Consider the following 54,630-nt stretch of genomic DNA (forward strand, 5'->3'; position numbering starts at 1 on the left):
CAAACGAGCCGAGCATCGCAACGGGACACCACCCGCACCTGACACCGTCACCATCACTCGGCAGGACAGAACTTAAGTCACCAACATTGGGGCTAATCCCCGTACCCCGGCCCACTCCGGGGGCGGCGGGCAAACACCGGTCGGGCGGAACGCTGGGGCAGGGGGCGAGACCCCGGCCCGGGGCTGATCCCGTACCCCCGGACCACCCCGGGGGCGGCGGGCAAACACCGGTCGGGCGGAACGCTGGGGCGGGGGGCGAGACCCCGGCCTGGCGCTGATCCCGTACCCCCGACCCCGCCTCGGGGGTGGTGGGCAAACACCGGGCAGGTGGAACACCGGGGCGGGGGTGGAGACCCCGGCCCACAGCAGACCCCCGAACCCCGGGCAGGACGTGCAGCGGTCAGGGCGCGGCAAGGGACTGGAGGGGGGCGCCCTCCAGGCGGTAGACGTCCCATTCGTCCTGGGGGACGGCGTTCAGGGATTCGTAGAAGCGGATGGTCGGTTCGTTCCACTTCAGGACGGACCACTGGAGGCGGCCGTAGCCGCGGCGCACGCACGTCCGTGCGAGTTCCGTGAGCAGGGCCTTGCCGTATCCGCCGCCGCGGAACTCCGGCCGTACGTAGAGGTCTTCGAGGTAGATGCCGTGGACGCCCAGCCATGTGGAGTAGTTGAGGAACCACAGGGCGAAGCCCGCGGTGTCGCCTTCGGCCGTCTCCGCGATGTAGGCGAAGACGGCCGGCTGCTCGCCGAACAGCGCTTCGCGCAGATGCTCTTCGGTGGCGTGGACTTCGTCCAGCGCCTTCTCGTACTCGGCCAGTTCGCGGATCATCGCGTGAAGGGCGCTGACGTCTGCGGGAGTTGCCTTGCGGATCATGCTCGAAGCCTAGAGGGAAGGGAGGAGGGGGAGGGGAGGAGGAGTTGTGCGATCTTGATCTCCACCTCGGGGAGTTCGAAGCCGTTGCTCTCGACCGGGCCGCCATCGCCGCCGTCGTCATCCTGGTCGTCGTCCGCGTCCTCGACCTCCCACAGGAGGTTCTGCAGCACCCGCCCCAGGGTCCAGGCCCGCGCCCGTTCGCGCTCCAGGCCCATGACCTCGGTCAGCAGGTCGAAGCGCCAGAGCACGCGGTCCGGGTCGAAGCGGTTGACGAGGGCCGGGAGGAGTTCGAAGGCGGGGTCTCCGGCGAGCGGTTTGGGGTCGATGGCGAGCCAGGGCTCGCGCTCGGCGCGCAGGACGTTGTCGTAGTGGAGGTCCCAGTGGAGGAGTGAGGCCCCGGGACCGGAACCCGCACCGGGACCGGAACCGGCACCAACATCCGCACCCACACCCCCACCCACCCCCTCGCCCAGGACCTCCCGGACCGCCCCCGCGCAGTGCAGCAGCAGCCGGCCGGCCTCGCTGCGGGGGCCGCCGACCGTCCGTACCGCCTCCGGGACCTGCGCCAGCATCGCCTCCGCCACCTCGTCCAGCCGCCGCAGCCCGGCGGGGGCGGGGACGGCGGTGAGCCGGGCGAGCAGTTCCGCCAGGACCTGTACGGCCTCCGGTTCGGGCGCCGCGGAGAGGGGGCGGTGGAAGTCGAGGCGTTCCAGGAGCATGGAGCCGGTGCCCTGGTCGTGTGCGAGGAGCCGTACGCAGCCGTCGCCCGCCCAGGCGCGCAGCGCGGCCGGTTCCCCCTCGGTCTCCTCGTCGACCAGCTGCAGTTTGAGTACGGCGGGCAGCCCGTCCGTACGCCGCTCCACGGGCAGGACCAGCGAGCACATGCCGTACAGGGAGGGACCCGCGGGCGCCAGCTCCCAGCGTTCCAGGAGCTCCGCGGCGCGCGCGGGGAGACCCTCGATGAAGAGGCGTCCGGCCTCGCCGTTGAATTCGAGCTGCGAGTCGACCAGTTCCTGCGGGATCTCGATCACGGAACCACCCTAGGCGGGGGAACCGCCCCACAGAATCCGCCCGGCTGCCCGGCCTACGGCCTAGAGGCCCGTAGCAGCAGCCGCGCCAGGTATGAGGAGCAGCTTGCCGGTGGTGCGCCGGGCCTCCAGGTCGCTGTGGGCCCGGGCGGCCTCGGACAGCGGGTAGCGGCCCGTCACGGTCACCTCGAGCGCCTTGGAGCGCACCCACTCGAACACCTCGGCGGCCCGCCGGAGCAGTTCGGACCGGTCGGCGATGTAGTCCCCGAGGCTGGGCCGGATCAGGGTCAGCGAACCGCCGTGGGCGAGCCGCATCGGATCGAACGGCGGCACGGCGCCGCTTGCCGCGCCGAAGAGCACGAGGTGACCGCGGGGTCGCAGGCTGGCAAGGCTCGCATCGAAGGTGTGCGCGCCGACGCCGTCGAAGACGGCCGGCAGTCCCTGACCGCCGCTCAGCCGCCTCACCTCGGCTGCGAGATCGTCGACCGCGGAGGAGAGGATCACCTCGGCGGCCCCGGCGCGCCGCGCCAGCTCGGCCTTCTCCGTGGTGGACGTCGTGCCGATCACCCTGCCGCCGAGGTGGGTGATGAGCTGGGTCAACAGCAGTCCCATGCCACCGGCAGCCGCGTGGACGAGCACCGTGTCGCCGCCCTGGACCGGGTAGGCGTCCTTGACGAGGTAGTGCGCGGTCATGCCCTGGAGGAGCACGGCGGCGGCCGTCTCGAATCCGATGTCGTCGGGCAGCGGCACCAGCCGGGAGGCATCCACGACGGCCCGCTCGGCATACGTGCCGGGGGTCTCCACCCAGCCGACCCGGTCCCCGACTGCGACATCAGCGACGCCGGGCCCCACTTCGACGACCGTGCCGGCGCCCTCGGCACCCGGGGTGAAGGGCAGCGGGAGGCTGTACCGGCCTTCGCGGTGGTAGACGTCGAGGAAGTTGACCCCGGATGCGGCGACCTCCACGACCGCCTCGCCCGGACCCGGCCGCGGCTGGTCCACCTCGGCCTCCCGCAGCACCTCGGGACCGCCCACTTCGTACACCTGTATCGCTCGCATGGCCCCTCCGGTATCGACTCATCCCCACCAACTCCGTTGGGGGCGATCCGATTCCCGGTCGGCAGACCAGCCCGCGGCCCCTACCGCGTCGTGCTGCCCGAGGGGGACACCCGGAGCACGCCCTACAGAACCCCCTCCAACACCCGTACTCGATCTTCACCCACCCCACCTCGGCCACATGGCCGACTCTGGACACACATGCGGATCGCGGTGTAGCACTCCCCCATGACGCGCAAGATCCCCAGCCCGCCCCCCGCCGCCAACGCCGCCGGCACCGTCCCCGTCAACGGCGGCATCTCCTTCTGGTACGCCCAGGACGGCACCCCGCCGCCCCGCGAGCCCCTTCCCGGCGACACCACCGCCGACGTCTGCATCGTCGGCGGCGGCTACACCGGCCTGTGGACGGCGTACTACCTCAAGCAGGCCGCCCCCTTCCTCCGCGTCACCGTCCTGGAGCAGAAGTTCTGCGGCTACGGGGCCTCCGGCCGCAACGGCGGCTGGCTCTACAACGGCATCGCCGGCCGCGACCGCTACGCCGCACTGCACGGCCGCGACGCCGCCGTCCGCCTCCAGCAGGCCATGAACGCCACCGTCACCGAGGTGGTCGACACCGCCGCCAAGGAGGGCATCGACGCCGACGTCCACCAGGGCGGCGTCCTCGAAGTCGCGTACACCCCCGCCCAACTCACCCGTCTCAAGGCCTTCCACCGGGCCGAGACCGAGTTCGGCGAGAGCGACCGCCTCCTGCTCGGCGCCCGCGAGGCGGCCCAGCGCATCCGCGTCTCCGGGGTCGTCGGCGCCGCCTGGACCCCGCACGGCGCCCGCATCCACCCCGTGAAACTCGCCAAGGGCCTCGCCACCACCTGCGAGCGGCTGGGCGTGGACATCTACGAGTCCACGCCGGTCACGGAGATCGCCAAGGGCCGCGCCGTCACCCCGTACGGCACGGTCCGCGCCCCGTACGTGCTGCGCTGCACGGAGGGGTTCACCGCGAACCTCAAGGGCCAGAAGCGCTCCTGGCTGCCCATGAACTCCTCCATGGTCGTCACCGACCCCGTCCCGGCGGCCGTCTGGGAGGAGCTCGGCTGGGAGGGCCGCGAAACCCTCGGCGACATGGCCCACGCGTACATGTACGCCCAGCGCACCGCCGACGACCGCATCGCGATCGGCGGCCGCGGGGTCCCGTACCGGTTCGGCTCGCGCACGGACAACGACGGGCGGACGCAGCCCGCCACCGTCGAGGCGCTGCGCGAGCTCCTGGTCCGCTTCTTCCCGCAGCTCGCGGGCACCGGCATCGCGCACGCCTGGTCCGGGGTGCTCGGCGTACCCCGCGACTGGTGCGCGACGGCCACCCTGGACCGGTCCACCGGGCTCGGCTGGGCGGGCGGGTACGTCGGCAGCGGCGTGGCCACCGCCAACCTCGCGGCCCGCACCCTGCGCGACCTGATCCAGCAGGACTCGGGCCAGGGCGGCGACACCGAACTGACCTCCCTGCCCTGGGTGAACCACAAGGTCCGCCGCTGGGAGCCGGAGCCCTTCCGCTGGCTCGGCGTCCACGCCCTGTACGCCGCCTACCGCGAGGCCGACCGCCGCGAGGCCGCCTCGCACACGGCGGAGACGACCCCGCTGGCGCGGATCGCGGACCGGATCTCGGGCAGGCACTGACGGACCGCCCGCGGCGGCCACAGCCCACGGGCTGCGGACGACGGCGGGCCCCGGCTCACACCCGGGGCCCGCCGCATCGTCCAACCACCCGGCAGCACCGTCACAGCACAACCGTCACGCAGACCCTCACAGCGGACCGCCACAGCAGACCGTCGCAGCAGACGCTCACAGCAGCACGTCGAACCCCGCCACCATCCCCTGGTCCCACCACCGGTCCACCGGCACGGCCTCCGCGAACGGCTCCGCCGCGTCCCCCGTCCCCGCGTGCAGCGACAGCACCCCCTGCCGGTCCTGGGAGACCAGGTCGGCCAGCCCGTCGTCGGTCAGGTCGCCGGGCACGGTGAAGGCGCGGAAGCCGCTGCCGTCGAGCCCGGTGCGCACCCGCGGCGCGAACGGCTTCGCCGCGTCGCCCGTACCCGCGTACAGCCACATCCCGCCCGAGGCGTCCCGCGCCAGCAGGTCCGGCTTCCGGTCACCCGTCAGGTCCCCGGCGCCCGCCAGCGCCCGGAAGGCCTCCCAGCCGGCCCCCACCCGCAGCCGCGGCGCGAACGGCTTCGCCACGTCGCCCGTACCCGCGTACAGCCACAGCACCCCGCCCCGGTCCCGGGCCAGGAGGTCGACCTTCCTGTCGCCGGTCAGGTCGCCCGCGCCCGCGAGCGCGTCGAAGACCTGCCAGCCCGCCCCGACCCGCACCGGCTTGCGCAGGACGCCCGCCGCGGCCGGGACGCCCGGCGCGACCTCCTGCACGGGGCGGTACCACCACAGCACCCCGCCCTTGTCCTGGGCCACCAGCCCGGCGCCCGAACCCCGCCCCGTGAGCGGGGCCAGCCTGGTCAGCCGGTCGTACGCCGCCCAGCCCTCGCCCGCGTGCCCGGCGAGCGGGCGGAACGGGTCGGCCGGATTCCCGGTGCCCTCCAGCACCCGCAGCCGGCCGTCCTTCCCGCGCGCGAGCAGCCGGTGCCGGTCGCGCACGGGGTACGGGCTGACGACGCGGAAGCCCGCCGAGGCCCGCGGATTGTCGGCATCGGCCGCCGACCCGCCGGCGGCACGCACGGCACCCGCGGTACCCACCGCACCCGCCACACGCCCCGCACCCACCGCACCCGACGGCAGATCCGCCGGAACCCCGTCCGTGTACACCTCGTACACCGCCCGGGCGTCCAGCTTCCACGCCTTCATCGAGGCCCCGGCCGCCAGCGTGTACGTCACCGTGACCTCACCCGGCCGCGCCACCGCGCACTCCAGCCCCGGCACCGGCGCCGGGGTCGGCGCGCACGCGGCCGACGGACCGGCCGACACCTCCGCCACCCGGACGTCCCGCTCCGCGTAGTCCCAGGCCCGCTGCCCGGCCGTCGGCGCGAACGTCAGCCGCAGCCGGGCCGCGTCCACCGCGCGCACGGTCACCGACTGGGTCACCGAACCCCCGGCCCGCACCTGCGGCACCGACAGCGCGATCCGGTTGCGGGCCACCAGCGCCGGGGTCTTCACGGTCACCGTGCCCGCCGCGCTCAGCCCCTCCGCTGCTCCCGCTCCGGTGCCGGCCGCCTGCGCCGCCGCCACCCCCTTGGCCAGGGAGCCGCCGACGGGCACGTACGCGACCCCGTAGTACGCGGTCGTCCCGTGCGCGGCCCGCGCGTCCGCGGAGACCACCGGGGACGGGAAGGCGGTACGCCCCTTCGCCGGGCACACGAACACCCCGGCGACCCCGGCCCGCGGGGTGCAGTCCCCCGCGGCCGCCGCCCTGACGGACATCCCGGCGGGGGCGCCGCCGGTCCAGGGGCCCCCGGTCAGCGGCTTGCGGCTGACCGCGTACACGAACGTGCCCTCGGCCCGTACGCTGCCGCCCGCCACGGGCCGCGGCGCCACGCCCGTACCGTCGCCCTGGCGCATCACCACGTCCACGGCCGACCCGATACGGAAGGTGTTGCGGGCGGCGGCGCCGGCGCCCCCCGCAGGGCCCGCAGCCGCGACCCCCGTCAGCGCGCCCGTACCGAGGAGCACCAGGGCCCCGCCGAGGGCCACCGGAACCCGTACGCGCACGGATCTGTACCTGTGCAGGTGCTCGTGCATGAGAAACCCCCGTCGAAGCAACCGGACGCGGAGCGGACCCCGGCGCGGCCACACCGCACCGGGGTCCGCCCCAGCAGATCTACCGACCGGTAGGTCTACAGCAGATCGGCGTACTTGTTCCAGCCGTTTCCGATCTTCACGCGCTCCGCGTACGGAGCCGCCTCCTTGCCCGTGCCCTTGTACAGCCACAGCGCACCGGACGCGTCCCGCGCCACCAGGTCGCCCCTGAAGTCGGAGTCCAGGTCACCCGGCGCCGAGAAGGCCGTATAGCCCTGCCAGCCCTTCGCCAGCTCGACCCGCGGGGCGAACGGCTTGGCCGCCGCACCCGTGCCCTTGTACAGCCACACCGTGCCCGCCGCATCCCGCGCCAGCAGGTCCGCCTTCTTGTCACCGGTCACATCGCCCGCACCCGTAAGGGAGTTGAAGATCTGCCAGCCCGCACCCAGCTTCACGCGCGGGGCCAGCGGCTTCGCCGCGACACCCGTGCCCGCGTACAGCCAGGCCGTACCCGAGGGCTCCCGGGCCAGCAGGTCCGCCTTGCCGTCACCGGTCACATCACCCACACCCGTAAGGGAGTTGTAGATGTTCCAGCCCGCGCCGACCTTCTTCGGCTCCCAGAAGCCGCCCGAGTCCGGGTCCACCGGGAAGTTCCACAGCACACCGGCCGCGTCCCGGGCGACCACCGGACCGCCCGTCATCTGCACCTTGACCGGCGAAAGCTTCGCGAGAGCCGTGTACTTGGCCCACTCCTCACCGAACACGTCACCCGGCCCGAAGACCTTCGGCGCCCTGCCCGTACCCGCGTGCACGTACAGCTTGCCCGTCTTGTCCCGCGCCAGCAGCAGGTTCCGCTCGGTCACCCGGACCTTGCTCCTGACCCCGAACCCGCCCTGCGCGGACGAGCCCTCACCCCAGCCCGAGGTGTACACCTGGTACGCGGCACTCGCATCGATGCGGAAGGCCGGCGAGGTCGGCGCCGCCTTCAGCTTGTACGCCACCGACACCTCGGTGCCACGGGCCGCCACATCGCAGGAGATGCCCTCGTAACCGAGCTCACCGCGCGGGAAGGTGCAGTTCGAGGCACCCGCACCGCCCTTGACCGAGACGATCTCGACCTTCAGTTCACCCGGCTCCCACGGACGCTCGCCGCGGCCCGGACCGAAGCCCAGCTGCAACGTGCCCGCATCCAGGGCCTTCACCTTCACCGTGTGCGCGACCTCACCGCCCGCCGGAACGTCCGGCTGGGCCAGCGTGATCTTGTTCTTCGCCACGTGCGCGGCGGTCAGCACCGTCACCGAGTGCGCCTCGACCCTTCCCTTCACCGGCGCACTGCCCGCCAGCTGGGCCTTCTTCACCGCAGCCTTCAGGTCCGAACCGCGGGGCGCGTACGCCACCCCGAAGTGCAGCCGGGTCAGGTTCTTCACCGACTCCCCGGCCGTCACGGCCGGACCCACGAACCCCGTGTCCTCACCCGTCCGGCAGAGGTACACACCCGCGACGGTGGGCGAAGCCGTACAGGCATCGTCCCCCAGCACGGCCTTCATCCCGGCCGGCAGCCCGCCCTTCGCCCAGGACGCATCGGTCAGCGGCGCCTTGGACATCGCGAACACCAGCGTGCCGTCGGGCCGCCCGTCGACCGTGTCCGGGCGCAGCAGCGCCATCGAACCCTCGCCGGGCGGCACCACGTGCTCCTTGAACGTGAAGGCGTAGTCGTCGTTCCCGGCGGCGATCGCGGGTACCGCACCGGCGGCAGCCAGCGCCGCCGCTCCCCCGAACACACCGAGACGCACTGCGCCCCGTCCCAACATTCCGCGCACTTCGCGCATGTAGCGCTCCACAACGTGAAGACGGCATGTGCTGCCGCTGCAACGCCATGTTCCCCTCATGGCGTGCGCGGACCGTATAACACAGGCTTTCGTTACAAAGTAACGCCCCCCGCCCACAAGGGACGGGGGGCGCTTTCCAGCCCGGAAACGGAAACAGGAACGGAAACGGAAACGGGAACCTGCCCGGGAGCTGAACGGCTCAGAACAGCAGGTTGTACCGCTGCCAGCCGCCCCCGACCTTCACCCGCGCCGCGTACGGGGCCGCAGCCGCCCCCGTGCCCTTGTAGAACCACAGCACCCCGGCCGCGTCCCGGGCCACGAAGTCGGCCCGGCCGTCGGAGTCCAGGTCACCGGGCACCACGACGGAGTTGTAGACGTGCCAGCCCGTCCCGACCTGCACCCGCGCACCGAACGGCCGCGACGCCACACCCGTGCCCGGGTACAGCCACAGCTTCCCGTTCGCCTCGCGCGCCAGCAGGTCCGGCTTCCTGTCACCGGTCAGATCGGCCCCGCCCGCAAGCGAGTTGAAGGCGTTCCAGCCCGCACCGACCTTGACCCGGCCGCCGAACGGCTTCGACGCCGTACCCGTACCCGGGTACACGTACAGCACCCCGCCGGTCTCCCGGGCCAGCAGATCGGCCTTCCCGTCGCCGGTCAGGTCACCGCCGCCCACCACGGAGTTGTACATGTTCCAGCCGGCCCCGACCTTCAGGCGGCCCTTGTAGATCCCGCCGTCCCCGCTCACCGGGTGGAACCACAGCACCCCCGCCTTGTCCCGCCCGACCGCACCCGGCCCCGTGCTCTGCACGGTCACCGGACCCAGACGGGTCAGCGCCGAGTAGGCGTTCCAGTTCTGCAGCCAGCCGACCGGGTTCACGTCCCGGAAGAGCGGCGATGCCTTGCCCGTACCCGTGTAGTCCCACAGCTCCCCGGAGGAGTCCCGGCCCACCAGCCGGTACCGCTGGACCACCGGCTTCGGGCTGCTGACCGCGAAGTCGGCCGTCTTTGCCGGGTTGTACGTGCCGAAGTTGTACACCTCGTACGCCATGTCGGCGCGCAGCTTCCACGCCGGGGTGTCCGCGGCGGCCTTCAGCGCGTACGTCACCGTGTAGTCCCCGGGCCTGCTCACGCGGCAGCGGACCTCGTGGCCCCAGCCGAGCTCGCCCGTGGCGTGGTCGCACTCCGCGCCCCCGGCCGGACCGGTGGCCGCGACCGAGGCGACCTGCGCCTTCAGCTCGCCCAGGTCCCAGTTCCGGTAGCCCGGCGCGGGCACGAAGCTGATCCCCAGGTAGCCCTTGTCCACCGCGTGCAGCTTCACGGTGTGCTGCACCGTGCCGCCCGCGGGCAGCGTCGGCGCGCTCGGCGTCATCGTGTTCTGCCGGACGTGCGCCAGGCTCTTCACCTCGACCACGGCGTGCGCGTGCCGGCCGTCGACCGGACGGGAGGCGGCGGTCTGCGCCTCCTTGATCCCCTTGTTGAGGTCCGCACCGCGCGGCACGTACACGAGGCTGTAGTACGCCTTGGTCCCGTGCGCGGCCGTGCCCGCCGCCGAGACGCGCGGACCCGGGTGGGCGCCGTTGCCCTTGACGGTGCACAGGAACACACCGGTGAGCCCGGCCTTCGCCTTGCAGCTGTCCGAGTAGTCGGACCAGTCGGCCTTCAGCCCGGCCGGCAGCCCGCCGTTCGCCCAGGCGGCGTCCGTGAGCGGCTTGCGGCTGATCGCGTAGACCCAGGTCCCGTCGGCCTCCCCGCTCTCCTCACCGCCCGTGGCCCCCGGCGCCAGCTCGCCCCAGCCCTCACCGGGCATGAGCACCTGGTCCACGACCGGGTCGAAGTAGTACGTCGGATCCGGCGCCGCCACCGCGACCGAGCCCCCGACAACCCCACCGGCCACCAGCACCGCCAGCGCCACCCCGGCGCCCGCGTACCTGCGCATGTTTCCCCCTAGTAACTAGACCGGCGGACGCTAACACGCCCCGATCCGGCCACTCCGCGAGGGTGGCGCGATCCCGCATGCGAAAGGGCCCCGGGTGCAGACACCCGGGGCCCCTCACGGCAGGGCCCCCTGTCGGGTTCGAACCGACGACCCCCGCTTTACAAGAGCGGTGCTCTGGCCAGCTGAGCTAAGGAGGCACGTCCGTGCAGTGTACCCAGGGCCGGGAGGGAGTCCGACGGAAATTCTCACAGCACCCCGCGGGCCGGGGGTGCTGACAGGGAGCGGGGCGGCGGGGTACCGTCGGGCGCAGTCCGCTCAGGTGGACTAGACCCATTCATTCCTTTACTCGGATCGTCCGGCACGTTCCTGCCGGTGGAGGGACGCATCACCATGGCTTCTGTCACTTTCGACAAGGCGACCCGGCTGTACCCCGGGGCTGACAAGCCCGCCGTCGACGCGCTCGAGCTGGGCATCGAGGACGGCGAGTTCCTCGTCCTCGTCGGCCCGTCCGGCTGCGGCAAGTCCACCTCCCTGCGGATGCTCGCGGGTCTCGAGGACGTCAACGGCGGTGCCATCCGCATCGGCGACCGCGACGTCACGCACCTGCCGCCGAAGGACCGGGACATCGCGATGGTGTTCCAGAACTACGCGCTGTACCCGCACATGTCCGTCGCCGACAACATGGGCTTCGCGCTCAAGATCGCCGGGGTCGACAAGGCCACCATCCGCGCCAAGGTGGAGGAGGCGGCCAAGATCCTCGACCTGACCCAGTACCTCGACCGCAAGCCGAAGGCCCTGTCCGGCGGCCAGCGCCAGCGCGTCGCGATGGGCCGTGCGATCGTCCGCCAGCCGCAGGTCTTCCTCATGGACGAGCCGCTGTCGAACCTCGACGCCAAGCTCCGCGTGTCCACCCGTACGCAGATCGCGGGCCTGCAGCGCCGCCTGGGCATCACCACCGTGTACGTCACCCACGACCAGGTCGAGGCCATGACCATGGGCGACCGCGTGGCCGTGCTGAAGGACGGTCTGCTCCAGCAGGTCGACACCCCGCGCAACATGTACGACCGCCCCGCGAACCTCTTCGTCGCCGGTTTCATCGGCTCGCCGGCCATGAACCTGGTCGAGGTCCCGATCGCGGACGGCGGCGTGAAGTTCGGCGAGAGCCTGGTCCCGGTCTCCCGCGAGGCGCTGTCCGCCGCCGCCGACAAGGGCGACCGCACGGTCACCGTCGGCGTCCGCCCGGAGCACTTCGACCTGGTCTCGGAGGGCGGCCTGGCCGTCACCGTGAACGTGGTCGAGGAGCTCGGCGCCGACGGCTACGTCTACGGCACCGCCGAGGTCGGCGGCTCCACCCAGGACCTGGTCGTCCGCGTGAACGGCCGCGAGGTCCCCGAGAAGGGCGCCACCCTGCACGTGGTGCCGCGCGGCGGTGAGAGCCACGTGTTCTCGACCTCCACCGGCGCGCGCCTCTCCGACTGACCCGGCGCGCGCCCTCCGACTGACCCGGGGGGCGCCCCGTACGGCCGTCCGGACCGCAGCAGTGGTCCGGGCGGCCGTTCCGTCGCAGCGTGGGGGCATGGCTCCCGTATCCGGCCCGTGCGCGCACCCCGCCGCGGCCGCGGCCGGCCGCACCGGCCCCCGCTCCGCCCCCGGCTCCCGCGGCCTGGCCGCCGTCGCGCTGGCCTACACCGCCGTCCAGCTGATCGCCGTGGTCCCCGGTTCCGGCCTCGGCTGGGACGAGACGGTGTACGTCAGCCAGGTGGCCCCGGACTCCCCCGCGGCCTTCTTCAGCGCGCCGCGCGCCCGCGGGATCACCCTGCTCGCGGCTCCCGCCGCCCTCCTGTCGGCCGATCCGGCCGTGCTGCGGATCTGGCTGGCGCTCCTGTCCGGGCTGGGGCTGTGGCTCGCCTTCCGGGTCTGGCGGCCCCTGCTGCCGGCCCCGGTGGTCACCACCGCCGCCGCCCTGTTCGCGAGCCTGTGGGTGACCCTGTTGTACGGGTCCCAGGCGATGCCGAACCTCTGGGCCGCGTACGGCGCCCTCGCCGCCGCGGGCTTCCTCCTGCGGCGGGCCCCGCTGGGCCTCGCCGCCTGCACGGCCCTGGTCGCCCTGGTGCGGCCCGGTGACGCCGTCTGGCTGGCGCTGCCGCTGCTCGCCGCCGCCGGGCTGCTGCACCTGCGCCGGGCCCCGGCGGCCTCCCCGCTGTCGCCCTTCACCCCGGCCCTCGCTCCCGACCTCGCGCCCGCCCGCGGCCGGTCCCGGAGCCGGCGGCCCGCCTCGGCCGCCGTGCTCGCCGCGGCGGTGGCGGGCGGGGCGCTGCTGGGTGCGCTGCCGTGGCTGGTCGAGGCGCGGCTGCGGTACGGCGGGGTGGGGGCCCGGGTGGGTCGGGCGGGGGAGGTCCAGGGCGGGTTCGGGTGGGCGTTCGCGGTGGACGACCAGGTGCGGGCGCTGGCGGGGCGGACGCTGTGCCGACCGTGCGGGGTGCCCTTCGACCGGCCGGTGACGGCTTTGTGGTGGCTGCTGCTGCCGTGTGTGGTGGCGGTGGGGCTGTCGGCGGGGGGCCGGGTGCTGCGGCCGGTGCGGCCGGTGCTGGGGTGGGCGGCGGTGACGGGGGCGGTGCTGGCGTTCCCGTACCTGTTCCTGATCGACTACGCGGCTCCGCGCTTCCTGCTTCCGGCGTACGCGCTGCTGGCGCTGCCCGCGGGGGCGGGGGTGGTGCGGCTGGCGGGGCTGGTGCGTCCCGGCGGGGCGCGGACGGTGCCGGTGGTCGCCGCGGTGGTGGCGTTCGGTCTGGCGGGGCATGCGGCGGTGCAGTACGCGGTGCTGGCCGGTGCGGCCGACCGGTCCCGGGCCGGACGGGTGGCGTTCGGCCGGGTGGCGGCGGAGCTTCGGGGGCAGGGGGTGCGTCCGCCGTGCGTGGTGAGCGGGTACGAGGCGGTGCGGGTGGCGTTCCGGCTGGGGTGTGCGTCGCGCCAAGTGGGCGGGCACGACGGGAGCATCGGTGCGGCGGGGCTCCAACGGGCGGCTCTGACACGCCCGGTGGTGTTCCTTTCCGTTTCGGGGCGGGTGGTGCCGGGGTACGCTCGGCCCTGGCGGCGGGTTCCGCTGCCGGACCTGCCGGGTGCGGGAGCGCTTGCGGCGCACATCGCGCCCAGTGTGACAAATACCCCGGCAGAAGGGGCATTTCGAGCGGCGTACGTCAACACCCCATTCGAAAAGCCACGTCGAACCGTCCCCCGACAGGGTGACTAAATGTCGCCAAATCCGCACCGAGCGCTACTCTCGCCCTCGTGACCCACAATGCCCGCCGTATCGGCCGATCCCTCGCCCTGGTCCTGCCCGTCGTCCTGGTCCTCTCCGGGACATTCGCGGTCACCATGGTCCCCTGGGCGGACACCTCCTCCTCGTCGCAGGTGCTCACGGCCGCCGCCGAGGACGTGTCCGTGCCCGCCAAGGTCCGCGCCCCGCACGAGGTGCTGCGCGACAAGCTCCTCGGGGAGCTCCAGGAGCGCAAGGACCCCGGCGTCGTCCTCACGAGCCTCCAGAAGGAAGTGGACCGGCGCCCGTCGCTCGCCGGCTACTGCGGCCAGATCGCCAAGGCGCTGGGCCGTGCCGCCGCCGACATCTACGGGCCGACGAAGGCGCAGACGTACTCCCGGCCCGCCTGTGACACCTCCTTCGCCTCGGGCGTGGCCTCGTTCGGCTGAGCCGGGCCCGGCGGCGTTCCCGTCCGACGTTCACCGGTCCGTGATCTGCCCCGCATAGGCTGCGGGGCATGACCGCAGACCCCTCCACAGCAGACCCTGCGGCCGCGTTCTCGGCCGCCCCGACCCAGGCAGTGGTCCTGGCGGGCGGCCAGGGTTCGCGGCTGCGCCCGTACACCGACGACCGGCCGAAGCCGATGGTCGAGATCCCCGGCACGGGTGTCCCGATCATCGGGCACCAGCTGGCGTGGCTGGCCGCCGAGGGGGTCACCGACGCCGTGGTGTCCTGCGGGCACCTCGCCGAGGTCCTCCAGGACTGGCTCGCGAAGACCGACCTGCCGCTGCGCGTCACCACCGTCGTCGAGACGGAGCCCCTCGGCCGCGGCGGCGGGCTCAAGTACGCGGCCGCGCACCTCCCGCACCCCGACCGGCCCTGGTACGCGACCAACGGCGATATCTGGACCCGCTTCTCGCTGCGCGAGATGGCCGCGTTCCACGAGGAGCGGGCGGCGACGGCGACGCTGGCGCTGGCCCGGCCGCGGATCCCGTGGGGGGCCGTGGAGACCAACGAGTTCGGGCACGTGCTGGACTTCATCGAGTCCCCGCCCTCGCCGTACCTCATCAACGCGGGCGTGTACGTGTTCTCGGCGGAGTTCGCCTCGCTGCTGCCCGATCTGGGCGACCACGAGCGGACCACCTTCCCGCGGCTGGCGCGCGAACGCCGCCTGGCGGGCTTCCCGTTGCCCCAGGGCGCCTACTGGCGGGCGATCGACACCGCGAAGGACCTGACGGAGGCGGCGAAGGAGCTCGCGGCCCAGCGGGCCTCCTGAGGGCTCCTGGCGCTTTCCGGGCCGCCCTGAGGCCCATTCCGGGCCTTCCGGGGCCTTCCGGGCCTCGGGGAGCCCACGCCGCCTTCCCGGGCGGGCGCGGCGGACGCGGAAGGGCCCCGGCAGCATCCCGCTGCCGGGGCCCTTCCGTTGTGACGCCGTGGCGCCGTGTCAGCCCAGGAGTCCTCCGACGAGTCCGGGCTTCTCTTCGACCGGCTCCTGCGCGCCTCCGGTACCGCCGGTGGTGCCGCCGGTGGTGCCGCCCGAGGAGCTCGGACCGCCGGATCCGGAGGAGGGGGGCCGGGGGGTGTTCTGGCCGGGGGAGGTCGAACCGCCGCCGGTGCCGCGGGTCGCCGTCGGGGACTCGGCCCCCGGGCTGGTGCGGCGGGCGGGCGCGTCCGGGGTGCCCTCCCGGGTGGCGGGGGCGGTGGAGGGCGCCACCGAGGGCTCGGAGCGCTCGACGGGGGCCTGCGAGGCCTTGCGGGTCTGCTTGGGGGCCTCTTCGCGCGGCAGCGGCTGGCCCGGCAGGTAGTTGCTGGGGGCCTCGTCCGGGCCGGGCACCGTGACCACGGTGGTGGACCGGACGGCGCCGCCGAGCAGCGAGCCGACGAGCAGGGTGAGTCCGATGAGGACGGTGGCGAGCATGGTGCCGCGGCGCAGCACCCGGCGGCGCAGCTCCCACAGTTCGGACCGCGGGCCGAGGGTGCGCCAGGCCTCTCCGGCGAGGCGGGCGTCGAGCGAGTAGACCGGGGCGCCGGCGATGATCAGCGGGCTCCATGCGGCCAGGTAGATGATGTCGGGCGCGTCGTACGCCGGTACGGTCTTCCAGCTGACGGTCATCAGCAGGGCCGCCGAGAGCAGGGCGCCGATGGCGCCGGCGAACCGCTGCCAGAGCCCGAAGACGGTCAGTACGCCCACGATGACCTGGAGGAAGGCCACCGTGAGGCCCGCGCCCACCGGGTGCGAGAGCGCGAAGTCGCGCAGCGGTTCGGCCAGGGCCCAGGGGTGCAGGGTGCGCAGCCAGGTGACCATGGAGCCGCGCTCGCCGCCGTCGAAGTAGACGGGGTCGCAGAGCTTGCCCATGCCGGCGTAGATGGAGATGAAGCCGAGGAACACGCGCAGCGGGAGCAGGACCACGCCGAGGTTCATGCGGCGGCCGGGGTAGTAGCCCTGGCGGTCCGGGTCGGCGGGGCCGGCCTGGCTGCGGCGGTAGGCGGCGGCCTCGGCGGCTTCTGCGGCGCCGAGTTCGTCGGTGCCGGGGCCGCTGCCGAAGCGGCCGCGGCCGCCGTACGGGTCGTTGGGGTACGCGGTGTCCAACTCGACCACGGGGGCGATGAGTTGGGTGTCCTCGTCCTCGTACCCGCGGGTGCGCTGCCCGATGACGGTGGGCGTCGGCATGGTGTCCTCGGCCAGGTCGATGCGGGGGATGACCTGGGTCGTACCGCCGTCGCCCGGGCGGGCGTTGATGCCGGCCTCGCGGACGGCCTGGAGGAGGCCGCCGGTGGCGGCGGTGTCGGCGGACTTGCCGCTCCACACGACGGGGGTGCGGCGGCGGGTCCGTACCGAGGCCCCGGCCATGGCCGCGATGCCGCCGCCCGACGCGGGGGCCCGGAGCGGGCCGGCGGGGGGCACGGGCCGACGGGCGGAGGCGGCGAGCTGCACGCGGAAGCTGGCGTGGTTGACGATGACCTGCGCCGGGTCGCACGGCACCTTCACCATGCTCAGCGCGGGCTGTTCGTCGAACCTGGGCGTTCTGGTGTCCACACTCATCTAACCGAGTGATGAGTGTTTAGGACACTGCCTTGACAGCCCGGATGTCCGAGACCCGTCAAGATCCGGCCAAGCCGCCGCGGGCCCCCCGCTGCGCGGGGCCTGTTCCCCACCCCGCCCCTTCCCGAACTGGGGCCCCGCCCCAGACCCCGCGCCTCAAACGCCGGCGAGGCTTGATGGTGCCGCCTGCTGCGGCACCATCAAGCCCGCGGCGATTGAGCGCACCGGGCGCGGAGCGCACGGAACGGGGTCCGGGGCGGAGCCCCGGGAACGGCCCGGGACCGGTTACGCGCGGCGGCGGGAGGCCTCGTAGAGGACTACGCCGGCGGCGACACCGGCGTTGAGGGACTCGGCGCCGCCCGGCATCGGGATGCGGACGAGGTAGTCGCAGGTCTCGCCGACGAGGCGGCCCAGGCCCTTGCCCTCGGAGCCGACGACGATGACGACGGGCCCGCCGAGCGCCTCCAGGTCGTGCAGCTCGTGCTCGCCCTCGGCGGCGAGGCCGACGACCGTCAGGCCGGCCTTCTTGTAGTCCTGGAGGGCGCGGGTCAGGTTGGTGACGCGCGAGACCGGCGTACGGGCGGCCGTGCCCGCGGAGGTCTTCCAGGCGCCCGCGGTCATGCCCGCGGCCCGCCGCTCGGGGATGACCACGCCGTGCCCGCCGAAGGCGGAGACGGAGCGGACGATCGCGCCGAGGTTGCGGGGGTCGGTGACCCCGTCGAGGGCGACGATCAGCGGGTCGGCGCCCTCGTCGTAGGCCTCGGCGGTGAGGTCCTCGGGGTGCGCGTACTCGTACGGCGGGACCTGGAGCACGAGGCCCTGGTGGTTGAGGCCGTTGGTCATGCGGTCGAGCTCCGGCCGCGGCGCCTCCATCAGGTTGATGTTGCCGCGGGCCTGGGCGAGGTTCAGGGCCTCGCGCACGCGCTCGTCGTTGTCGATGAACTGCTGCACGTACAGCGTGGTCGCGGGGACGCCGTCGCGCAGGGCCTCGAAGACCGGGTTGCGGCCGACGACCATCTCGCTGGTGCCCTTGGGGCCGCCGCGGCGGGGGGCGGGGCGGCGCTTGGCGGCCTGGCGGGCGATGGCGTTGGAGACGCGGAAGGCCTTGTGGCCCTTGCGGTCCTCCGCCTTGGGCGTGGGGCCCTTGCCCTCCAGGCCCCTGCGCCGCTGGCCACCGCTGCCGACCGTGGCGCCCTTCTTGTTGGACGTGCGGCGGTTCCTGCGCTGGCTGTTCCCGGCCATGACCTCTACCTGTTTTCGTTGGCACTGCGATACGTACGTATGAAGAGTGTGCCGCCCGGCGGGCCGGGCGGCACAGCGAGCCGGTCTCAGCGGGTGCCGAGGGACCAGCGGGGTCCGGACGGGCTGTCCTCGATGGCGAGCCCGGACTGCTGGAGGCGGTCCCGGATGGCGTCGGCGGTGGCCCAGTCCTTGCGGGCCCTGGCGGCCTCGCGCTGGTCGAGGACGAGGCGTACGAGCGTGTCGACGGCCCCGTGCAGCTCCTCGCCGCGGTCGCCCTCCCGGCCGGCCCACTGGGGGTCGAGGGGGTCGAGGCCGAGGACGCCCAGCATGGCCCGTACCTCGGCGAGGCGGGCGGCGGCGGCTTCCTTGTCGTCGGCGGCGAGGGCGCTGTTGCCCTGGCGGACGGTGGTGTGGACGATCGCGAGGGCCTGCGGGACGCCCAGGTCGTCGTCCATGGCCTCGGCGAAGGCGGGCGGGACCTCGGCGGCCGGCTCGACGGTCTTGCCGGCGAGTTCGGTGACCCGCTCGGCGAAGCCCTCGATGCGGGCGAAGGCGGTCTCGGCCTCGCGCAGGGCCTCCTCGCTGTACTCGATCATCGAGCGGTAGTGCGGGGTGCCGAGGTAGTAGCGCAGGACGATGGGGCGCCAGCGCTGGACCATGTCGGAGACGAGCACGGAGTTGCCCAGGGACTTGGACATCTTCTCGCCGCTCATGGTGACCCAGGCGTTGTGCACCCAGTACGAGGCGAAGGCGTCGCCGAAGGCCTGGGCCTGGGCGATCTCGTTCTCGTGGTGGGGGAAGATCAGGTCGAGTCCGCCGCCGTGGACGTCGAAGGCCTCGCCGAGGTACTTGTGCGCCATGGCCGAGCACTCCAGGTGCCAGCCGGGGCGGCCGCGGCCCCACGGGGTCTCCCAGGAGGGCTCGCCGGGCTTGGCGGACTTCCACATGGCGAAGTCGCGGGGGTCGCGCTTGCCGGTCTCGCCCTCGCCGGAGGGCTGGAGGAGGTTGTCCAGCTCCTGGTTGGAGAGGCTCAGGTAGCCGGGGAAGGACCGGACGTCGAAGTAGACGTTGCCGTCGGCCTCGTAGGCGTGGCCGCGCTCGATGAGCCCGCGCATCATCTCGACCATCTCGGTGATGTGGCCGGTGGCGCGGGGCTCGTAGGTGGGCGGGAGGCAGCCCAGGGCGGTGTAGCCGTCGTTGAAGGCGCGCTCGTTGTCGTACCCGATGGACCACCACGGGCGGCCCTGCTCGGCCGACTTCGCGATGATCTTGTCGTCGATGTCCGTGACGTTCCGGATGAAGGTCACGTCGTAGCCGCGGTACGCGAACCAGCGGCGCATGATGTCGAAGTTCAGTCCGGAGCGGATGTGCCCGATGTGCGGGGCGGCCTGCACGGTCGCGCCACAGAGGTAGATCGAGACGCAGCCCGGCACGAGCGGGGTGAAGTCGCGGATCTGCCGGGCGCTGGTGTCGTACAGGCGAATAGTCACGGCATCCAGGGTAGTGCTCCTGCGGGAGTGCCCCGCGACCCTTCTCGGGACGCGGGGCGGTTTGTCGCCGAATGCCCGCACGGGCGGAGATTTCGGCAGGGGCGGCCTTCGGGGCCCGGGACTCGGGGGATGGCTGCGGTCAGCTGGCGGGTGCTTCGTAGACGAGGGCGGTGGCGATGGCGGCGAGGCCTTCGCCGCGGCCGGTGAGGCCGAGTCCGTCGGTGGTGGTGCCGGAGACGGAGACCGGGGCTCCGGCGGCGGCGCTGAGGGCCTTCTGCGCCTCGTCCCGGCGCTTGCCGACCTTCGGGCGTACGCCGATGACCTGCACGGACACGTTCCCGATCTCGAAGCCCGCGGCGCGGACGATCCGGGCGGCCTCGGCCAGGAGGGTGACTCCGGAGGCGCCGGACCACTCGGGGCGGGAGGTGCCGAAGTGCGCGCCGAGGTCGCCGACGCCCGCGGCGGAGAAGAGGGCGTCGCAGGCGGCGTGGGCGGCGACGTCGCCGTCGGAGTGGCCGGCGAGGCCGTAGCCCCCGCTGGCGGCCTCGTCCCAGAGGAGGCCCGCGCACCACAGTTCGCGGCCCTCTTCGAAGGCGTGGACGTCGGTGCCGGTGCCGACCCGGGGGATCAGCGGTCGGTCAGTAGGCATCGGTGGCCCTCCTGCGGGCGAGTACGGCCTCGGCGAGTACGAGGTCCAGGGGACGGGTGACCTTGAAGGCTTCCTCGTGTCCGGGCACCAGGACCACGGGCACGCCGAGCTTTTCCACCATTCCGGCGTCGTCGGTGGCGCCCTCGCCGTTGACGGCGACGGTCTCGTGGGCGCGGACGAGGGTGGCCCGGTCGAAGCCCTGCGGGGTCTGTACGGCGCGCAGCCGGGCCCGCTCGGGGGTGGCGACGACCGGCTCGGGGGCGCCGCCGGTGCGCGGCTCCACCTCCTTGACGGTGTCGGCCAGGGGGAGGGCGGGGACGACGGCGGGGGCGCCGTCGCGGACGGCCTCGATCACGGCGTCGACGGTGTCGACGGGGACCAGGGGGCGGGCCGCGTCGTGGACGAGGACGGCGGTGACGGCCTCGGGGAGGGCGTCGAGTCCGGCGCGGACGGACTCCTGGCGGGTGTCGCCGCCGGGGACGACGAGGATGTCGGTGCGGTCGGGCAGGGAGTGCTCGTCGAGGAGGTGCCTGACCTCGGCGGCGCCGTCCGGCGGGGCGACTACGACGACCAGGGACACGGCGCGCGAGCGGGCCATGGCGCGGACGGCGTGGACGAGCATGGGGGTGCCGCCGAGGGTGCGCAGCGCCTTGGGTGCGCCGGGGCCCAGGCGGACCCCGCGGCCGGCGGCGGGGATGACGGCGGCGGTGCGGGTGGGGCGCGGTGCGTCGGACGCGTCAGACATCGATTGCTCCGTGCATTACGGTGCCGGCGGCCAGGTTTGTGGCTTCGGCAGACGTGGGTATGGCCTGGGAGGTACCCCCGGCCGGTGGTCGGGGCAGTGCCGGGTGCGACGCCCTGACCGGGGCCCTTCCGTGACGACCGGTCGGGCGCGTGGCGCAGGGGCGCGGGCGCCGTGGGCCCGCGTGGTGCGTACCGGGAGCCGGTGGTGCGCTCCTTCAGCAGTGCGTGCCGTCAGGGGTGTGCGCCTTCAGGGCTTCGGGGGTGCGTGCGGCCCGGTCGGGTACAGCGGGCGTGGCGGGCGCGGGTACAGAGATGCCGCAGCGCCCGGCGACAGGCCTCTCCGGTGGATCCTTGGGGATCCGGTGGGGAGGCCCGTCTCCGGGCACCGCGGCACGACTGTCGAGTGCACCTCGCGTCAGGACGCGAGGACCTCGTCGAGGAGGGCCTCGGCCTTGTCCTCGTTGGTGTTCTCGGCGAGCGCGAGTTCGCTCACCAGGATCTGGCGCGCCTTGGCGAGCATGCGCTTCTCGCCGGCGGACAGTCCGCGCTCGCGCTCACGACGCCACAGGTCACGGACGACTTCCGCGACCTTGATGACATCGCCCGAGGCGAGCTTCTCCAGATTTGCCTTGTAGCGACGAGACCAGTTCGTCGGCTCCTCGGCGTACGGTGCGCGCAGCACCTCGAAGACCCGGTCCAGCCCGTCCTGGCCGACTACGTCGCGCACGCCGACGAACTCTGCATTGTCCGCGGGCACACGAACCGTCAGGTCACCCTGCGCGACCTTGAGCACCAAGTAGGTCTTGTCCACGCCTTTGATCTGGCGAGTTTCGATGGCCTCGATCAGCGCGGCCCCGTGATGGGGATAGACCACGGTGTCGCCAACCTTGAACGTCATGTGACAGGTACCCCTTCCGTGGCTATCCAGAGTAACACGAGAACGGACTGTTATGAATGGCGTTTTCGCAGGTCAGGGCCTATCTCGGGGCTTGACAACAGCGACACGGACGTGCTGCGGCAGGGTTCCGGAAGGGGGTATTCGCAGGTCGGAGCGGCTGTCGGCACGGGGTGAAACGACCACGTTACGCCTCCCGGGCGACCCCGCCTCTGTGATGTACGTCCCGTTTTGCCGGTTTCGGAGAGGGGAAACCGAACTACTCCGTTCGACTGGCGGCCGCCCGTGCGGGGCGCGTTCCGGCCCAATCGCGAATTGATCATCGTCCCCGTTACGGGAATAGCGGTCCGGTGGGGGAAGCGGGACGGAAGACGACCGGAAGACGGCGGGAAGGCGACGGGAAGACGGCCGGAAATTGATCAGCCGCGATTTGTGCGCGATATGCGAAGGCGGCACGGAATGCAAGATCGCCCCGGCGGGCCCCCGGATCGGGGCCGGGCCGGGCGGGGGCGGCCTCCGCCCGGCCCGCAGGCGTGCCGCCCCTCGCGGAGGGTCGGGTGCGGGCCCGGGGCGGCGGCTCGGTAACCTAAGCCCGCTGACACACCCTTAGGGCGGCTTTACCTCCACTGGCGGAGCCCCCGAACTGCCTCGTCCGTACGTACGTCCTAGGAGATGCCGCCGCCGTGAGCCGGACCCTTCGACGCGGCGCCGTTGCCGCCGCCGCCATCGTGTTCTCGATCGCCTCTCTCAGCGCCTGCGGTGCCGGAAACGACGCGCAGACGCTCGGCATCAAGCCGGACAACCCGGAGATCACCAAGGGCGAGATCAAGATCCAGAACGCTCTGGTCATCACGCAGCCCGAGAAGGAGGCGAAGGGCCCGGCCGTCGTGTCCGCGACCCTCTTCAACTCCGGCATCGAGCCGCAGGTCCTGGAGTCGATCACCCTGCCCGGCGGCTCCGGCACCGTGAAGCTGACCGCCGCGACCGGCTCCGGCAAGGTCGTCGTCCCCGCCGGCGGCTCCGTGATCCTGGGCGGCAAGGGCAACGCCACCGCCGTCATCGAGAACGGCCGCGAGTCCGTCAAGGACGGCGACGCGCAGGACGTCCTCTTCAAGCTGAGCCGCACCGGCGACGTGCAGCTGCAGGCCTTCGTGGTGCCGGCCACCGGCTACTTCGACGAGTTCGGCCCCACCGAGCGCCCGGTCCCGGCCGCGACCGCGACCGCCACCCCGTCCGGCAGCCCCTCGGGCTCGCCCTCCGGCTCCCCGTCGGGCTCGCCTTCCGGTGAGGCCTCCCAGGGCGCCGAGGCCGGCCAGTGAGCCGCCGTACCGCCTGAGGCACAAGAGGAGGGCCCCACCCGATCCCGGGTGGGGCCCTCCTCTTGTGCCTGATGAACCCTGGGGGCTGCGGCCTACGGCTTGCGCCGAGCGGCCCGCGGCCCGCGGTTTACGGCTCGAACTTGTAGCCCAGGCCGCGGACCGTGACCAGGTAGCGCGGGGCGCCCGGGTCCGGCTCGATCTTCGCGCGCAGGCGCTTGACGTGGACGTCGAGGGTCTTGGTGTCGCCGACGTAGTCCGCGCCCCAGACCCGGTCGATCAGCTGCATGCGGGTCAGTACGCGGCCCGCGTTGCGCAGCAGCATCTCCAGGAGGTCGAACTCCTTCAGCGGGAGGTCCACCTTCGCCCCGCCGACCGTGACCACGTGCCGGTCCACGTCCATGCGGACCGGGCCGGCCTCCAGGGCGACCGGGGCCACCTCCTCCGGCTCTCCGCGGCGGCGGAGCACCGCGCGGATGCGGGCGACCAGCTCCCGCGAGGAGAAGGGCTTGGTGACGTAGTCGTCGGCTCCTATTTCCAGCCCCACGACCTTGTCGATCTCGCTGTCCTTGGCCGTCACCATGATCACGGGGACGTTGGAGCGGCCGCGCAGCTGGCGGCAGACCTCGGTGCCCGGCAGGCCCGGCAGCATCAGGTCCAGGAGGACCAGGTCGGCGCCGTTGCGCTCGAACTCGTCCAGGCCGTCGGGCCCGGTCGCGGCGACCGCGACCTCGAAGCCCTCCTTGCGGAGCATGTAGGACAGGGCGTCGCTGAAGGATTCCTCATCCTCGACGACGAGCACACGGGTCACGGAAGGACCTCCGGGGCAGGAATGACGGGTTCGTTGGGGGACGCGGAGTGCACGGCGGCGGTTCCGGAGGCGGGGTTCTGGGCGGCCCGGCCGCCCGGGTCCGCGGCTTCGGGCAGCCGCAGGGTGAAGGTGGAGCCCTGGCCCTCCGAGCTCCACACCGTGACCTCGCCGCCGTGCGAGGCGGCCACGTGCTTCACGATGGCCAGGCCGAGGCCCGTACCGCCGGTGGCGCGGGAGCGGGCCGGGTCCACGCGGTAGAAGCGCTCGAAGATGCGCTCCCGGTCCTTCTCCGGGATGCCGATGCCCTGGTCGGTCACGGCTATCTCGATGAAGTCGCCGCCCGGGGCGGCCACCCGGCGGGCGGCGATGCCGACCCGGGTGCGAGCGGGACTGTAGTTGACGGCGTTCTCGACCAGGTTGCCGAGGGCCGCCGCGAGCTGGCTGCGGTTGCCCCAGACCCGCAGGTCGGCGGTGCCGCCCGCGGCCATGGTGATCTGCTTGGTGGAGGCGGTGTGCCGGCAGCGGTCCACGGCCTCCGCGACCAGGGTGTCCACCCGTACGGGCTCCGCGTCCTCCAGCGGGTCGTCGTTCTGCACCCGGGAGAGGTCGATGAGCTCCTGTACGAGGTTGGTCAGCCGGGTGGCCTCGATCTGCATCCGGCCGGCGAAGCGGATGACCGCCTCGGGGTCGTCCGAGGCGTCCATGACCGCCTCGGAGAGCAGGGAGAGCGCTCCCACGGGCGTCTTCAGCTCGTGGGACACGTTCGCGACGAAGTCGCGGCGCACCGCTTCGATCCGGCGGGCCTCCGTGAGGTCCTCGACCAGGAGCAGCACCAGGCGGGAGCCGAGCGGGGCCACGCGCGCCGAGACCGCGAGGGCCTCGCCGCGGCCCGTGCCGCGGCGCGGGAGGTCCAGCTCGGCCTGCCGTATCTCCCCGTCGCGGCGGGTGGAGCGCGCCATGTGGAGCATGGGCTCCACGGCGAGCTTCCCGCCCCGGACCAGTCCGAGCGCGTACGCCGCGGAGCTGGCCTTGACGACGCTGTCGGCCTCGTCGAGCACCACCGCCGAGGAGCGGAGCACGGAGAGCACCGTGTCCACCCCCGGCGGCAGTATTGCGTTGATGTCCGGCCGCATGGCGCTCCGCGTGGGGCGGGCCTGGTCGCGCTCGCTCCAGCGGAACGCCAGCATGGCGATGACACCGGTGCACAACCCGGCGATCGCAGCCGCTGCGGCGACCGCCGCGTTCACGTCCATGTGTCCAGGTTAAGCAGGCGCGACGACAGTTCCACAGCCGTTCGGGTGGCACCTCGAACAGTCGTCGCCCAGAGTTCACCGTGGCGACCGTACTGATTCACTTGTGGTGCCGGAGTCCGACGCGTGGGGCGCACACCGTGGGAGCGTAGGGGCTCCGAGCCCCCCACCCGGGACCCCACGGGCCCCGGTAGCCACAGAGAGGGACAGCCATGCGGGACGCGTACCACGAGGAACTGGACTCGATCGGGGAGAGCCTGGTCGAGATGGCCCGCCTCGTCGGCTCGGCCATCGGGCGGGCCACGACGGCCATGCTCGACGCCGACCTGAACCTGGCCGAGAACGTGATCGCCGCGGACCAGAAGGTCGACGATCTCCAGCACGACCTGGAGGCCCGCGCCATCGCCCTGCTGGCCCGCCAGCAGCCGGTCGCCACCGACCTGCGCATCGTGGTCACCTCGCTGCGCATGAGCGCGGACCTGGAGCGCTCCGGCGACCTGGCCCAGCACGTCGCGAAGCTCGCCCGGCTGCGCTTCCCGGAGACCGCGGTCCCGCGCGACCTGCACGCGACGATCCTGGAGATGGGCCAGCTCGCCCAGCGCCTGATGGCCAAGGCCGCCGAGGTGATCATCACCAAGGACGTGGACCTGGCGATGCAGCTGGAGCACGACGACGACGAGATGGACACCCTGCACCGGGCGCTGTTCCAGCACCTGATGGACGACCGCTGGAAGCACGGCATCGAGACGGCCGTGGACGTGACCCTGCTGGGCCGCTACTACGAGCGCTTCGCGGACCACGCCGTGTCGGTGGCCAAGCGGGTCGTCTACCTGGTGACGGGCGAGCACGCGGACGAGCTCCAGACCGCCGCCGAGGCCTCCTGAGGCCCGGCCGCGCCGGCCCCCGCACCGGGGCGGATCCCGCGGATTCCTGCCCCCGTGCGCCGTTGACGCGCCCTTCCGGGTGGGCATCAATGGGGCAGAGGCGGTACGAGGCGTACCCCTCCCGAGGAGGAACCATGTCCGATTCCCCCGTCCCCGTCACCCCGGAGCAGGAGGAGCGCGCCGGCCGGCCGCAGGAGCCGCTGCGCCTGCCGCTCCTGGCCGCCTGCGGCTGCGGCTCGGGCTGCGGCTGCGGCTGCCAGTCCGGCGCCCCCTGCCAGTGCGGCGGCTGACACCCGCCCGCACATCGACCGACGACAGAGGCCCCCGGCCCCGCCGGATTCCGGCGGGTCGGGGGCCTCTGTCGCGCAGGGATGCGGGCCGGGTTACTTCTTGCCCTGGTTCTTGACCGCCTCGATGGCGGCGGCGGCGGCCTCGGGGTCGAGGTAGGTGCCGCCCGGGTTCAGGGGCTTGAAGTTCTCGTCCAGCTCGTAGGAGAGCGGGATGCCGGTGGGGATGTTCAGGCCGGCGATGGCCTCGTCGGAGATGCCGTCGAGGTGCTTGACCAGGGCGCGCAGGGAGTTGCCGTGGGCGGCGACCAGGACGGTGCGGCCGGCGAGCAGGTCCGGGACGATGCCGTCGTACCAGTACGGGAGCATCCGCTGGACGACGTCCTTCAGGCACTCCGTCTTCGGGCGGAGCTCCGGCGGGATGGCGGCGTAGCGCGGGTCGCCGGACTGGGAGAACTCGGTGCCGTCCTCGAGGGCCGGCGGCGGGGTGTCGTACGAGCGGCGCCACAGCATGAACTGCTCCTCGCCGAACTCGGCGAGGGTCTGGGCCTTGTCCTTGCCCTGGAGGGCGCCGTAGTGGCGCTCGTTCAGGCGCCAGGAGCGGTGGACGGGGATCCAGTGGCGGTCGGCGGACTCCAGGGCCAGCTGCGCGGTGCGGATGGCGCGCTTCTGGAGGGAGGTGTGCACGACGTCGGGGAGCAGGCCGGCGTCCTTGAGCAGCTCACCGCCGCGGACCGCCTCCTTCTCGCCCTTCTCGTTGAGATTGACGTCCACCCAGCCGGTGAACAGGTTCTTCGCGTTCCACTCGCTCTCGCCGTGGCGGAGCAGGATCAGCTTGTACGGTGCGTCGGCCATGCGTACGAGCCTAATGGACGCCCGGGGCCGCACGCGCGCGCTGTCCGTACCGGCGGGTACCCCGGCCGGGACCGTCCCGGGCCCCTATTCGCTGGCGCCGGGAACCCCTCAGGCGTAATGTGCGGGAAGGTAGATCACCACTTACAAATCCGGGGGATTCCGCATGGCCGCAGCCCGATTGAAGAACGCGGTACGCGCGAGCGTGTCGGGTCTCCCGCGCGAGTTCTGGTGGCTGTGGACGAGCACCCTCGTCAACCGGCTCGGGGCCTTCGTCGCCACCTTCATGACCTTGTACCTGACCCAGGACCGGGGCTACTCGGCCTCCTTCGCGGGTCTCGTGGTGGCCCTGCACGGTCTCGGCGGCGTGGTCTCCACCCTGGTCGCCGGGGTGATGACGGACCGCCTGGGCCGCCGGCCCACCCTGCTGGCGGCACAGGCCTCGACGGCGTTCTCGGTGGCGCTGCTCGGCTTCATGGAGCACCCGGCGGCCATCGCCGCCGTCGCGATGCTCGTCGGCATGACCTCGAACGCCTCCCGCCCGGCGGTGCAGGCGATGATGGCGGACATCGTGCGGCCCGAGGACCGGGTCCGCGCCTTCGCCCTGAACTACTGGGCCATCAACCTCGGCTTCGCCGTCAGCGCCATGGCCGCGGGCCTCATCGCCCAGTACAGCTACCTGGCGGGGTTCCTCGGCGAGGCGGCGCTGACGCTGGTCTGCGCGGTGCTGGTCTTCGTCAAGCTGCCCGAGTCCCGGCCGCAGAAGTCGGCGGACACCCCGAAGTCGCAGGAGGTCCGGCTGGGGACGGTGCTGCGCGACGGCCGCTTCATGGGCGTGGTGGGGCTGTCCTTCCTGATCTCGATGATCTTCATGCAGGGCTCGGTGGGCCTGCCGGTGGCCATGGGCTCGGCCGGGTTCTCCCCCGCCGACTACGGTCTGGCCATCGCCGCGAACGGCCTGCTGATCGTCCTGCTCCAGATCCCCGTCACGCGGTTCATCGAGCACCGCGACCCGCAGCGGCTCCTGGTGGTCTCGGCCCTGCTGGCCGGGTACGGCTTCGGCCTGACGGCCTTCGCGGACTCGCTGGCCGTGTACGCGCTGACGGTCTGCGTGTGGACCCTCGCGGAGATCGTGAACTCCCCCACCCAGATGAGCCTGGTCGTCCGGCTCTCCCCGCTCCACGGGCGCGGCCGCTACCAGGGCGTCTACTCGATGTCCTGGGCGGTGGCGGCCCTGGTCGCCCCGCTGCTGGCGGGCGTGCTGATCGACCGCTTCGGGGCGGACTGGCTGTGGGCGTCGACGGCGGCGCTGGGCACGGTGGCGGCCCTCGGGTACTGGCTGCTGATGCGGAACCTGCCGCGGGAGGACGCGGCGGCGGAGGGCGTGGTGAAGGGCGGGGCGGCCGTGCAGGCGGGGGAACCCGTGAAGGCGGAGGACCCCGTGAGGACGGAGGCCGGTCAGGCCTGAGGGGTGTCCTCGGGGCGCCGGGTCAGGTGCTTGAAGGCGTCCAGGTTGCGCGTGGACTCGCCGCGCGCGACCCGCCACTCGTACTCCTTGCGGATGGCCGAGGCGAAGCCCAGCTCCAGCAGGGAGTTGAAGGCCCCGTCGGCGGCCTCCAGGACCGAGCCGAGCAGCCGGTCCAGCTCCTCCGGGTTGACCACGGACAGCGGGAGCCGGCCGGTCAGGTAGACGTCGCCCAGCCGGTCCACGGCGTAACTGACCCCGTACAGGCGGAGGTTCCGCTCCAGGAGCCAGCGGTGGACCCCCGCCTCGTTCTCGTCGGGGTGCCGGATCACGAAGGCGTTCACGGACAGCGAGTGGCGGCCGACCAGCAGCGAGCAGGTCGTGGACAGCTTGCGGGTGCCGGGGAGCTTGACCACGTACGAGCCGGGCTCCGGGCTCTCCCACTCCAGCTCGGCCCCGTCCAGCGTGCTCTCGACGATCCGGGCGGCGCGCCCCGCCTCTTCGGTGACCTCAGCCATGGAGGGAGCGTACGCGACGGCGGTGGTCCTGCATCGCGGCCGTGTACACGTCGGCCGTGCCGCTCGCGGCGGTGTCCCAGCCGAAGAACCCGGCGTGCCGGGCCGCCTCGGCGCCCATCCGGTCCGTGAGGCGCGGGTCGTCGGCGAAGCGGCGCAGTGCGCGGGCGTAGTCCACCGGGTCGTGCCCGGGTACGAGGAAGCCGGTGACGCCGTCGTTGACCGCCACCGGGAGGCCGCCGACCTCGGCCGCGACCACCGGGGTGCCCGCGGCCTGGGCCTCTATGGCGACCAGCCCGAAGGACTCGCTGTACGAGGGCACGACCAGGACGGAGGCCGCGCGGAACCAGTCGGCGAGCTGGTCCTGGCCCACCGGGGGCTGGAAGCGCACGAGGTCCGCGATGCCGAGCTTCGCGGCGAGCTTCTGGAGCCCCTCGGGCTTGGCCAGCCCGCTGCCGCTCGGCCCGCCGACCACCGGTACGAGCAGCCGGCGGCGCATCGAGGGGTCGCGGTCCACGAGCTCGGCGACGGCCCGCAGCAGCACGTCGGGGGCCTTGAGGGGCTGGATGCGGCCGGCGAACAGGGGGATCAGCGCGTCCTGCGGCAGGCCGAGCCGGGCGCGGGCGGCGGCGCGGCCGTCGCCGACGGTGAAGCGGTCCAGATTGACCCCGGGGTGGACCACGGCGACCTTGCCGGGGTCGGCCTCGTAGTGGCGGACGAGCTCCTCGGCCTCCTCGGCGGTGTTCGCGATGAGGCGGTCGGCGGCGGCCACGATCTGGGTCTCGCCGATGACGCGGGCGGCGGGCTCGGGGGTGTCGCCCTCGGCCAGGGCGGCGTTCTTCACCTTCGCCATGGTGTGCATGGCGTGGACCAGGGGGACGCCCCAGCGCTCGGCGGCGAGCCAGCCGACGTGCCCGGAGAGCCAGTAGTGGGAGTGGACGAGGTCGTAGTAGCCGGGGCGGTGGCCCGCCCAGGCCTGCATGACCCCGTGTGTGAACGCGCACAGCTGGGCCGGCAGCTCCTCCTTGGCCAGGCCCTCGTACGGACCTGCGTCCACGTGCCGCACCAGCACGCCGGGGGCCAGCTCGACCACCGGGGGGAGGCCGCCGGCGGTGGCGCGGGTGAAGATCTCGACCTCTATGTTGATCGCGGCCAGGCGGCGGGCCAGCTCCACGATGTACACGTTCATCCCGCCGGCGTCGCCGGTGCCGGGCTGGTGCAGCGGGGAGGTGTGGACGCTGAGCATGGCCACGCGGCGCGGCTTGCGGTGGTGGCCCACCGGGAGGCGCAGGCGGGGGCTGTGCGGGGCGGCGGGACGGGCGGCGGAGGAGCGGCCGGCGGCGATCCGTCCGCCGAGGCCGCTCAGGCCGCCGAGCCGGGACACGTACTGACTCACGTGGGCGGTCCTCTCGCTCGGGGCTCCGGGCATGGCGCATGGAGGGCCGGGTGACAGCGCCTCGCAGGGTGCAACCACGGGGGGCGGCGTCCGCATTCCACTCTGCCGAACTTTTCTGTGGGGGGCCTGCGGGGGGTCTGGGGCCCTTCCCCGGGGCGCGGCCCCGTGCCGGCCCGGACCGCCTGCGGGCCCCCGGCCCCCCAGACCCCGGGGCTCCGCCCCGGGCCCCGCGCCTCAAACGCCGGCGGGGCTGGATTCGCCCGGCTCCGGCTCTGGCCAACCCCCGGAGGCGAATCCGAGCCCGCGCGGCGATGGAGCGCACCGGGCGTGCAGCGGCCGGGGCAGGGGTGCGGGGGACGTAGGGTCAGGGGATGGGCAGCCGTGTTTCTTCCGCTTCCTCCGGGCGGCCCGTCGGGGCGGTGACCCGGGGGACCACCCATCCGAACCGGCTGCGCCGCATGGACCGCTGGATCGCCTCCGCGCACGGGGGCGTGCTGCGCCGCGCCGGCGAGGGGGCCGTGGCCGTCGACCTCGGGTACGGGGCCGCGCCCTGGACCGCCGTCGAGCTGCTGGCCCGGCTGCGGGAGGCCGCGCCCCGGGTGCGGGTGGTCGGGATCGAGATCGAGCCCGCGCGGGTCGCGGCCGCGAAGCCCTACGAGCGCGAGGGGCTGGCCTTCCGGCACGGCGGGTTCGAGGTGCCCCTCGACGGCGGGGCGCGGCCGGCCCTGATCCGGGCGGCGAACGTGCTGCGCCAGTACGACGAGGAGCAGGTGGCCGCGGTCTGGGAGCGGCTGTGCGCCCGGCTGGCCCCGGACGGGCTGCTGGTCGAGGGGACCTGCGACGAGATCGGGCGCCGGCACGTGTGGGTGGCGCTGGGCCCCGAGGGCCCGCGGACGGTGACCTTCGCCACCCGGCTCGGGTCCCTGGACCGGCCCTCCGACCTCGCGGAGCGGCTGCCGAAGGCGCTGATCCACCGCAACGTGCCCGGCGAGCCGGTGCACGCGTTCCTGCGGGACTTCGACCGGGCCTGGGCGGCCGCGGCCCCGTACGCCTCGCTGGGCGCCCGGCAGCGCTGGATCCGCACCGCCCGCTCGCTCGCGGCGGACTGGCCGCTGGCGGATGCCCGGAACCGCTGGCGGCAGGGGGAGTTGACGGTGCGGTGGGAGGCGCTGCGGCCGGCCGGGCGGTAGCGGGCGGGGGGCGAACGGGGGCTGGGGGCCCGCGGCCGGTGTGACCGTACGACCGGCGTCTGCCCAACGGGCCAAGCACAGGCCCGCATCGGGGGGTGTCCGGGGGCGCCGGGGGGTTCTGTCCACAGGGCGGGGGCCGGGGGTGTCAGAATCCGGCGAGTCGTGACACCATCCCGGGGACAACGAGAAGTTACTGACGGTAAATCAGTTTTGGCGCCCGGTAGGCTCTGCCCGCACCGGAAACTCGCTGGGGGGAAAGTGAACGGAAGGCGCGGCGCCGCCGCACTCACTCTGATCTGCGCCATGGCACTGCTCGGCACAACGCCCGGCCTCGCGCACGCCACGCCGGCCGCGCCGTTCGAGCCGCCGGCGGCCAGCGCCTCGCTGGAGCAGGTGCGCAAGCAGATAGAGGACCTGTACCGGCAGGCCGCCGCCGCCACCGACGCCTACAACCTCGCGGAGGAGGAGGCGAAGCGGCAGTCCGACCAGATCGTGGCGACCGCCCGCCGGATCGTCGCGGGGCAGGCCCGGATCGCCGAGCTCAAGGCCCAGGCGGGCGCGGCCGCCCGCGCCCAGTACCGCTCCGGCGGACTGCCCCCGGCCGCCCGGCTGGCGCTGACGAACGACCCGAACCGCTTCCTGGACGGCGCCGGACTGCTCCGCAAGGGCGAGCAGGCCACCAAGGGCATGCTGGACGAACTGACCCGCACGCAGAACGACTTGGAGCTGTACGCGCGCGACGCCGGCGTCCACTGGCAGAGCCTGGAGGCGAACCGCCTGAAGACGGAGGCCGCGAAGCAGCAGGTCACCGCGAAGATCAAGGCGGCCGAGCAGCTGGAGAACCGGCTGGAGGCCGAAGAGAAGGCCCGGATGCTGCAGTTGGAGCGCGAGGCCCAGTACCGCGCCCAGAAGGAGTGGACCGACACCGGGGTCCTGAAGAAGATCAACGGCAAGGCCACGGCCGCCGGGGCGCGGGCCGTCCAGTACGCGGTGGCCCAGATCGGCAAGCCGTACGTGTGGGGCGCCGAGGGCCCCGACTCCTTCGACTGCTCTGGGCTCACCTCGCAGGCCTGGCTCGCGGGCGGCAAGAGGATCCCGCGGACCTCGCAGGAGCAGCTGCGGCTGCTGCCGAAGGTCGCCCTCAAGGACATGCGCCCCGGCGACCTGATCATCTACTTCGACGACGCGAGCCACGTGGCCCTGTACATAGGGGACGGCGCGATGGTGCACGCCCCGCGGCCGAAGCGGAACGTGACGATCGCGGGCGCCGGCTCCATGCCGATCCGCGCGGTGGTCCGCCCCGACGCGTAGGCCGTCCCGCCCGGAGGCGGGTGCGGGCCGTCCGGACGGGGCGCCGCCCCCCGCCCGGACGGCCCGGCCCGCCCGCTTCCCGGCCGTCCCGGCCGACGGACGGGCCGGGGCGCGGGGCGTGATGTTCGTCATTGCCTTATGCGGGCTTTCCCCCGGGATCTCGGCATATGACGGCGGCCCGTCCCGCTCCGCCATTCCGATTCGGCGTCCCGTACCGCTATGGTCCCCGTCTGGTGGAGTGCCGTTCGGCGCACCACCGCACCCTCGGGGGGAGGGAAGGAACCCAGACGATGCCCGTACCCGTACCGCGGCAGAGGGATACCCCGGCCGCGGAGAGCGGTCAGGCCGGTCTGCCCCCGCACGCCCAGTCGCTCACGCTCCTGGTGATCGAGGACGATCCGGCGGGCGGTCTCACCGTCCCCGAGATGCTCGACGCCGCGGGCAACCGCATCCGCATCCGCACGGCCCGCAACCTCACCGAGGCCGCCCGGCTGCTCACCCAGGACGTGCACTGCATCCTGCTCGACCTCTCCCTGCCGGGCGGGGAGGCCCCCGACGAGCTGGCGACCCTGCGCCAGGTGCTGCGGATCGCCCCGCGGCACGCCGTGCTCGTCCTCACCTCGGAGGCGGACGCCGAGCGCGCCGCGGAGGCCGTACGGGTCGGCGCCCAGGACTACCTCTTCCGCGACGAGCTCGACGGCCGGCTGCTGAACCGGGCGATCCGGTACGCCGTGGAGCGCAAGCGGGCCGACATCGCGCAGTTCAAGCTTGCAGAATCGAAACTGCGGGCCCAGGAGAACGCCCGGCTGGAGCGCGGGCTGCTCCCCACCCCGCTGCTGGAGGGCTCCGACCTGCGCTTCGCCGCCCGCTACCGGCCCGGCCGCAGCCGCGCCCTGCTCGGCGGGGACTTCTACGACGCCGTCCGCACCCCCGACGGCACGGTGCACGCCATGATCGGCGACGTCTGCGGGCACGGCCCCGACGAGGCGGCCCTCGGCGTGGAGCTGCGGATCGCCTGGCGGGCGCTGACCCTCGCCGGGCTCTGCGGGGACGACCTGCTGGCCACCCTCCAGGAGGTCCTGGAGGTGGAGCGGCCCCACGAGGAGATCTTCGCGACCCTCTGCACGGTGGACATCGCCCCCGACGGCCGCCGCGCCGGGCTCTGCCTGGCCGGCCACCCGGCCCCGCTCGTGTCCCGGCCGGGCCAGCGGGCCAGGCTGCTGCCCTACGAGGACAGCGGACCGGCCCTGGGGCTGCTGCCGCGCGCCCGCTGGCCGCGCCGCCAGGTCGAGCTGGGCGGCACCTGGAGCCTGATGCTCTACACCGACGGGCTGATCGAGGGCCGGATCGGCGAGGGCCGGGAGCGCCTCGGCCAGGACGGCATGGTCGAGATGATCAACCGGCACCTGGAGCGGGAGCTGCGCGGCGAGGCCCTGCTGGAGGCCGCCGTCACGGAGGCCCGCCGGCTCAACGGCGGCGAGCTCACGGACGACGTGGCCGTGGTCCTGCTGGACCGGGCGGCCGGCCGCCGCTGAGCGGCGCGCCCGCCGCCGGGCGGTACGGGGCTGCTACCGGCCGCCGTTGTACGGGCCGTACGGGCCGTCGCTGCTGCTGCCGCCGCGGCGCTTGCCGCCGCCGGAGACCTGCTGGAGGGCGGGGCGCACGTCCACGAAGAAGACGATGGTCGCGATCAGGCCCGCGATCTGCAGGAACAGCATCCCGAGGAACAGGTCCACCAGGACCGTGATCCCCAGGATGATCAGCCAGAACGGCTTGGTCTTCTTGTCCGCGGCCCGGTACGCGTCCTCGCGGGCCGTCGCGGCGAGGACGAGCGCGGCGATGGCGGGCAAGAGCGTCCCGAAGTACAGGACGTTCGCGAGGAGCGAGTCGAACTTCTGCATCAACATCCCGGCACCCGCTTCTTCGTCTGCTGCGTCTCGGATCGATCGTCTGCTGGACCCGCGGGCCCCCCGCCAAGGTACCCGCTGAGAGGACAACGAACCGGGCACCCGTGCGGGTGCCCGGTCCGCGAGCCCTCTCCCGGCGGCGCCGGCGGCGGTCAGCTGCCGTCGGCGGCGGGCTCCGCAGCCCCTTCGGCCTTCGCTTCGGTCTTCGCTTCGGCCTTCGGCTCGGTCTTCGCCTCGGTGGTGTCGTCGCGGACCACGACCACCTCGGTGAAGTCCACGACACCGTCCTGCGCCCCGGCCTGCCCGCCGCGCCACTGCTTCACGGCCTGCTCGCCGTGCTCGGCGACCCGGTCGTAGGTCTCCTTGGCCCGTACGGCGTACTCGGCGGCCACGCCGACCCCGCGCAGGGCCAGGTCCTGGGCCTGCTCGCCCAGCTTCTTGAAGTCGGTGTCGAAGGACCCGATGACCTCGGTGACCTTGGCGGTGACCACGGCCTGGGCCTCCTTGGCCCGGTCCTGGACGACCTTGGGGTCGGTGGCGCGCACGGCCTCGATGCGGGCCGGGGCCTCGGCGCGGATCTGGTCGATCAGCGCGGGCAGCCTGCGGGCCTGCTGCACGGCCAGGTCGGCCGTACCGGCGGCGAAGTAGAGCGGGGTGGGGTCGGTGAAGGTCTTGCGCAGGTCGTCGGTGATGGCCATGACGGGGGTCCTCCCGGATCGCAGCGGTTCAGTCGGTCGGCGTGCTCGGCGCGGGCGGCGGGCTCGGTGCGGGCGGGGTACCCGGCGCGGGCGGCCCGGCCTCCTCGGCCGCCGCCTCCAGGGCGTTCTCCTTGCGGAAGGACTCGTAGATCTGCAGGAGCACCTGCTTCTGCTTCTCGTTGATCGACGGGTCGGCGAGGATGACCGCGCGGGTCTCCAGGTCGTCCGCTTCCCGCTCGTCGAGGATTCCCGCCCGGACGTACAGGGTCTCGGCCGAGATCCGCAGGGCCTTGGCCAGCTGCTGGAGGATGTCCGCGCTCGGTTTGCGCAGCCCCCGCTCGATCTGGCTCAGGTACGGGTTCGACACCCCGGCCGCGTCGGCGAGCTGCCGCAGCGAGAGCTGCGCCTGGCGGCGCTGGTCCCTGAGGTATTCGCCGAGATTGCCGAGGTTTCCGACGTTGAGCGTGCCCATGGGCCGATCCTGCCGCACCTTGCTAACTTTTGCAAGCAGACTGCTTGCAAAAGCCTATACGGGCTTCGCGTCCGCGTGCGATCCTGGACGGGTGAACCTCGAGGACCTGGCGCGGCTGCGCCGCGCGCGGGACACCATGGACCGGGACTACGCGGAGCCGCTGGACGTTCCGGCCCTCGCCGCCGTGGCCCTCATGTCGCCGGGGCACTTCTCGCGCAGCTTCCGCGCCGCGTACGGCGAGACCCCGTACACCTACCTGATGACCCGGCGCATCGAGCGGGCCAAGACCCTGCTGCGCCGCGGGGACCTGAGCGTGACGGAGGTCTGCTTCGCGGTGGGCTGCACCTCGCTGGGCTCGTTCAGCTCGCGGTTCACGGAGCTGGTGGGCGAGACCCCGAGCGCCTACCGGGCCCGCGGGCACGAGGCGGGGGCGGCGATCCCGCCCTGCGTGGCCAAGTTCCTGACCCGCCCGGTGCGGGCGGGGAGGGGGGCGGAGGGCGGCCGCACAGCGGAGCCCGCACCGGAGTCTTCGTCGGCTCGCGGACCGGTCAGGATCGGAGAAGCGGATCCCGCGGCCGCGCCGTAGCTTCGGAGACATGAACGCCATCAAGCTCTCCCAGTGCTTCATCGCCGTCGACGACCACGACAAGGCCCTCGGCTTCTACCGCGACGCGCTCGGGCTGGAGGTCCGCAACGACGTCGGCTTCGAGGGGATGCGGTGGGTGACCGTGGGATCCCCGGACCAGCCCGATGCGGAGATCGTCCTGGAGCCCCCGCTCGCCGACCCCGGCGCCTCCCCCGCCGACCGCCGGGCCGTGGCGGAGCTCCTCGCCAAGGGCCTGCTGCGCGGGGTCAACTTCTCCACGGACGACTGCGACGCGACCTTCGAGCGGATCCGCGGGGCCGGCGGGGAGGTGCTCCAGGAGCCGATGGACCAGCCGTACGGGGTCCGGGACTGCGCCTTCCGCGACCCGGCCGGGAACATGGTCCGCTTCGCGCAGCCCCGCAAGGCCTGAGCAGCCGCACGCGCACCCGCGGCCGGCCCTCCCCTCCTGCCGCCCGCCCCGGAAAGTCAGCTTGGAGACGATCCGCAACGGTACGGACGGCTTACGCTGGCGGTATGACCGCCATGAAGCCCACCCGCCGCGAGCCCGACCTCTCCTACCTCCTGGACCACACCAGCCACGTCCTGCGGACGCGGATGGCGGCGGCCCTGGGCGAGGTCGGGCTCACCGCGCGCATGCACTGCGTCCTGGTGCACGCCCTGGAGGAGGAGCGCACCCAGATCCAGCTGGCCGAGATCGGCGATATGGACAAGACGACCATGGTCGTGACGGTGGACGCGCTGGAGGCGGCCGGACTGGCCGAACGCAGGCCCTCCAGCCGGGACCGGCGGGCCAGGATCATCGCCGTGACCGAGGCGGGCGCGCGGATCGCGGAGCAGAGCGCGCGGATCGTGGACCGGGTGCACGAGGAGGCGCTCGGCGCGGTCCCGGAGGCGGACCGGGCGGCCCTCCTGCGCGCGTTGAACCTGCTGGCCGCCGGACACCTGGCCGTCCCGGTGGAGACCCCTCGCCCGGCCCGCCGCGCCCGCCAGTAGCCCTGCGGTCCGGGCGCACCCACCCCCGGACCCACCCCGCGAGATTGGTTCCGTAAAAACTCGTCTCTAACAAAACTATCTGTTAGCGTCTCTCCTGTCGCCGCCACCCCGGACAGGAGAGCCCGCCATGCCCGCACCTGCCGCACCCGCTGCCCCCGCAGCCGACTCCCCCGCCGCCCCCTCCCGCTGGACCGCCCTCGGCGTGCTCGCCACCGCCCTGCTGATGACCGTCCTCGACGGCAGCATCGTCACCGTGGCCATGCCCGCCATCCAGGCCGACCTGGGCTTCACCCCCACCGGCCTGAGCTGGGTGGTCAACGCCTACCTGATCGCCTTCGGCAGCCTGCTGCTGCTCGCCGGCCGGATCGGCGACCTGATCGGCCGCAAGCGGATGTTCCTCGCCGGGACCGCGGTCTTCACCGCCGCCTCCCTGCTCGCCGGAGCCGCCACCGGCCCCGTCGTCCTCATCGCCGCCCGCTTCCTCCAGGGCGCGGGCAGCGCGATGGCCTCCGCGGTCGCCCTCGGCATCCTCGTGACCCTCTTCACCGAGCCCCGCGAACGCGCCAAGGCCCTCGCGGTGTTCAGCTTCACCGGGGCCGCCGGGGCCTCCCTGGGCCAGGTCCTGGGCGGGGTGCTCACCGACGCCCTCGACTGGCACTGGATCTTCTACATCAACCTGCCCATCGGGCTGGCCGCGCTCGCCGCCGCCGTCCGGGCCCTGCCCGCCGACCGCGGGCTCGGGCTCTCCGCCGGGGCCGACGCCCTCGGCGCCGCCCTGGTCACCGGCGGGCTGATGACCGGCATCTACACCGTCGTCAAGGCCGAGCAGTACGGCTGGACCTCCGCGCACACCCTCGGCCTCGGCGCCCTCTCCCTGGTCCTGCTCACCGCCTTCCTGCGCCGCCAGGCCACCGCCCGCACCCCTCTGATGCCGCTGCGGATCCTCCGCTCCCGGACCGTGGCCGCCGCCAACCTGGTCCAGATGCTGATGGTCGCCGGACTCTTCTCCTTCCAGATCGTCATCGCCCTCTACCTCCAGCAGGTGCGCGGCTACGGAGCAGCCGCCACCGGCCTCGCGATGCTGCCCGCCGCCGTGGTGATCGGCGCGGTCTCCCTCGGCCTCGCGGCCCGCCTCGTCTCGCGCTTCGGGGAGCGCAGCGTCCTGCTCGCCGGACTGGCCCTGCTCGTCCTCGGCCTGGGCTCGCTGACCCGGCTGCCGGTGGCCGCCGACTACGCCGCCGACCTGCTGCCCGCAATGCTCCTCGCGGCCGGATTCGGACTGGCCCTGCCCGCCCTGACCGCCCTCGGCATGTCCGGCGCGCGACCGCAGGACGCGGGGCTGGCCTCCGGGCTCTTCCACACCACCCAGCAGATCGGCATGGCCCTCGGCGTGGCCGTCCTGTCCACCCTGGCCGCCGCCCGCACCGAGCGGCTCGAGGCCCTGGGCCGGCCCGCGGCCGAGGCCCTGACCGGCGGCTACCGGCTGGCCTTCGGCACCGGGGCCGCGCTGCTCGCCGCCGCCTTCGCCGTGGCACTCGTCCTGCTGCGCCGCCCGAAGAACGCCGGAGCGGGCGCCGGAGCGGAGGCCGCGACCCCCGCCGACGCCGCTGGCTCCCCGGTGCACGCCGACGCCCCCGCGCACGTCACCGCCGCCTGAGCCGCGACGGGCCCGGCCCGCCCACAGACGGCACACCCGCCCCGCTCCCCCGTCCCGCCCGGAACCCGCGGGCGGGGCGCGCGGCGTCTCAGCCCTCCCGGGTGCCGACGACCACCGCGGTCGCGTACTCCCGCGAGTGCGCGATCCGCGGCCGCAGCCCGGCCCGTACGAAGGCCTCGGCGGTGCCCGGGGCCTGGCGGGGGCTGGTCTCCACGAGCAGCCGGCCGCCGGGGGCCAGCCACGGCCCCGCCCCGGCCAGCACCCGCCGCTGTACGTCGAGCCCGTCCGGACCCCCGTCCAGGGCCGCCCGCGGCTCGTGGTCCCGGGCCTCGGCGGGCAGCAGGCCGAGTTCCGCGGTCGGCACGTACGGGGCGTTGGCCACCAGGACGTCGACCCGGCCGCGCAGCTGCGGGGGCAGCGGCTCGTACAGGTCGCCCAGGTGGACCCGGCCCCCGGCGGCGGCCACGTTCCGCCGGGCGTAGCGGACCGCCGACGGGTCGATGTCGGCCGCGTGCAGTTCCAGCGGGCCGGCCGCCGCGGCCACGGCCGCACCCACCGCACCCGCCCCGCAGCACAGGTCCAGGACCACCGCGCCCGGCCCGGCGGCGGCCGCCGACTCGGCGGCCCGGGCCGCCAGGAACTCGCTGCGCCGGCGCGGTACGAACACCCCCGGCCCCACGGCCATCCGCAGCCCGCAGAAGCCGGCCCAGCCGACCACGTGCTCCAGCGGATGCCCCCCGGCCCGCCGGGCCACCATCGCCGCCAGCTCCTCCGGCCCGGCGGCCGCCGCGAGCAGCAGCTCCGCCTCCTCCTCGGCGAACACGCAGCCCGCGCGCCGCAGCGCGGCCACCACGGCAGCGGGATCGCCGGGACCGGCGGGGCGGGTGGGACCGACCGGACCAGTGGCACCGCCCGGACCAGGGGCACCGCCCGGATCGGCAGGGGCACGGTCGGCGGGGGCTGGTGCAGCGCCGGCAGGCGGCGGCTCTTCGGGGCGCGCAGTCACGTCGGAGGGCGGCATCGCGGCAGACCCTACGCCCTCCCCGCCGCCCGCGCCCGCCCCGCCGCCTCTCCGCTCCCCGCTCAGAAGACGTCCGGGCACCACGGCTGGCGGGCCGTGCGCAGCATCGTTTCGGCGCGGGCGGCGGCCCCCGCCGTGAGCTCCTCCAGTGCGCCGAGGGCGGCCAGCCGGACCGCCGATCCGCCGCCCAGGTACAGCTCGCCCAGCTCGCGCACGTCCAGCCGCAGGTCCGCCGGCTCCCCGTCCGCCGGGGCGCACTTCGCGGTGCCGTCCCCGGCGGCGTCGAGCCGGTAGCGCCCGGCGGCGAGGCCCGCCGGGTCGGCGACCTCCAGGACCAGGGTGCCGGGCACGGCGTACGTACGGGCCTCCAGGGCGCGTACGACGTCCAGGACGCGCACCCACATCCAGTCGGCGTGCGTCACCAGCCGGGCGGCGCGCGGGTCGGGGAGCAGCCGCGGGAGCAGGTCGTCGGGGGCGCGGTAGCCCGTGCGGACCCGGGTGACCCAGTCGATCGAGCACAGGTAGTGCCACAGGGCGCGCTCGGCGGCCGTGGTGACGGCGACCAGGTCCTGCACGCTCGCGGTGTTCCCGGGGGTCTTCTGGTCGGACCACTTGTCGTCGACGGTGTAGGAGGCCAGGCCCTCGGGCTCGCCGGAAGCGGAGCGGTAGAGGACGTAGAAGGGCTGCTTCCACTGCCGGTGCGAGAAGAGCTCCCGTCCGGTGGCCTGCGCCCAGCGGCGCGGGGCCCGGTCCACGGCCCCGGGCAGGGCGGCGGCCAGCCGCTCGTGCAGGGCCGGGCCCAGGGCGCGGACCTGCTCGCCGTCCACGAGGTCGATGCGGCCGCCGCAGTCGGGGCGGCCGGTGCGGCGCGGGTCGAGGCCGGTGCGGGGGACCTCGACCTCCCATTCGGCGCTGTGGGTGGCGGGGCCGAAGCCGTACCGGCCGTAGATGGGGTACTCGGCGGCGATGAGCGTGGCCACCGCGTCTCCGCGCTGCTTCGCGGCGGTCAGGTCGGCGGTCATCATGCGGCGCAGGAGGCCGCGGCGGCGGTGGGTGGCCGCGACGGAGACGTTGGTGACCGCGTCGGCGCGGACGCGGGCGCCGCCGGGGACGGTCAGCTCCTGGGTGAAGGAGCGGAAGGTGCCGACGATGCGGCCGGTCCCGGTGTCGAAGGCGCCCCGGGTGCGGGCGAGGTCGGCACCGGCCAGAAAGAGTTCGACGTCTCCGTCGGTGGGGGCGTGCGCGGACAGGAAGCCGGTGTTGAGGGCCGCGAACCACTGCTTCGATTCGGATGCGTCGACCGTGCGGACCTCGACGGGGGAGGCGCCGGGCACGGCAGGCGTGGCGGGGGTGCTCATTCCCGCCACGCTACGGGCGGCCCCGACGGACCGTCACCCGAATTTCGCCGGGCGGACCGGGCCTCAGGACAGCAGGTCGTCGACCTGCGCCTCGCCCTCCCGGTACCGGCGGGTGATCTCCGCGCTGCAGTCGTCCGTGGTGCCCTGGAGCTGCCGGCGGCGGCGCGAGACCTGCTGCTCGTAGCGCACCAGCCGGGCCATCGCCTCGTGCAGCTCCCCGTCGGTGCGCGCGCCCAGGTCCGAGAGCTCGACGTCGGAGAGCATCTCGGCGGCCAGCAGCCGGTACTCCTCGCCGTGCGGGGTGCCGAGGGTGACGTGCCGGGCGGAGGCGCTGCGCGTCGAGGGGGCGTCGGCGAGGATCTCGGAGAGCCGGTCGACGACGGGGGCCTCCGGGTCGCTGCGGCGGGCGAGTTCGGCGCGCAGGATGTCGATGCGGCCCTGGAGCAGGCGGCGCACGTAGCTCAGGTCGGCCTCGTCGCGCTGCGCCTCGCGGCGCAGGGTGCGCAGTTCGGCCAGCCGCAGCCCGCCGAGCTCGCGGCGGTCCGCGGCCTGCTCCTCAGCAGAGGCGGGTGCAGAAGCGGAGGCGGCGAGTGGTCCGCCGCCCGCCCCGGCGGGGGCGGGCGTGAGTGTCCCGGCGGGCGCTCCGGCAGGCCGCTCGGGGCTGCGCTGCACCGGTGGCCGCAGGGGCGCGGACGGCTCCAGGGCGGCGGCCGCGGGGCCGGAGGGCGTTCCGTAGGCGGGCCCGTACGGCTGCCCGGCACCAGAAGTGTTCATACGAAATCCGTCCCCTCAACCCGTCTCTGGGGCTCCCCGGCCGCGGGGGCCGGGGGGATGTACCGCTCGCGTGCATGGTGCCACTGTCCGCGGTGCCGGTGCAGTCCCACTCCACCCGATCGGCCCCGGACGGGTGCACGCCTGCTACACAAGGGGTATGCGAGCAGTGGTTCAGCGGGTCGACGGCGCGCGCGTCGTCGTCGCCGGAGAGACAGTGGGCGAGATCGTCGGCGAGGGGCTGTGCGTCCTGGTGGGGGTGACCCACGGGGACACCCCGGAGAAGGCCGCGCAGCTGGCCAGGAAGCTGTGGTCGGTGCGGCTGCTGGAGGGTGAGAAGTCCTGTAGCGACGTGGCTGCGCCGCTCCTGGTGATCTCCCAGTTCACGCTGTACGGGGACGCCCGCAAGGGGCGCCGGCCCACGTGGAACGCCGCGGCGCCCGGCGAGGTGGCGGAGCCGCTGGTGGACGAGGTCGTGGCGCAGCTGCGGGCGCTGGGGGCGACCGTGGAGACGGGCCGGTTCGGCGCGGACATGCGGGTCTCGCTGACGAACCACGGCCCGTTCACGATCCTCGTCGAGGTGTAGGCGGCCGGGGGCGTCCGGTGCGGCACGCCTACGGCTCTACGACGACCTCCTGGGCCGCCGCCGTCGTACCGGCCAGCAGCGGGGCGTCCAGCGGGACGTTCCGCTTCACCAGGGCGAGGGCGATGGGCCCGAGCTCGTGGTGGCGGACGGCGGTGGTGACGAAGCCGAGCTGGCGGCCCTCGGGGCCGTCGGCGGCCAGGCGTACGGGCGTGCCGTGCGCGGGCAGGACCACCTCGCTGCCGTCGAGGTGCAGGAAGACCAGCCGGCGCGGCGGCTTCCCCAGGTTGTGGACGCGGGCCACGGTCTCCTGGCCCCGGTAGCAGCCCTTCTGCAGGTGGACGGCCACCCCGATCCAGCCCAGCTCGTGCGGGATCGTGCGGTGGTCGGTCTCCAGGCCGAGCCGCGGCCGGTGTGCCTCCACGCGCAGGGCCTCGTACGCGAGCAGCCCGGCGGCCGGCCCGTGCGCGGCGGCGAAGGCGGCCAGCTCCTCCCGGGGCAGGAACAGGTCCCGGCCGTGCGGGGTCTCCCGTACGGCGTGCTGCCCGGCCGGCTCGGCGATGGAGCCGGCGGGCAGGTGGACCACGGCGAACTCCGCGGTGCGGTCGGCGACCTCGACGCGGTAGAAGAACTTCATCGACTCCAGGTAGGCGATCAGCGCCTCCTGGGTGCCGGGCTCCACGTGGATCCAGACCGTCTCGCCGTCGTCGACGAGGTACAGGGCGTGCTCGATGTGCCCGTTCGCGGAGAGGACCAGGGCCTCGGTGGCGTGGCCGGGCCGCAGGTCGGTGACGTGCTGGGTGATCAGCAGGTGCAGCCAGCTCAGCCGCTCGGGTCCGGTGACGGTGAGGACCCCGCGGTGGGAGAGGTCGACGAAGCCGTGCCCGTCGGCGAGGGAGCGCTGCTCTTTGAAGAGTTCGCCGTAGTGCGCGGCGACGCCTTCGTCACGGCCTTCGGCGGCGACGGCACCGGGCAGGGCGAGCAGGGGGCTGCTGGGGCTGCTGCTGGTCATGGGCCAAGCGTACGACTGCCCGGCGGGGCGTTACGCCGTACGGGTGACCGAGTCCCCGGCCGCGGTCCAGGACGGGCCCCCGCGGGCGCCCTCGCCGGTGCCCGCGGCCTTCGCGGCGCACTCGCGGCAGCGGCCGAAGATCGCGAAGTGCTTCATGTCCGTCTCGAAGCCGAAGGTCTCGCGGAGCTTCGCGGTGAACTCGGCGGCGACGGCCACGTCGGCCTCGATGACCCCGGTGCAGTCCCGGCAGACCAGGTGGATGTGGTGGTGCCGGTCGGCCAGGTGGTAGGTGGGGGCCCCGTGCCCGAGGTGGGCGTGGGAGACCAGCCCGAGCTCCTCCAGGAGCTCCAGGGTGCGGTAGACCGTGGAGATGTTGACCCCGGAGGCCGTCTTGCGGACCTCGACGAGGATCTCGTCCGGGGTGGCGTGCTCAAGGGTGTCGACGGCTTCCAGCACGAGCTGGCGCTGCGGCGTCAGCCGGTAGCCGCGCTGCCTCAGGTCGCTCTTCCAGTCGGTGTCCACCACGTCCCCAGTCTAGGCAGGAAGCAGGGGATCGCGGAGGGTTCCCGCGATCCCCTGCTTCCGTTCCGCTTGTGCTCCGGTGCAGTGCCGGGCCGGCCGTGGCCCGCTCCGCCTGCAGCGCCGCGGCTCAGCGGAAGAAGGCGATACCGTCGTCCGGCATGTCGGGGAGGTTGCGCGCCATCTCGGCGACCTCCTCGGGGGTGACGACCTTCTTCAGCTGGGCCGACATGTAGGGGCGCAGCTCCACCTCGGGGGTGGCCTTCTCGCCGACCCACATCAGGTCGCTCTTGACGTAGCCGTACAGGCGCTTGCCGCCGCTGTACGGGCCGGAGGCCGCGGTACGGGCCACGGCGTCGGTCGCCAGGTCGATCTGCGGCTTCTGGTCGGCGAGCTGCCCGTACCAGATCTCCACGACGCCCTGGTCGCGGACCATGACCACCTCGACGTTGCGGTCCTTGTCGATGCGCCAGTAGCCGGACTCCGACTCCAGCGGGCGCACCTTGTTGCCCTCGGCGTCGAGGACCCAGCTGCGGGAGGTGTACTCCAGGAAGTCCCGCCCGTCGTGGGCGAAGACGACCTCCTGGCCGAAGTTGCACTTCTCTTCGCCGGGGAAGTCGAAGACGCCCGCGCCCTCCCAGGTACCGAGGAGGAAGGCGAGGGGCACGAGGCCCGGGTTCAGGTCGGACGGGATCTGGATCATGGGTGGCTGCTCAGGCGATCTGTGGGTGCGGAGGGGTTCCGGGGCGGGCGGCGGTCAGCGGTCGGCCGTCGGCCGGCTCAGCGCTGGCCCTGGTACAGCTTCTTCACGGCCAGGCCGGTGAAGGCGAGGACGCCGACGCAGACCAGAACCAGCAGGGAGGTGAAGAATGCCTCAAGCACGGGGTGCTCCTCGGAGGGTTTCGGGTGGCGGGTACGGGCCGGTCCCCAAGCCTACTGGTCCGGGGACCGGCCTTCTCTGCGAGGTGGGCCGGTGGGGTGGGACCCGCCGGACCGCCCCGCCGCACCGGCCCCGCCCGGGGGCCGCGGCCGCGGCGGACGGGCTCAGCCGAGCAGCTGGTTCTGCAGGATGACGGCCTGGTGGAAGGGGACGGCGGGGGCGGTGCCCTTGCGGGTCTGGACGATCAGGGCGAGCACCTCGCCCGACCGGATGCAGGCGGCCCGGGTGGTCTCGGGGCCGACCGGGGCGTCCTCCCGGTAGACGCCGATCACCGTGTCGGTCCCGTCGTCCCCGCTGCGCGCGGTGCCCGACGCGTTCCACTGCGGGTCCGCGGCGAGCACCGGGTTCCCGGCGAGCTCCATGTCGATCCGGCACAGGTCGTGCGCGGTAATGAAGTCGGGGGCGTGATAGCGCAGCAGGTACGTGGTCGTACGGGTGCCGTCGGGCATGGTCCAGGACCGGCCGGTGATCTGCCGCAGCCCCTCGCGGAGGTCGTCGCCGACCTCCTCCCGCCAGTCCGCGTCGAACTCCCCGAGGAGCTGCTTCGGGGTGGTGAGGTACGGGCCGCCCGCCTCGCCCTTGCGGGGGACGGCCTTCTCCAGCGGCACCGGCCGGGCCCCGGCGGGCAGCGGCAGCAGCAGCGCGTTCAGGTCGGCGTAGTGGATGCCGTCGGGGTTGTCCGCCGCGAAGGGCAGCGGGGCGCCGGCCGGCAGCGGGGGCTTCACGAGCCGCGGGTACTCCCAGCGCCCGTCGGAGACGGTGGCCAGCCCCGGTACGTCGGTCCGCTCGCGCTCGGTGATCCCGTATGCCACGGACGTGCCGACGGCGGCGAAGACGGCCGCGGCCGCGGTCCAGCGCAGCACGGCCCGCAGCACCCGGCGGTCCCGACGGGGCGGTACGGGTACAGGTTCGGCTGCGGGTACGGCAGGAGGGGCGGGCGCCATCGGCGGCACGGAAGCGGGTGGGGCCGCGTCCAGCGCGGGCGCTGCAGGGACGGGCTCGGGCGCAGCGGGGGTGGCCGGCTCGGGTGCGGCTGCCGTGGTGTGCTCGGTCACGCGGACTCCCCGGGGGACTGGAGGTGGTCCAGCTGCTCGGTGAAGAGCCCGACCATGGGTTCGGTTTCGAGGGGTGCCTCCCCGTAGGCCCGGAAGACGACGAGCAGGCCGTCCGCCTGGTAGCCGCAGTCCAGCGACTGGACCGCGTCCTCCTCGTCGTAGCCGCGTTCGCCCTCCTCCCGGTCCGTCGTGGTGCTCAGGGCGCAGTACGCCGCCGGGTAGCCGGGGACCTTCGGCGCTTTGCGGCCCTTGTCCGCGGACGCCTGGTCGAGGAGGCGGTAGAGCCTGCCCAGGCTCGCCAGCCCTGCGCCCGAGGCCTTGACGATCCGGACCTCTGCGACGGCGTTCGTGTCCGGGTCGCTGTAGCTTCGGCCCGCCACCGCCTCCATCCTCAGCTTCCGGTAGGTCTTGAGGAGCTCCTTGCGCCGCTGTGCGGGCATCGTGCGGGTGGACTCCCGGAGCACGTCCAGGGCCGCGCGGCCGGACAGGCCGTAGCTGTTGCCCTTGTCCTCCAGGTCCGGTCCCGGGGTGAAGCCCGGGGGGACGGGCAGGAGCAGGGCCGTGGCGGCGGACGGGGGCACGGTCGGGGGCGTCGCGCGGGCGCCGTCCGGTTCTGGCGCTCCGATCGGGGCCCAGTAGGCGGTGGGCGCGCTGCGGTCGGCGTCGCCGAGCAGGTCGAGGCCCCAGGCGCCGCCGCCGAGCAGGGCGAGGGCCAGCGCGCCGGCGAGGGCGGGGGCCCGCCTGCGGCGGGGTCCGGGGCGGGGCTCAGCCGGGGCGGGCACGGGGCGGGGGGTCTCGGTCACAACCGCTCCAACTGCTTCTTGACGAGGGCCAGCAGGTCCCGTTCGGAGATGTCCCTGCGGCCGTCGGTGATCTCCACGTCGACCACGACATCGCCCTGGAGGACCCGGGCGCGGGCGTACCGCAGGGGCAGGTAGCCGGGCTCGGACTTCTTGAACAGCCAGTACAGGCCGTCCGCGTGCCGGACTCCGGGGACGCGCTTGCCGGGCTTGCCCGCGTGCTCCTTGGTCGCCTCGTACGCGGCCTGTTCGCGGTGGAACTCGTACGCCCCGGACCGGTTGGAGAACTGGTGGAGCACGACGTCGACGGAGCGGCTGCCGCTCGGCTTCCAGCCGGCCCGGGCGATCCGGCGCACGTCGTAGTTGACCAGGCTGCCCAGTCCTGCGGAGGGGTACGTGTAGTACCAGTCCGCGTACTCGTCCACAGGCATGTAGCCGGAGTGGACCTTCTCGACCCCCCGCGGCACCGGCACCAGCAGCTTGGACAGGTCGCCGTCCGTGCGGTGCCAGCGGTGCGCGTTCACCGAGCGGACGGTGGTGGCGTCCGTGGGCGGGCGGAGTTTCGGGGCCGGGACCTCCGGCTGGGCCAGAGGCGGGAGCGGGGTCGGGGCGCGGTCGATCTGGACGGCGTAGCCGGTGGCCGTGCCGGACAGGGTGCCGAGGGCGGCCGCGGCGGCGATGAGGGCCACCGTGCGGCGGCGGACGGCGAACTTTCGGCGCGGCTTTGCGGGCGAGAATTCCGGTGTGTCCGGATCCGCCTGCTTCTCGGGCTCTACTTGCGCCTCGAAGGCGCTCTGATCTGCCGACAAAGGGGTCCCCCCACAGGACGCAGGGGCACGGGCATCCCGCCCGCGCCACCAAAGACCCTTAACGTTCGCACAGATCAGCGATCCCGATCATCACGGATCAGTATCGCCTCCGGGGCCCGCGGGCCCGCCGGGGGCGTCCGGTCCGCCCGGCCGCCGCTTGCCGTCGAGCTCGTCCCACCACTCGTCGGACTTCGGGTCCCCCGAGGGGTCGTCCCACCAGCGGTCGTCCGGGCCCCGCCGGTTCGCGGCGATCGCGGCCACCGGGGGGGATCACCATCGCGACCGCGCACATCGCCACCGCCGCCCCGACCGAGAAGAGCCGCACGAAGGACCAGGCGGAGACGAAGAGGACGAGGCAGCCGCCCATCATCAGGAAATACGCGCGCCGGCGCCGGGCGTACATGCCTCCAGCGTAGGCCGCGGCGCCCGGCCCCGGCACCCGCCCGCGGACGGCACGAAGGGCCGCACCCCGGTCCAGTGGCGTCCAACCCCCGGGGGTGCGGCCCTTCGGCCGGTCAATCGGTGCTGCAGACGGTTCAGACCGCGATGGCCACGTCCGTCAGGCTGCCCGTCTCGGTCACGACGACCTTGCGGTCGGCCGTGCCGCCGGGGATGAGGGCCCGGAGGGTCCACTCGCCGGGGGCGGCGTAGAACCGGAACTGGCCGGTGGCCGAGGTGGGCACCTCGGCGGTGAACTCACCGCCGCCGTCCAGCAGCCGGACGTAGCCGGACACGGGCTCGCCGCCCTTGGTGACCTGGCCCTGGATGGCCGTCTCGCCCGGCTTCAGCGTCGAGACGTCGGGTCCGCCGATCTGTGCTCCGCACATGTTCTCTGTCCTGTCCTGGAGAAGAGGTGGTCTTACTTGTTGGCGCCGAGCTCGATCGGCACGCCGACCAGGGAGCCGTACTCGGTCCACGAGCCGTCGTAGTTCTTGACGTTCTCCTGGCCGAGCAGCTCGTGCAGGACGAACCAGGTCAGCGCGGAGCGCTCGCCGATGCGGCAGTAGGCGATGGTGTCCTTCGCCAGGTCGACCTGCTCCTCCTGGTAGAGGGCGGTCAGCTCCTCGTCCGACTTGAAGGTGCCGTCGTCGTTGGCGTTCTTCGACCACGGGATGTTGCGGGCGCTCGGCACGTGGCCGGGGCGCTGCGACTGCTCCTGCGGGAGGTGCGCCGGGGCGAGCAGCTTGCCGGAGAACTCGTCGGGCGAGCGGACGTCGACCAGGTTCTTGGCGCCGATCGCGGCCACGACGTCGTCGCGGAAGGCGCGGATGGAGGTGTCCTGGGCCTTGGCCTTGTACTCGGTGGCCGGGCGCTGCGGGACCTCGGCGCCGTCGACCAGGTCGCGGGAGTCGAGCTCCCACTTCTTGCGGCCGCCGTCGAGGAGCTTCACGTCCTGGTGGCCGTAGAGCTTGAAGTACCAGTAGGCGTACGAGGCGAACCAGTTGTTGTTGCCGCCGTAGAGCACCACGGTGTCGTCGTTGGAGATGCCCTTGGCCGACAGGAGCTTCTCGAAGCCCTCCTGGTCGACGAAGTCGCGGCGGACCGGGTCCTGGAGGTCCTGCTTCCAGTCGATCCGGACGGCGTTGCGGATGTGGTTCTTGTCGTAGGCGGCCGTGTCCTCGTCGACCTCGACGATGACGACGTTCGCGTCGTCCAGGTGGGCCTCGACCCAGTCGGCGTCTACGAGGACGTCGCTGCGGCTCATGGTGTTCTCCTCCGGGGCAGTGTGCGGCGGGCGGTGCAGTGCTGCGGGTGCTGCTGCGGTGCGTGCTTACGGGTGCGCTCGGCCGTCCTGGGCACGGCGGCGCAGGGGTGGCAGGAGGCGGGTGCGGTCACGCGGGGAGGCCGGGATCCGGCCGACGGGAGCGGATGCGCCCGGGAGCGGAAGGCTCGGGTGCGGCTGCGCTCACATCGAGCGACAGAGCATGGCGGCGACGCGGCACAGGTCTACTGCCCGCCGCTTCGTGAGGTCCGCCTGCTGTCGCTTCATAGCCATGGATCGTAGGGACGAATCGGCCGCCCTGTCACCGGTGTGTCATATAGCGAGACAGGATCGTCCGGATAGTGAAATGGAAGCCGAGTTCCACCGGCTCCCGCGGGGTCTCCGGACCGCTCCCGGGCGCTTCCGCGGGGTCGGGCATCTGAGGTGCGGACGCACCCGTCTCACTATGCGGCCAGGACCCTGTATCCACGGGCCCTTCAGCCGCCCAGGGGGACATCCTGCCCGGTCAGGGTGGCCCGTACGCCCTCCGCGTCGGCCGTCACCGAACCCAGCCGCAGCCCCTTCGGGAGGCCCTCGATGCGGCGGTCGAAGTCCGTTTTCTCGCGCACCAGTTGCTCCAGTCCGGGGATCCCCTCGCCGGGCACCCGGTCCGCCCGCACCCGCACGGTGTCGCCGCCGTCGAGGGAGACCGCGGAGACCACGCTGCGGGACAGGGTCCGGCCCAGGATGCCGATCGAGGCGGTCACCTTCACCCGGCCCGGGGAGCCGCCGTAGGCCACCGTCACGCCGCCGCGGGAGGCGCGGGTGAGGTCCGCGTACGAGAGGAACACCTCGCCGTCCACGCGGGCGGCCGTGGCCCCGGAGTAGTCGCCGTCCACCGCGACCCCGTGGAAGCGGGCCCCGATGCGGGTGATCCTGACCGGGCGCCCCGAGGAGCTGCGGGTCTCGACCCCGCTCAGCGTGGCGTCGACCCGGTCGAACCGGCGCTCCAGCGCCTGCGTCAGGAAGGGGAACCCGCCGATCTCCACCTCCGTGCCCGCCACCGTGCCGGAGCCGATGCGGACCCGGTCGGCGAGCTTCCGCTCGGCGTAGGACTCCGCCAGGCGGTCGGCCGCGACGAGCAGGACGGCGAGCACGGCCGCCACGGCCAGGACGAAGCGCAGGACGCGCGGTATGCGCACGGGTTCCCCCTCGATGCCGGACCCGGGACCGGCGCCCGCGGGGCCCGGGCCGGATGCCGTTTTCGGACACGGATCCGGACACCGACTCGAATACCCCGGACACCGAAGGGGATGCGGATTCGGCGCCGATGGTTGCCCCGGGCCGCGACGGCCCGGGGCGTGGAGGGGCCCGCCGGGCCCCCGGCGGGGCCTCAGCCGGTGACGACCCGGCCGATCAGCTGGACCACGGGCGCGGCCACCGCCAGCGGCAGCGCGACCCCGGCCGTCATGTGCACGAACTTCGACGGGTAGTCGTAGGCCGCCACCCGCAGGCCGACCAGGGCGCACACCCCGGCCGCGAGCCCCACCAGGGCCCCGCCCGCACCGATGCCGACGAGTCCGCCGGCGAGGATCCCGGCGCCCGCCGCCGACCCGAGCGCGGCCAGCACCGACGGGACCGCCGGCAGCGGCAGCGCCCGCACCACGGCCGCCACGGCCACGGCCGCCGCGCCCACGGTCACGGCGTCCGGGTCGGCGGCCAGGTAGCCCGTGCAGATGATCGCGAGGGCGGCCGAGGCCGTGCTCGCCATCAGCCCGTACACGCGCTCGTCGGCCGAGGCGCGGCTGCGCAGCTGGAGCACGAGGGTGAGGACCACCCAGGCGCCGAGGGTGCCGATCACGGCGCCGGCGGCGTGCTCCTCCGCGACGGCCAGCACGGCCGCGTCCGCGACCAGGCCGCCCGCGAAGGCGAGCGCGATGCCCTGGCGGGCGGGCCACATGCCGTTGAGCCGGAACCAGCCGGCCGCGGTCAGGGCCTGGAGCAGCACCAGCGGTACGAGCAGCGCGAGCTGGCCGACCGCCGCGGCCCCCGCCATCAGCAGCCCGAGCGCGGCGGTGAGCAGCGCGGACTGCGGACCGGGGTCGATGATCGGCGACCGGCCGGCCGCGCGGGCCTCCTTGGGGTCCCTTATGCGGGTGCTGCCGCCGAGGGTGGGCGGGGAGTAGGCGGGTTCGCCGTACGCGGGGGCGTCCTGGGCCGGGGTCTCCTGCGCGGCCCCGGCGACCGGGTCCGGCTGGGCCGGCACGTACGGCGCCTCGTCGTAGGCGACGGGCGCGGGCTGCTGCTGGTGCTGCGGCTGCGGGTACTGCTGTGGGTACTGCTGGTGCTGCTGGTACTGGTGCTGCGGCTGCTCCGGGTACCCGTACGCGTAGGGCTGCTGCTCCTGGTACCCGGGGTACCCCTGGTACTGGCCGGGGTACTGCTCCGGCGCCGGCTCGGGAGCCGGGGGCTGGACCGGCTGGTACGAGGTGTCCCAGGTGTCGGAGGACCAGGTCTGGGTCGCGTACGGGTCGGGCTCGGGGGGCGTGTCGGGCGCAGGCGGCGTGGGCGGCGTACTCATGGGGTCCCGCTCACCCGCCCGCGAAGGGCGGGAGCACCTCGACGGTGCCGCCCTCGGACAGGCGCACCGAGCCGTGGCTGCGGGTGCCGACGGGGTCGCTGTCGACCAGGAAGGAACAGCGCTTCAGTACGGCGGTCAGCTCACCGGGGTGGCGGTCGCGGACCGCGTCCAGGGCCTCTGCCAGGGTCTCGGCGGAGTACGGCTCCTCCGCGGTGCCGGCTGCGGCTTTGGCCGCCGCCCAGTAGCGGATGGTTCCCGCTGCCACAGCAGCTCCTTTCGTCCCGCCCGACGGGCGATGCGCAACCTCCATGATGACGCCTCCGCCCCCGCCGGCGGGCCCGGCCCCCGTTCCGCTCCGCTCCGCCCGATCGCCGCGCGGGCCCGGTCTCCCCGCGGCCGGCCGCCGGGCGACGTGACCCAGGCGACAGAAACCGTGTGCGATCGGCCTGCTGGGCCGCAGGCCGGTGGGCTATTCTGCTGGGCAGAGGATCCGGGCAACGTTGCCCCCGGGTCCTTTTGTGCTTTCAGCGCGTTGAACACACCGCGAACAGCGGACCCGCACACCGTACGAAGCAGTGCCGCGACAGTCCTCGACGGGACCGAGGAGGAACCGACGTGATGGGCCAGCGAAACATGCACGAGCACGACGAACACCCGACCCGGGCAGGTGGTCGGCGATGAGCTCCCTGCTGCTGCTGACCAACGCCCTCCAGCCTTCGACCGAGGTGCTGCCCGCCCTCGGCCTGCTGCTGCACAGCGTCCGCGTGGCGCCCGCCGAGGGCCCCGCCCTGGTGGACACCCCCGGCGCCGACGTGATCCTCATCGACGGCCGCCGGGACCTCCCGCAGGTCCGCTCCCTGTGCCAGCTGCTGCGCTCCACCGGCCCCGGCTGCCCCCTGATCCTCGTGGTGACCGAGGGCGGCCTGGCCGCCGTCACCGCGGACTGGGGCATCGACGACGTCCTGCTGGACACCGCCGGCCCGGCCGAGGTCGAGGCCCGGCTCCGGCTGGCGACCGGCCGCCGCCAGCTCGGCTCGGACGACTCCCCGATGGAGATCCGCAACGGCGACCTCTCGGTGGACGAGGCCACGTACAGCGCCAAGCTCAAGGGCCGGGTCCTGGACCTGACCTTCAAGGAGTTCGAGCTGCTCAAGTACCTCGCGCAGCACCCGGGCCGGGTCTTCACCCGGGCCCAGCTCCTCCAGGAGGTGTGGGGGTACGACTACTTCGGCGGCACCCGGACGGTCGACGTCCACGTCCGCCGGCTGCGCGCCAAACTCGGCCCCGAGCACGAGTCCCTGATCGGCACCGTCCGCAACGTCGGCTACCGCTTCGTCACCCCGGAGAAGGTCGAGCGGGCCGCCGAGGAGGCCCGCACCCAGGCCGTCACCAGGGCCGCGGAGGCCATCACCCGGACGGAGGACGGCGGCGTGACCGTCCACACCGCAGGACGCCCTGCCCAGAGGTAGGTCACCCCGCGTAGACTCTCGCGCGTGGCCAAGGTGACGCGGGATGACGTAGCGCGACTGGCGGGTACCTCTACCGCGGTCGTGAGCTACGTCATCAACAACGGACCCCGGCCGGTCGCCCCGGCCACGCGCGAGCGTGTACTCGCAGCGATCAAGGACCTGGGCTACCGGCCCGACCGGGTGGCCCAAGCCATGGCCTCCCGGCGCACGGACCTCATAGGCATGATCGTCCCGGATGCCCGCCAGCCCTTCTTCGCGGAGATGGCGCACGCGGTCGAGCAGGCCGCCGCCGAGCGCGGGAAGATGGTCCTCGTCGGGAACTCCGACTACCGCACCGAGCGCGAGGTCCACTACCTGCGGGCCTTCCTCGGGATGCGGGTCTCCGGGCTGATCCTGGTCAGCCAGGGCATGAGCGAGCAGGCCGCGAGCGAGATCGAGGCCTGGGACGCCCGGGTGGTGCTGCTGCACGAGCGCCCCGAGGCCATCGACGACGTCGCGGTCGTGACGGACGACATCGGCGGCGCCCAGCTCGCCACCCGTCACCTGCTGGAGCACGGGCACGCGTACGTCGCCTGCATCGGCGGCATCGAGAACACCCCCTCCGTGGGCGACCCCGTCGCCG

At 73.6% G+C, this 54,630-nt stretch carries 54 protein-coding genes, 1 tRNA gene and 1 pseudogene (1 of these 56 only partly in view); 19 read left to right on the forward strand and 37 right to left on the reverse strand.

Annotated elements, in window-relative coordinates; translation table 11 throughout:
• Positions 1–400: 400 nt before the first annotated feature.
• From ACZ7JZ_RS29760 to ACZ7JZ_RS29770, 3 genes are read right to left on the reverse strand one after another with little or no spacing between them, the layout of a single operon-like run.
• Positions 401–874 carry a GNAT family N-acetyltransferase gene (locus tag ACZ7JZ_RS29760; protein WP_470944698.1) on the reverse strand — a complete coding sequence of 158 codons (474 nt, stop codon included), beginning with the start codon at positions 872–874 and terminating at the stop codon, positions 401–403.
• On the reverse strand, positions 871–1,905 hold the full coding sequence (locus ACZ7JZ_RS29765; RefSeq protein ID WP_470944699.1) for an aminoglycoside phosphotransferase family protein: 1,035 nt from the start codon (positions 1,903–1,905) through the stop codon (positions 871–873). Before ACZ7JZ_RS29765 ends, ACZ7JZ_RS29760 begins: the two co-directional genes overlap by 4 nt.
• Before the next feature lie 60 nt (positions 1,906–1,965).
• Entirely contained in the window at positions 1,966–2,961 is a 996-nt protein-coding gene (locus ACZ7JZ_RS29770; protein ID WP_470944700.1) for a quinone oxidoreductase family protein, read from the reverse strand.
• Between the two features lie 225 nt (positions 2,962–3,186).
• Here ACZ7JZ_RS29770 and ACZ7JZ_RS29775 point away from each other — a divergent pair, with 225 nt between their 5' ends.
• A complete protein-coding gene (locus ACZ7JZ_RS29775) occupies positions 3,187–4,626 on the forward strand; it encodes an NAD(P)/FAD-dependent oxidoreductase (protein ID WP_470944702.1) in 1,440 nt (479 codons plus the stop codon).
• 165 nt (positions 4,627–4,791) lie between these two features.
• Here the strand turns inward: ACZ7JZ_RS29775 and ACZ7JZ_RS29780 are convergent, their stop codons facing one another.
• From ACZ7JZ_RS29780 to ACZ7JZ_RS29795, 4 genes are all read right to left on the reverse strand, one after another.
• Complete coding sequence (locus tag ACZ7JZ_RS29780; RefSeq protein WP_470944704.1) at positions 4,792–6,666, reverse strand: FG-GAP repeat domain-containing protein; 1,875 nt, start codon at positions 6,664–6,666, stop codon at positions 4,792–4,794.
• Between the two features lie 125 nt (positions 6,667–6,791).
• Positions 6,792–8,486, reverse strand: coding sequence for an FG-GAP repeat domain-containing protein (locus ACZ7JZ_RS29785; RefSeq protein WP_470944707.1), 1,695 nt, complete (start codon positions 8,484–8,486; stop codon positions 6,792–6,794).
• A gap of 235 nt (positions 8,487–8,721) precedes the next feature.
• Complete coding sequence (locus ACZ7JZ_RS29790) at positions 8,722–10,458, reverse strand: FG-GAP repeat domain-containing protein (protein WP_470944709.1); 1,737 nt, start codon at positions 10,456–10,458, stop codon at positions 8,722–8,724.
• A gap of 123 nt (positions 10,459–10,581) precedes the next feature.
• A tRNA-Thr gene (locus ACZ7JZ_RS29795) sits at positions 10,582–10,655 on the reverse strand.
• A gap of 193 nt (positions 10,656–10,848) precedes the next feature.
• Here ACZ7JZ_RS29795 and ACZ7JZ_RS29800 point away from each other — a divergent pair.
• The 4 genes from ACZ7JZ_RS29800 to ACZ7JZ_RS29815 all read left to right on the forward strand — a co-directional run bounded on the left by ACZ7JZ_RS29800 (position 10,849) and on the right by ACZ7JZ_RS29815 (position 14,990).
• Entirely contained in the window at positions 10,849–11,937 is a 1,089-nt protein-coding gene (locus ACZ7JZ_RS29800; RefSeq protein WP_470944711.1) for an ABC transporter ATP-binding protein, read from the forward strand.
• A 97-nt stretch (positions 11,938–12,034) separates the two neighbouring features.
• Positions 12,035–13,708 (forward strand): hypothetical protein, encoded by a 1,674-nt coding sequence (locus ACZ7JZ_RS29805; RefSeq protein ID WP_470944713.1) that lies wholly within the window; start codon positions 12,035–12,037, stop codon positions 13,706–13,708.
• 38 nt (positions 13,709–13,746) lie between these two features.
• On the forward strand, positions 13,747–14,163 hold the full coding sequence (locus tag ACZ7JZ_RS29810) for a hypothetical protein (protein ID WP_470944714.1): 417 nt from the start codon (positions 13,747–13,749) through the stop codon (positions 14,161–14,163).
• Positions 14,164–14,231: 68 nt separating this feature from the next.
• Positions 14,232–14,990, forward strand: a complete 759-nt coding sequence (locus ACZ7JZ_RS29815) for a nucleotidyltransferase family protein (protein WP_470944716.1) — start codon at positions 14,232–14,234, stop codon at positions 14,988–14,990.
• Between the two features lie 168 nt (positions 14,991–15,158).
• On the opposite strand, the gene ACZ7JZ_RS29820 is transcribed toward ACZ7JZ_RS29815, so the two are convergent.
• The 6 genes from ACZ7JZ_RS29820 to ACZ7JZ_RS29845 form a co-directional block, all read right to left on the reverse strand.
• Positions 15,159–16,757, reverse strand: a complete 1,599-nt coding sequence (locus tag ACZ7JZ_RS29820) for a DoxX family protein (protein WP_470944718.1) — start codon at positions 16,755–16,757, stop codon at positions 15,159–15,161.
• Between the two features lie 285 nt (positions 16,758–17,042).
• Positions 17,043–17,999 carry a 23S rRNA (guanosine(2251)-2'-O)-methyltransferase RlmB gene (rlmB, locus tag ACZ7JZ_RS29825; protein WP_470944720.1) on the reverse strand — a complete coding sequence of 319 codons (957 nt, stop codon included), beginning with the start codon at positions 17,997–17,999 and terminating at the stop codon, positions 17,043–17,045.
• Between the two features lie 86 nt (positions 18,000–18,085).
• Entirely contained in the window at positions 18,086–19,489 is a 1,404-nt protein-coding gene (cysS, locus tag ACZ7JZ_RS29830; protein ID WP_470944721.1) for a cysteine--tRNA ligase, read from the reverse strand.
• A 139-nt stretch (positions 19,490–19,628) separates the two neighbouring features.
• Positions 19,629–20,138, reverse strand: a complete 510-nt coding sequence (ispF, locus tag ACZ7JZ_RS29835) for a 2-C-methyl-D-erythritol 2,4-cyclodiphosphate synthase (RefSeq protein ID WP_470944723.1) — start codon at positions 20,136–20,138, stop codon at positions 19,629–19,631.
• Positions 20,128–20,883 carry a 2-C-methyl-D-erythritol 4-phosphate cytidylyltransferase gene (ispD, locus tag ACZ7JZ_RS29840; protein WP_470944725.1) on the reverse strand — a complete coding sequence of 252 codons (756 nt, stop codon included), beginning with the start codon at positions 20,881–20,883 and terminating at the stop codon, positions 20,128–20,130. The genes ispF and ispD overlap by 11 nt, the downstream gene beginning before the upstream one ends.
• 414 nt (positions 20,884–21,297) lie before the next feature.
• Positions 21,298–21,780, reverse strand: coding sequence for a CarD family transcriptional regulator (locus ACZ7JZ_RS29845; protein WP_003953493.1), 483 nt, complete (start codon positions 21,778–21,780; stop codon positions 21,298–21,300).
• Positions 21,781–22,460: 680 nt separating this feature from the next.
• Between ACZ7JZ_RS29845 and ACZ7JZ_RS29850 the strand changes: the two genes are divergently transcribed.
• Positions 22,461–23,096: a copper chaperone PCu(A)C domain-containing protein gene (locus ACZ7JZ_RS29850; protein ID WP_470944727.1), complete on the forward strand. Its 636-nt coding sequence runs from the start codon at positions 22,461–22,463 to the stop codon at positions 23,094–23,096.
• A 127-nt stretch (positions 23,097–23,223) separates the two neighbouring features.
• Here ACZ7JZ_RS29850 and phoP read toward each other — a convergent pair whose 3' ends face one another.
• Positions 23,224–23,895: a two-component system response regulator PhoP gene (gene phoP, locus ACZ7JZ_RS29855; RefSeq protein ID WP_470944876.1), complete on the reverse strand. Its 672-nt coding sequence runs from the start codon at positions 23,893–23,895 to the stop codon at positions 23,224–23,226.
• Positions 23,896–23,900: 5 nt separating this feature from the next.
• The gene (phoR, locus tag ACZ7JZ_RS29860) at positions 23,901–25,157 is read right to left on the reverse strand and encodes a two-component system sensor histidine kinase PhoR (protein ID WP_470944730.1); all 1,257 of its coding nucleotides are present in this window, start codon (positions 25,155–25,157) and stop codon (positions 23,901–23,903) included.
• Between the two features lie 209 nt (positions 25,158–25,366).
• On the opposite strand from phoR, the gene phoU reads away from it, so the two are divergent.
• Both phoU and ACZ7JZ_RS29870 read left to right on the forward strand, forming a co-directional pair.
• Positions 25,367–26,038 carry a phosphate signaling complex protein PhoU gene (phoU, locus tag ACZ7JZ_RS29865; RefSeq protein WP_470944732.1) on the forward strand — a complete coding sequence of 224 codons (672 nt, stop codon included), beginning with the start codon at positions 25,367–25,369 and terminating at the stop codon, positions 26,036–26,038.
• A 134-nt stretch (positions 26,039–26,172) separates the two neighbouring features.
• Positions 26,173–26,328: a hypothetical protein gene (locus tag ACZ7JZ_RS29870; protein ID WP_470944734.1), complete on the forward strand. Its 156-nt coding sequence runs from the start codon at positions 26,173–26,175 to the stop codon at positions 26,326–26,328.
• Between the two features lie 93 nt (positions 26,329–26,421).
• Here the strand turns inward: ACZ7JZ_RS29870 and ACZ7JZ_RS29875 are convergent, their stop codons facing one another.
• Positions 26,422–27,180, reverse strand: a complete 759-nt coding sequence (locus ACZ7JZ_RS29875) for a phosphoglyceromutase (protein ID WP_470944737.1) — start codon at positions 27,178–27,180, stop codon at positions 26,422–26,424.
• A 163-nt stretch (positions 27,181–27,343) separates the two neighbouring features.
• Between ACZ7JZ_RS29875 and ACZ7JZ_RS29880 the strand changes: the two genes are divergently transcribed.
• Entirely contained in the window at positions 27,344–28,645 is a 1,302-nt protein-coding gene (locus ACZ7JZ_RS29880) for an MDR family MFS transporter (protein WP_470944738.1), read from the forward strand.
• Here the strand turns inward: ACZ7JZ_RS29880 and ACZ7JZ_RS29885 are convergent.
• Both ACZ7JZ_RS29885 and mshA read right to left on the reverse strand, forming a co-directional pair.
• Positions 28,636–29,160, reverse strand: a complete 525-nt coding sequence (locus tag ACZ7JZ_RS29885) for a type III secretion system chaperone family protein (protein WP_470944740.1) — start codon at positions 29,158–29,160, stop codon at positions 28,636–28,638. The genes ACZ7JZ_RS29880 and ACZ7JZ_RS29885 overlap by 10 nt on opposite strands.
• The gene (mshA, locus tag ACZ7JZ_RS29890) at positions 29,153–30,553 is read right to left on the reverse strand and encodes a D-inositol-3-phosphate glycosyltransferase (protein WP_470944742.1); all 1,401 of its coding nucleotides are present in this window, start codon (positions 30,551–30,553) and stop codon (positions 29,153–29,155) included. Before mshA ends, ACZ7JZ_RS29885 begins: the two co-directional genes overlap by 8 nt.
• 371 nt (positions 30,554–30,924) lie before the next feature.
• Between mshA and ACZ7JZ_RS29895 the strand changes: the two genes are divergently transcribed.
• The 3 genes from ACZ7JZ_RS29895 (at position 30,925) to ACZ7JZ_RS29905 (ending at position 34,589) form a co-directional block, all read left to right on the forward strand.
• Entirely contained in the window at positions 30,925–31,743 is an 819-nt protein-coding gene (locus tag ACZ7JZ_RS29895) for a class I SAM-dependent methyltransferase (protein WP_470944745.1), read from the forward strand.
• Between the two features lie 303 nt (positions 31,744–32,046).
• Positions 32,047–33,054, forward strand: coding sequence for a C40 family peptidase (locus ACZ7JZ_RS29900; protein WP_470944748.1), 1,008 nt, complete (start codon positions 32,047–32,049; stop codon positions 33,052–33,054).
• Positions 33,055–33,344: 290 nt separating this feature from the next.
• Positions 33,345–34,589, forward strand: coding sequence for a PP2C family protein-serine/threonine phosphatase (locus ACZ7JZ_RS29905; RefSeq protein ID WP_470944750.1), 1,245 nt, complete (start codon positions 33,345–33,347; stop codon positions 34,587–34,589).
• A 33-nt stretch (positions 34,590–34,622) separates the two neighbouring features.
• On the opposite strand, the gene ACZ7JZ_RS29910 is transcribed toward ACZ7JZ_RS29905, so the two are convergent.
• The 3 genes from ACZ7JZ_RS29910 to ACZ7JZ_RS29920 form a co-directional block, all read right to left on the reverse strand.
• Positions 34,623–34,961, reverse strand: a complete 339-nt coding sequence (locus tag ACZ7JZ_RS29910) for a DUF2516 family protein (RefSeq protein ID WP_470944753.1) — start codon at positions 34,959–34,961, stop codon at positions 34,623–34,625.
• Between the two features lie 152 nt (positions 34,962–35,113).
• Positions 35,114–35,659, reverse strand: a complete 546-nt coding sequence (locus ACZ7JZ_RS29915; RefSeq protein ID WP_470944756.1) for a hypothetical protein — start codon at positions 35,657–35,659, stop codon at positions 35,114–35,116.
• Positions 35,660–35,687: 28 nt separating this feature from the next.
• Positions 35,688–36,131 (reverse strand): helix-turn-helix domain-containing protein, encoded by a 444-nt coding sequence (locus tag ACZ7JZ_RS29920; RefSeq protein ID WP_470944759.1) that lies wholly within the window; start codon positions 36,129–36,131, stop codon positions 35,688–35,690.
• A 136-nt stretch (positions 36,132–36,267) separates the two neighbouring features.
• Between ACZ7JZ_RS29920 and ACZ7JZ_RS29925 the strand changes: the two genes are divergently transcribed.
• The 4 genes from ACZ7JZ_RS29925 (at position 36,268) to ACZ7JZ_RS29940 (ending at position 39,388) form a co-directional block, all read left to right on the forward strand.
• Entirely contained in the window at positions 36,268–36,717 is a 450-nt protein-coding gene (locus tag ACZ7JZ_RS29925) for a helix-turn-helix transcriptional regulator (protein ID WP_470944878.1), read from the forward strand.
• A 10-nt stretch (positions 36,718–36,727) separates the two neighbouring features.
• On the forward strand, positions 36,728–37,147 hold the full coding sequence (locus ACZ7JZ_RS29930; RefSeq protein ID WP_470944762.1) for a VOC family protein: 420 nt from the start codon (positions 36,728–36,730) through the stop codon (positions 37,145–37,147).
• 104 nt (positions 37,148–37,251) lie between these two features.
• On the forward strand, positions 37,252–37,731 hold the full coding sequence (locus ACZ7JZ_RS29935; RefSeq protein ID WP_470944763.1) for a MarR family winged helix-turn-helix transcriptional regulator: 480 nt from the start codon (positions 37,252–37,254) through the stop codon (positions 37,729–37,731).
• A 127-nt stretch (positions 37,732–37,858) separates the two neighbouring features.
• Complete coding sequence (locus ACZ7JZ_RS29940) at positions 37,859–39,388, forward strand: MFS transporter (protein WP_470944765.1); 1,530 nt, start codon at positions 37,859–37,861, stop codon at positions 39,386–39,388.
• A gap of 88 nt (positions 39,389–39,476) precedes the next feature.
• Here ACZ7JZ_RS29940 and ACZ7JZ_RS29945 read toward each other — a convergent pair whose 3' ends face one another.
• The 3 genes from ACZ7JZ_RS29945 to ACZ7JZ_RS29955 all read right to left on the reverse strand — a co-directional run bounded on the left by ACZ7JZ_RS29945 (position 39,477) and on the right by ACZ7JZ_RS29955 (position 42,541).
• Positions 39,477–40,238 carry a putative protein N(5)-glutamine methyltransferase gene (locus ACZ7JZ_RS29945; protein ID WP_470944881.1) on the reverse strand — a complete coding sequence of 254 codons (762 nt, stop codon included), beginning with the start codon at positions 40,236–40,238 and terminating at the stop codon, positions 39,477–39,479.
• Between the two features lie 233 nt (positions 40,239–40,471).
• Positions 40,472–41,767, reverse strand: a complete 1,296-nt coding sequence (locus ACZ7JZ_RS29950; RefSeq protein ID WP_470944768.1) for a GNAT family N-acetyltransferase — start codon at positions 41,765–41,767, stop codon at positions 40,472–40,474.
• A gap of 63 nt (positions 41,768–41,830) precedes the next feature.
• On the reverse strand, positions 41,831–42,541 hold the full coding sequence (locus ACZ7JZ_RS29955) for an RsiG family protein (RefSeq protein ID WP_470944770.1): 711 nt from the start codon (positions 42,539–42,541) through the stop codon (positions 41,831–41,833).
• 157 nt (positions 42,542–42,698) lie between these two features.
• Here ACZ7JZ_RS29955 and dtd point away from each other — a divergent pair, with 157 nt between their 5' ends.
• Positions 42,699–43,124, forward strand: a complete 426-nt coding sequence (gene dtd, locus ACZ7JZ_RS29960; RefSeq protein ID WP_470944772.1) for a D-aminoacyl-tRNA deacylase — start codon at positions 42,699–42,701, stop codon at positions 43,122–43,124.
• Positions 43,125–43,152: 28 nt separating this feature from the next.
• Here dtd and ygfZ read toward each other — a convergent pair whose 3' ends face one another.
• The 13 genes and pseudogenes from ygfZ to ACZ7JZ_RS30025 all read right to left on the reverse strand — a co-directional run bounded on the left by ygfZ (position 43,153) and on the right by ACZ7JZ_RS30025 (position 52,804).
• Entirely contained in the window at positions 43,153–44,133 is a 981-nt protein-coding gene (gene ygfZ / locus ACZ7JZ_RS29965; RefSeq protein ID WP_470944774.1) for a CAF17-like 4Fe-4S cluster assembly/insertion protein YgfZ, read from the reverse strand.
• A gap of 30 nt (positions 44,134–44,163) precedes the next feature.
• Positions 44,164–44,658 carry a Fur family transcriptional regulator gene (locus tag ACZ7JZ_RS29970; protein WP_470944776.1) on the reverse strand — a complete coding sequence of 165 codons (495 nt, stop codon included), beginning with the start codon at positions 44,656–44,658 and terminating at the stop codon, positions 44,164–44,166.
• A 124-nt stretch (positions 44,659–44,782) separates the two neighbouring features.
• Positions 44,783–45,355 (reverse strand): heme-binding beta-barrel domain-containing protein, encoded by a 573-nt coding sequence (locus tag ACZ7JZ_RS29975; RefSeq protein WP_470944778.1) that lies wholly within the window; start codon positions 45,353–45,355, stop codon positions 44,783–44,785.
• A gap of 341 nt (positions 45,356–45,696) precedes the next feature.
• Positions 45,697–46,647, reverse strand: a complete 951-nt coding sequence (locus ACZ7JZ_RS29980; RefSeq protein WP_470944781.1) for a hypothetical protein — start codon at positions 46,645–46,647, stop codon at positions 45,697–45,699.
• A complete protein-coding gene (locus ACZ7JZ_RS29985; protein WP_470944783.1) occupies positions 46,644–47,450 on the reverse strand; it encodes a hypothetical protein in 807 nt (268 codons plus the stop codon). The genes ACZ7JZ_RS29980 and ACZ7JZ_RS29985 overlap by 4 nt, the downstream gene beginning before the upstream one ends.
• Positions 47,447–48,256 carry a hypothetical protein gene (locus ACZ7JZ_RS29990; protein ID WP_470944784.1) on the reverse strand — a complete coding sequence of 270 codons (810 nt, stop codon included), beginning with the start codon at positions 48,254–48,256 and terminating at the stop codon, positions 47,447–47,449. The genes ACZ7JZ_RS29985 and ACZ7JZ_RS29990 overlap by 4 nt, the downstream gene beginning before the upstream one ends.
• A 90-nt stretch (positions 48,257–48,346) precedes the next feature.
• Positions 48,347–48,659: pseudogene (locus ACZ7JZ_RS29995) on the reverse strand (DUF3099 domain-containing protein).
• A gap of 133 nt (positions 48,660–48,792) precedes the next feature.
• Entirely contained in the window at positions 48,793–49,083 is a 291-nt protein-coding gene (locus ACZ7JZ_RS30000) for a DUF1416 domain-containing protein (protein WP_470944785.1), read from the reverse strand.
• Between the two features lie 32 nt (positions 49,084–49,115).
• Complete coding sequence (locus ACZ7JZ_RS30005) at positions 49,116–49,961, reverse strand: sulfurtransferase (RefSeq protein WP_470944788.1); 846 nt, start codon at positions 49,959–49,961, stop codon at positions 49,116–49,118.
• A gap of 201 nt (positions 49,962–50,162) precedes the next feature.
• A complete protein-coding gene (locus tag ACZ7JZ_RS30010; protein WP_470791973.1) occupies positions 50,163–50,252 on the reverse strand; it encodes a putative leader peptide in 90 nt (29 codons plus the stop codon).
• Positions 50,253–50,455: 203 nt separating this feature from the next.
• The gene (locus ACZ7JZ_RS30015) at positions 50,456–51,160 is read right to left on the reverse strand and encodes an LmeA family phospholipid-binding protein (protein ID WP_470944792.1); all 705 of its coding nucleotides are present in this window, start codon (positions 51,158–51,160) and stop codon (positions 50,456–50,458) included.
• A gap of 191 nt (positions 51,161–51,351) precedes the next feature.
• A complete protein-coding gene (locus tag ACZ7JZ_RS30020) occupies positions 51,352–52,539 on the reverse strand; it encodes a hypothetical protein (RefSeq protein ID WP_470944795.1) in 1,188 nt (395 codons plus the stop codon).
• A 10-nt stretch (positions 52,540–52,549) separates the two neighbouring features.
• Positions 52,550–52,804: a MoaD/ThiS family protein gene (locus ACZ7JZ_RS30025; RefSeq protein WP_470944798.1), complete on the reverse strand. Its 255-nt coding sequence runs from the start codon at positions 52,802–52,804 to the stop codon at positions 52,550–52,552.
• A gap of 412 nt (positions 52,805–53,216) precedes the next feature.
• Here ACZ7JZ_RS30025 and ACZ7JZ_RS30030 point away from each other — a divergent pair, with 412 nt between their 5' ends.
• Positions 53,217–54,008, forward strand: a complete 792-nt coding sequence (locus ACZ7JZ_RS30030) for a response regulator transcription factor (RefSeq protein WP_470944800.1) — start codon at positions 53,217–53,219, stop codon at positions 54,006–54,008.
• 24 nt (positions 54,009–54,032) lie between these two features.
• Positions 54,033–54,630 carry the 5' portion of a LacI family DNA-binding transcriptional regulator gene (locus ACZ7JZ_RS30035; RefSeq protein ID WP_470944803.1) on the forward strand. The gene runs 431 nt beyond the window's last position, so the window shows 598 of its 1,029 coding nt (coding positions 1–598); its start codon is at positions 54,033–54,035; its stop codon lies off the right edge, out of view.

This window comes from Streptomyces sp. NPDC038213 (assembly GCF_055600495.1).

Coding starts and splice junctions, on each gene's coding strand:
- ACZ7JZ_RS29940 (WP_470944765.1), top strand. CDS start 37,859: ATGCCCGCACCTGCCGCACCCGCTGCCCCCGCAGCCGACTCCCCCGCC.
- ACZ7JZ_RS29790 (WP_470944709.1), bottom strand. CDS start 10,458: ATGCGCAGGTACGCGGGCGCCGGGGTGGCGCTGGCGGTGCTGGTGGCC.
- dtd (WP_470944772.1), top strand. CDS start 42,699: ATGCGAGCAGTGGTTCAGCGGGTCGACGGCGCGCGCGTCGTCGTCGCC.
- ACZ7JZ_RS29800 (WP_470944711.1), top strand. CDS start 10,849: ATGGCTTCTGTCACTTTCGACAAGGCGACCCGGCTGTACCCCGGGGCT.
- ACZ7JZ_RS29820 (WP_470944718.1), bottom strand. CDS start 16,757: ATGAGTGTGGACACCAGAACGCCCAGGTTCGACGAACAGCCCGCGCTG.
- ACZ7JZ_RS29885 (WP_470944740.1), bottom strand. CDS start 29,160: ATGGCTGAGGTCACCGAAGAGGCGGGGCGCGCCGCCCGGATCGTCGAG.
- ACZ7JZ_RS29905 (WP_470944750.1), top strand. CDS start 33,345: ATGCCCGTACCCGTACCGCGGCAGAGGGATACCCCGGCCGCGGAGAGC.
- ACZ7JZ_RS29880 (WP_470944738.1), top strand. CDS start 27,344: ATGGCCGCAGCCCGATTGAAGAACGCGGTACGCGCGAGCGTGTCGGGT.
- ACZ7JZ_RS30020 (WP_470944795.1), bottom strand. CDS start 52,539: ATGAGTACGCCGCCCACGCCGCCTGCGCCCGACACGCCCCCCGAGCCC.
- ACZ7JZ_RS29805 (WP_470944713.1), top strand. CDS start 12,035: ATGGCTCCCGTATCCGGCCCGTGCGCGCACCCCGCCGCGGCCGCGGCC.
- ispD (WP_470944725.1), bottom strand. CDS start 20,883: ATGTCTGACGCGTCCGACGCACCGCGCCCCACCCGCACCGCCGCCGTC.
- ACZ7JZ_RS30000 (WP_470944785.1), bottom strand. CDS start 49,083: ATGTGCGGAGCACAGATCGGCGGACCCGACGTCTCGACGCTGAAGCCG.
- phoR (WP_470944730.1), bottom strand. CDS start 25,157: ATGGACGTGAACGCGGCGGTCGCCGCAGCGGCTGCGATCGCCGGGTTG.
- ACZ7JZ_RS29815 (WP_470944716.1), top strand. CDS start 14,232: ATGACCGCAGACCCCTCCACAGCAGACCCTGCGGCCGCGTTCTCGGCC.
- phoU (WP_470944732.1), top strand. CDS start 25,367: ATGCGGGACGCGTACCACGAGGAACTGGACTCGATCGGGGAGAGCCTG.
- ACZ7JZ_RS30005 (WP_470944788.1), bottom strand. CDS start 49,961: ATGAGCCGCAGCGACGTCCTCGTAGACGCCGACTGGGTCGAGGCCCAC.
- ACZ7JZ_RS29910 (WP_470944753.1), bottom strand. CDS start 34,961: ATGTTGATGCAGAAGTTCGACTCGCTCCTCGCGAACGTCCTGTACTTC.
- ACZ7JZ_RS29900 (WP_470944748.1), top strand. CDS start 32,047: ATGGCACTGCTCGGCACAACGCCCGGCCTCGCGCACGCCACGCCGGCC.
- ygfZ (WP_470944774.1), bottom strand. CDS start 44,133: ATGACCAGCAGCAGCCCCAGCAGCCCCCTGCTCGCCCTGCCCGGTGCC.
- ACZ7JZ_RS29975 (WP_470944778.1), bottom strand. CDS start 45,355: ATGATCCAGATCCCGTCCGACCTGAACCCGGGCCTCGTGCCCCTCGCC.
- ispF (WP_470944723.1), bottom strand. CDS start 20,138: ATGCCTACTGACCGACCGCTGATCCCCCGGGTCGGCACCGGCACCGAC.
- ACZ7JZ_RS29760 (WP_470944698.1), bottom strand. CDS start 874: ATGATCCGCAAGGCAACTCCCGCAGACGTCAGCGCCCTTCACGCGATG.
- ACZ7JZ_RS29920 (WP_470944759.1), bottom strand. CDS start 36,131: ATGGGCACGCTCAACGTCGGAAACCTCGGCAATCTCGGCGAATACCTC.
- ACZ7JZ_RS29950 (WP_470944768.1), bottom strand. CDS start 41,767: ATGAGCACCCCCGCCACGCCTGCCGTGCCCGGCGCCTCCCCCGTCGAG.
- ACZ7JZ_RS29925 (WP_470944878.1), top strand. CDS start 36,268: ATGGACCGGGACTACGCGGAGCCGCTGGACGTTCCGGCCCTCGCCGCC.
- ACZ7JZ_RS29915 (WP_470944756.1), bottom strand. CDS start 35,659: ATGGCCATCACCGACGACCTGCGCAAGACCTTCACCGACCCCACCCCG.
- ACZ7JZ_RS29930 (WP_470944762.1), top strand. CDS start 36,728: ATGAACGCCATCAAGCTCTCCCAGTGCTTCATCGCCGTCGACGACCAC.
- ACZ7JZ_RS29845 (WP_003953493.1), bottom strand. CDS start 21,780: ATGACGTTCAAGGTTGGCGACACCGTGGTCTATCCCCATCACGGGGCC.
- rlmB (WP_470944720.1), bottom strand. CDS start 17,999: ATGGCCGGGAACAGCCAGCGCAGGAACCGCCGCACGTCCAACAAGAAG.
- ACZ7JZ_RS29775 (WP_470944702.1), top strand. CDS start 3,187: ATGACGCGCAAGATCCCCAGCCCGCCCCCCGCCGCCAACGCCGCCGGC.
- ACZ7JZ_RS29955 (WP_470944770.1), bottom strand. CDS start 42,541: ATGAACACTTCTGGTGCCGGGCAGCCGTACGGGCCCGCCTACGGAACG.
- ACZ7JZ_RS29895 (WP_470944745.1), top strand. CDS start 30,925: ATGGGCAGCCGTGTTTCTTCCGCTTCCTCCGGGCGGCCCGTCGGGGCG.
- ACZ7JZ_RS30030 (WP_470944800.1), top strand. CDS start 53,217: ATGAGCTCCCTGCTGCTGCTGACCAACGCCCTCCAGCCTTCGACCGAG.
- ACZ7JZ_RS29875 (WP_470944737.1), bottom strand. CDS start 27,180: ATGGCCGACGCACCGTACAAGCTGATCCTGCTCCGCCACGGCGAGAGC.
- ACZ7JZ_RS29870 (WP_470944734.1), top strand. CDS start 26,173: ATGTCCGATTCCCCCGTCCCCGTCACCCCGGAGCAGGAGGAGCGCGCC.
- ACZ7JZ_RS29770 (WP_470944700.1), bottom strand. CDS start 2,961: ATGCGAGCGATACAGGTGTACGAAGTGGGCGGTCCCGAGGTGCTGCGG.
- ACZ7JZ_RS30010 (WP_470791973.1), bottom strand. CDS start 50,252: ATGGCTATGAAGCGACAGCAGGCGGACCTCACGAAGCGGCGGGCAGTA.
- ACZ7JZ_RS29935 (WP_470944763.1), top strand. CDS start 37,252: ATGACCGCCATGAAGCCCACCCGCCGCGAGCCCGACCTCTCCTACCTC.